The sequence below is a fragment of the Paenibacillus sp. GCM10027629 genome (genome assembly GCF_042676425.1).
In the GTDB taxonomy this organism is placed as follows: Bacteria; Bacillota; Bacilli; order Paenibacillales; family Paenibacillaceae; genus Paenibacillus_K; species Paenibacillus_K terrigena.
This window is the reverse complement of record NZ_JBHTGZ010000009.1, coordinates 1-57270: the sequence shown is the minus strand read 5'-3', so window position 1 is coordinate 57270 and position 57270 is coordinate 1. Positions and strand designations below refer to the sequence as shown.

General features: G+C 45.7%; 63 protein-coding genes, 1 riboswitch and 1 other annotated feature (1 of these 65 only partly in view). Of the genes, 30 read left to right on the top strand and 33 right to left on the bottom strand.

What is annotated here, in order from left to right; genetic code table 11:
- Both ACFQZR_RS09445 and ACFQZR_RS09440 read right to left on the bottom strand, forming a co-directional pair.
- Positions 1 to 1634, bottom strand: partial view of an alpha/beta hydrolase family protein gene (locus ACFQZR_RS09445; RefSeq protein WP_379345157.1) — the 5' portion only. 16 nt of this gene lie to the left of the window's left edge; the window shows 1634 of its 1650 coding nt (coding positions 1-1634); it begins with the start codon at positions 1632 to 1634; its stop codon lies beyond the left edge, outside the window.
- A gap of 154 nt (positions 1635 to 1788) precedes the next feature.
- On the bottom strand, positions 1789 to 2094 hold the full coding sequence (locus tag ACFQZR_RS09440) for a YuiB family protein (protein ID WP_018758867.1): 306 nt from the start codon (positions 2092 to 2094) through the stop codon (positions 1789 to 1791).
- Between the two features lie 203 nt (positions 2095 to 2297).
- Between ACFQZR_RS09440 and hemQ the strand changes: the two genes are divergently transcribed.
- From hemQ to ACFQZR_RS09410, 6 genes are all read left to right on the top strand, one after another.
- Positions 2298 to 3041 carry a hydrogen peroxide-dependent heme synthase gene (gene hemQ, locus ACFQZR_RS09435; RefSeq protein ID WP_379345155.1) on the top strand — a complete coding sequence of 248 codons (744 nt, stop codon included), beginning with the start codon at positions 2298 to 2300 and terminating at the stop codon, positions 3039 to 3041.
- Between the two features lie 275 nt (positions 3042 to 3316).
- Complete coding sequence (locus tag ACFQZR_RS09430) at positions 3317 to 3583, top strand: CD3324 family protein (RefSeq protein WP_379345152.1); 267 nt, start codon at positions 3317 to 3319, stop codon at positions 3581 to 3583.
- Between the two features lie 137 nt (positions 3584 to 3720).
- Positions 3721 to 4521, top strand: a complete 801-nt coding sequence (locus ACFQZR_RS09425) for a class I SAM-dependent methyltransferase (protein WP_379345150.1) — start codon at positions 3721 to 3723, stop codon at positions 4519 to 4521.
- A gap of 126 nt (positions 4522 to 4647) precedes the next feature.
- Positions 4648 to 5610 (top strand): AAA family ATPase, encoded by a 963-nt coding sequence (locus ACFQZR_RS09420; RefSeq protein ID WP_379345148.1) that lies wholly within the window; start codon positions 4648 to 4650, stop codon positions 5608 to 5610.
- A gap of 5 nt (positions 5611 to 5615) precedes the next feature.
- Positions 5616 to 6734, top strand: coding sequence for a DUF58 domain-containing protein (locus ACFQZR_RS09415; RefSeq protein ID WP_379345146.1), 1119 nt, complete (start codon positions 5616 to 5618; stop codon positions 6732 to 6734).
- A complete protein-coding gene (locus ACFQZR_RS09410) occupies positions 6727 to 8058 on the top strand; it encodes a DUF4129 domain-containing protein (protein ID WP_379345144.1) in 1332 nt (443 codons plus the stop codon). Before ACFQZR_RS09415 ends, ACFQZR_RS09410 begins: the two co-directional genes overlap by 8 nt.
- Positions 8059 to 8116: 58 nt before the next feature.
- Here the strand turns inward: ACFQZR_RS09410 and ACFQZR_RS09405 are convergent, their stop codons facing one another.
- The 3 genes from ACFQZR_RS09405 to ACFQZR_RS09395 all read right to left on the bottom strand — a co-directional run bounded on the left by ACFQZR_RS09405 (position 8117) and on the right by ACFQZR_RS09395 (position 10301).
- Positions 8117 to 8674 carry an NADPH-dependent FMN reductase gene (locus ACFQZR_RS09405; RefSeq protein ID WP_379345142.1) on the bottom strand — a complete coding sequence of 186 codons (558 nt, stop codon included), beginning with the start codon at positions 8672 to 8674 and terminating at the stop codon, positions 8117 to 8119.
- Between the two features lie 180 nt (positions 8675 to 8854).
- Positions 8855 to 9103, bottom strand: a complete 249-nt coding sequence (locus ACFQZR_RS09400; protein WP_018758874.1) for a hypothetical protein — start codon at positions 9101 to 9103, stop codon at positions 8855 to 8857.
- A 1-nt stretch (position 9104) separates the two neighbouring features.
- Positions 9105 to 10301 (bottom strand): NAD(P)/FAD-dependent oxidoreductase, encoded by a 1197-nt coding sequence (locus tag ACFQZR_RS09395; RefSeq protein WP_379345140.1) that lies wholly within the window; start codon positions 10299 to 10301, stop codon positions 9105 to 9107.
- Between the two features lie 381 nt (positions 10302 to 10682).
- On the opposite strand from ACFQZR_RS09395, the gene ACFQZR_RS09390 reads away from it, so the two are divergent.
- Positions 10683 to 11687: an NAD(P)/FAD-dependent oxidoreductase gene (locus ACFQZR_RS09390; RefSeq protein ID WP_018758877.1), complete on the top strand. Its 1005-nt coding sequence runs from the start codon at positions 10683 to 10685 to the stop codon at positions 11685 to 11687.
- A 128-nt stretch (positions 11688 to 11815) separates the two neighbouring features.
- Positions 11816 to 12073, top strand: coding sequence for a hypothetical protein (locus ACFQZR_RS09385; RefSeq protein WP_379345137.1), 258 nt, complete (start codon positions 11816 to 11818; stop codon positions 12071 to 12073).
- A 14-nt stretch (positions 12074 to 12087) separates the two neighbouring features.
- Here the strand turns inward: ACFQZR_RS09385 and sda are convergent, their stop codons facing one another.
- Together sda and ACFQZR_RS09375 are read right to left on the bottom strand one after the other, a co-directional pair.
- Positions 12088 to 12213 carry a sporulation histidine kinase inhibitor Sda gene (sda, locus tag ACFQZR_RS09380; protein ID WP_018758878.1) on the bottom strand — a complete coding sequence of 42 codons (126 nt, stop codon included), beginning with the start codon at positions 12211 to 12213 and terminating at the stop codon, positions 12088 to 12090.
- 290 nt (positions 12214 to 12503) lie between these two features.
- Positions 12504 to 13166, bottom strand: coding sequence for a YheC/YheD family protein (locus tag ACFQZR_RS09375; RefSeq protein ID WP_379345135.1), 663 nt, complete (start codon positions 13164 to 13166; stop codon positions 12504 to 12506).
- A 163-nt stretch (positions 13167 to 13329) separates the two neighbouring features.
- Between ACFQZR_RS09375 and ACFQZR_RS09370 the strand changes: the two genes are divergently transcribed.
- Complete coding sequence (locus ACFQZR_RS09370) at positions 13330 to 13530, top strand: hypothetical protein (RefSeq protein WP_018758880.1); 201 nt, start codon at positions 13330 to 13332, stop codon at positions 13528 to 13530.
- A gap of 104 nt (positions 13531 to 13634) precedes the next feature.
- Here the strand turns inward: ACFQZR_RS09370 and ACFQZR_RS09365 are convergent, their stop codons facing one another.
- Positions 13635 to 13994, bottom strand: a complete 360-nt coding sequence (locus ACFQZR_RS09365) for a HesB/IscA family protein (protein WP_379345132.1) — start codon at positions 13992 to 13994, stop codon at positions 13635 to 13637.
- Positions 13995 to 14279: 285 nt separating this feature from the next.
- Between ACFQZR_RS09365 and mqnE the strand changes: the two genes are divergently transcribed.
- Together mqnE and ACFQZR_RS09355 are read left to right on the top strand one after the other, a co-directional pair.
- Complete coding sequence (gene mqnE, locus ACFQZR_RS09360) at positions 14280 to 15389, top strand: aminofutalosine synthase MqnE (RefSeq protein ID WP_379345130.1); 1110 nt, start codon at positions 14280 to 14282, stop codon at positions 15387 to 15389.
- 47 nt (positions 15390 to 15436) lie between these two features.
- Positions 15437 to 16498 carry an NAD(P)/FAD-dependent oxidoreductase gene (locus ACFQZR_RS09355; protein WP_379345128.1) on the top strand — a complete coding sequence of 354 codons (1062 nt, stop codon included), beginning with the start codon at positions 15437 to 15439 and terminating at the stop codon, positions 16496 to 16498.
- Between the two features lie 2 nt (positions 16499 to 16500).
- Here ACFQZR_RS09355 and ACFQZR_RS09350 read toward each other — a convergent pair whose 3' ends face one another.
- Positions 16501 to 16749, bottom strand: coding sequence for a YuzB family protein (locus ACFQZR_RS09350; protein ID WP_379348780.1), 249 nt, complete (start codon positions 16747 to 16749; stop codon positions 16501 to 16503).
- 91 nt (positions 16750 to 16840) lie between these two features.
- On the opposite strand from ACFQZR_RS09350, the gene ACFQZR_RS09345 reads away from it, so the two are divergent.
- From ACFQZR_RS09345 to ACFQZR_RS09330, 4 genes are all read left to right on the top strand, one after another.
- Positions 16841 to 17083, top strand: coding sequence for a NifU family protein (locus ACFQZR_RS09345; RefSeq protein WP_018758885.1), 243 nt, complete (start codon positions 16841 to 16843; stop codon positions 17081 to 17083).
- A gap of 155 nt (positions 17084 to 17238) precedes the next feature.
- Positions 17239 to 18723, top strand: coding sequence for a spore germination protein (locus tag ACFQZR_RS09340; RefSeq protein ID WP_379345125.1), 1485 nt, complete (start codon positions 17239 to 17241; stop codon positions 18721 to 18723).
- Complete coding sequence (locus ACFQZR_RS09335; protein WP_379345123.1) at positions 18720 to 19832, top strand: GerAB/ArcD/ProY family transporter; 1113 nt, start codon at positions 18720 to 18722, stop codon at positions 19830 to 19832. Before ACFQZR_RS09340 ends, ACFQZR_RS09335 begins: the two co-directional genes overlap by 4 nt.
- Positions 19829 to 20959 carry a Ger(x)C family spore germination protein gene (locus ACFQZR_RS09330; protein ID WP_379345121.1) on the top strand — a complete coding sequence of 377 codons (1131 nt, stop codon included), beginning with the start codon at positions 19829 to 19831 and terminating at the stop codon, positions 20957 to 20959. The genes ACFQZR_RS09335 and ACFQZR_RS09330 overlap by 4 nt, the downstream gene beginning before the upstream one ends.
- Positions 20960 to 21067: 108 nt before the next feature.
- Here the strand turns inward: ACFQZR_RS09330 and ACFQZR_RS09325 are convergent, their stop codons facing one another.
- From ACFQZR_RS09325 to ACFQZR_RS09270, 12 genes are all read right to left on the bottom strand, one after another.
- Positions 21068 to 21907, bottom strand: a complete 840-nt coding sequence (locus tag ACFQZR_RS09325) for a MetQ/NlpA family ABC transporter substrate-binding protein (RefSeq protein ID WP_379345119.1) — start codon at positions 21905 to 21907, stop codon at positions 21068 to 21070.
- Positions 21908 to 21948: 41 nt separating this feature from the next.
- Positions 21949 to 22629 (bottom strand): methionine ABC transporter permease, encoded by a 681-nt coding sequence (locus tag ACFQZR_RS09320; protein ID WP_379345117.1) that lies wholly within the window; start codon positions 22627 to 22629, stop codon positions 21949 to 21951.
- Positions 22626 to 23645, bottom strand: a complete 1020-nt coding sequence (locus ACFQZR_RS09315; protein WP_379345114.1) for a methionine ABC transporter ATP-binding protein — start codon at positions 23643 to 23645, stop codon at positions 22626 to 22628. Before ACFQZR_RS09315 ends, ACFQZR_RS09320 begins: the two co-directional genes overlap by 4 nt.
- 106 nt (positions 23646 to 23751) lie before the next feature.
- A riboswitch (SAM riboswitch) is annotated at positions 23752 to 23885 on the bottom strand.
- Between the two features lie 73 nt (positions 23886 to 23958).
- Positions 23959 to 24675: a Cthe_2314 family HEPN domain-containing protein gene (locus tag ACFQZR_RS09310; protein WP_379345112.1), complete on the bottom strand. Its 717-nt coding sequence runs from the start codon at positions 24673 to 24675 to the stop codon at positions 23959 to 23961.
- Positions 24676 to 24789: 114 nt separating this feature from the next.
- Entirely contained in the window at positions 24790 to 25710 is a 921-nt protein-coding gene (locus ACFQZR_RS09305; protein ID WP_018758893.1) for a COX15/CtaA family protein, read from the bottom strand.
- A gap of 164 nt (positions 25711 to 25874) precedes the next feature.
- Positions 25875 to 26225 carry a thioredoxin family protein gene (locus tag ACFQZR_RS09300; protein WP_379345109.1) on the bottom strand — a complete coding sequence of 117 codons (351 nt, stop codon included), beginning with the start codon at positions 26223 to 26225 and terminating at the stop codon, positions 25875 to 25877.
- A gap of 33 nt (positions 26226 to 26258) precedes the next feature.
- Positions 26259 to 27896, bottom strand: coding sequence for a putative polysaccharide biosynthesis protein (locus tag ACFQZR_RS09295; RefSeq protein ID WP_379345107.1), 1638 nt, complete (start codon positions 27894 to 27896; stop codon positions 26259 to 26261).
- 26 nt (positions 27897 to 27922) lie between these two features.
- Positions 27923 to 28414 carry a DUF456 domain-containing protein gene (locus ACFQZR_RS09290; RefSeq protein ID WP_379345105.1) on the bottom strand — a complete coding sequence of 164 codons (492 nt, stop codon included), beginning with the start codon at positions 28412 to 28414 and terminating at the stop codon, positions 27923 to 27925.
- A 12-nt stretch (positions 28415 to 28426) separates the two neighbouring features.
- Entirely contained in the window at positions 28427 to 29170 is a 744-nt protein-coding gene (locus ACFQZR_RS09285; protein WP_379345103.1) for a Cof-type HAD-IIB family hydrolase, read from the bottom strand.
- A gap of 299 nt (positions 29171 to 29469) precedes the next feature.
- Positions 29470 to 30612 carry a GNAT family N-acetyltransferase gene (locus ACFQZR_RS09280; protein WP_379345101.1) on the bottom strand — a complete coding sequence of 381 codons (1143 nt, stop codon included), beginning with the start codon at positions 30610 to 30612 and terminating at the stop codon, positions 29470 to 29472.
- Between the two features lie 151 nt (positions 30613 to 30763).
- Positions 30764 to 32902, bottom strand: coding sequence for a peptidoglycan D,D-transpeptidase FtsI family protein (locus ACFQZR_RS09275; protein WP_379345099.1), 2139 nt, complete (start codon positions 32900 to 32902; stop codon positions 30764 to 30766).
- 173 nt (positions 32903 to 33075) lie between these two features.
- The gene (locus tag ACFQZR_RS09270; RefSeq protein ID WP_379345097.1) at positions 33076 to 33510 is read right to left on the bottom strand and encodes a hypothetical protein; all 435 of its coding nucleotides are present in this window, start codon (positions 33508 to 33510) and stop codon (positions 33076 to 33078) included.
- Positions 33511 to 33697: 187 nt separating this feature from the next.
- Here ACFQZR_RS09270 and ACFQZR_RS09265 point away from each other — a divergent pair, with 187 nt between their 5' ends.
- From ACFQZR_RS09265 to ACFQZR_RS09255, 3 genes are all read left to right on the top strand, one after another.
- On the top strand, positions 33698 to 34846 hold the full coding sequence (locus tag ACFQZR_RS09265; RefSeq protein ID WP_379345095.1) for an MFS transporter: 1149 nt from the start codon (positions 33698 to 33700) through the stop codon (positions 34844 to 34846).
- A 106-nt stretch (positions 34847 to 34952) separates the two neighbouring features.
- Positions 34953 to 35120 (top strand): hypothetical protein, encoded by a 168-nt coding sequence (locus tag ACFQZR_RS09260; RefSeq protein ID WP_379348942.1) that lies wholly within the window; start codon positions 34953 to 34955, stop codon positions 35118 to 35120.
- Between the two features lie 273 nt (positions 35121 to 35393).
- Entirely contained in the window at positions 35394 to 35741 is a 348-nt protein-coding gene (locus ACFQZR_RS09255) for a toprim domain-containing protein (protein ID WP_379345093.1), read from the top strand.
- A 192-nt stretch (positions 35742 to 35933) separates the two neighbouring features.
- Here the strand turns inward: ACFQZR_RS09255 and cyoE are convergent, their stop codons facing one another.
- Complete coding sequence (gene cyoE, locus ACFQZR_RS09250) at positions 35934 to 36866, bottom strand: heme o synthase (RefSeq protein WP_379345091.1); 933 nt, start codon at positions 36864 to 36866, stop codon at positions 35934 to 35936.
- A gap of 230 nt (positions 36867 to 37096) precedes the next feature.
- Between cyoE and ACFQZR_RS09245 the strand changes: the two genes are divergently transcribed.
- Complete coding sequence (locus ACFQZR_RS09245; RefSeq protein WP_379345089.1) at positions 37097 to 38092, top strand: metal-dependent hydrolase; 996 nt, start codon at positions 37097 to 37099, stop codon at positions 38090 to 38092.
- Between the two features lie 122 nt (positions 38093 to 38214).
- Here the strand turns inward: ACFQZR_RS09245 and ACFQZR_RS09240 are convergent, their stop codons facing one another.
- Positions 38215 to 38439 (bottom strand): alpha/beta-type small acid-soluble spore protein, encoded by a 225-nt coding sequence (locus tag ACFQZR_RS09240; RefSeq protein ID WP_152396806.1) that lies wholly within the window; start codon positions 38437 to 38439, stop codon positions 38215 to 38217.
- 125 nt (positions 38440 to 38564) lie between these two features.
- Between ACFQZR_RS09240 and ACFQZR_RS09235 the strand changes: the two genes are divergently transcribed.
- Complete coding sequence (locus ACFQZR_RS09235; protein WP_018758907.1) at positions 38565 to 38741, top strand: DUF5325 family protein; 177 nt, start codon at positions 38565 to 38567, stop codon at positions 38739 to 38741.
- A 48-nt stretch (positions 38742 to 38789) separates the two neighbouring features.
- Here ACFQZR_RS09235 and trpS read toward each other — a convergent pair whose 3' ends face one another.
- Positions 38790 to 39773: a tryptophan--tRNA ligase gene (gene trpS, locus ACFQZR_RS09230; protein WP_379345086.1), complete on the bottom strand. Its 984-nt coding sequence runs from the start codon at positions 39771 to 39773 to the stop codon at positions 38790 to 38792.
- 52 nt (positions 39774 to 39825) lie between these two features.
- Positions 39826 to 40080 (bottom strand) — a binding site (T-box leader).
- Between the two features lie 153 nt (positions 40081 to 40233).
- Between trpS and ACFQZR_RS09225 the strand changes: the two genes are divergently transcribed.
- On the top strand, positions 40234 to 41202 hold the full coding sequence (locus ACFQZR_RS09225; protein WP_018758909.1) for an aldose 1-epimerase: 969 nt from the start codon (positions 40234 to 40236) through the stop codon (positions 41200 to 41202).
- A 70-nt stretch (positions 41203 to 41272) separates the two neighbouring features.
- On the opposite strand, the gene ACFQZR_RS09220 is transcribed toward ACFQZR_RS09225, so the two are convergent.
- The gene (locus tag ACFQZR_RS09220; protein WP_379345083.1) at positions 41273 to 42058 is read right to left on the bottom strand and encodes a DeoR/GlpR family DNA-binding transcription regulator; all 786 of its coding nucleotides are present in this window, start codon (positions 42056 to 42058) and stop codon (positions 41273 to 41275) included.
- A gap of 19 nt (positions 42059 to 42077) precedes the next feature.
- Complete coding sequence (locus ACFQZR_RS09215) at positions 42078 to 43136, bottom strand: SIS domain-containing protein (protein ID WP_379345081.1); 1059 nt, start codon at positions 43134 to 43136, stop codon at positions 42078 to 42080.
- 88 nt (positions 43137 to 43224) lie between these two features.
- On the opposite strand from ACFQZR_RS09215, the gene ACFQZR_RS09210 reads away from it, so the two are divergent.
- Positions 43225 to 44097 (top strand): class II fructose-bisphosphate aldolase, encoded by an 873-nt coding sequence (locus ACFQZR_RS09210; protein WP_018758912.1) that lies wholly within the window; start codon positions 43225 to 43227, stop codon positions 44095 to 44097.
- Positions 44084 to 45064, top strand: coding sequence for a 1-phosphofructokinase (gene pfkB, locus ACFQZR_RS09205; protein WP_379345079.1), 981 nt, complete (start codon positions 44084 to 44086; stop codon positions 45062 to 45064). Before ACFQZR_RS09210 ends, pfkB begins: the two co-directional genes overlap by 14 nt.
- A 91-nt stretch (positions 45065 to 45155) precedes the next feature.
- Here the strand turns inward: pfkB and ACFQZR_RS09200 are convergent, their stop codons facing one another.
- Positions 45156 to 45566, bottom strand: coding sequence for an O-methyltransferase (locus tag ACFQZR_RS09200; protein WP_379345077.1), 411 nt, complete (start codon positions 45564 to 45566; stop codon positions 45156 to 45158).
- A gap of 199 nt (positions 45567 to 45765) precedes the next feature.
- Here ACFQZR_RS09200 and ACFQZR_RS09195 point away from each other — a divergent pair, with 199 nt between their 5' ends.
- Positions 45766 to 47025 carry a methyl-accepting chemotaxis protein gene (locus ACFQZR_RS09195; protein WP_379345075.1) on the top strand — a complete coding sequence of 420 codons (1260 nt, stop codon included), beginning with the start codon at positions 45766 to 45768 and terminating at the stop codon, positions 47023 to 47025.
- A 76-nt stretch (positions 47026 to 47101) separates the two neighbouring features.
- On the top strand, positions 47102 to 47602 hold the full coding sequence (locus tag ACFQZR_RS09190) for a GNAT family N-acetyltransferase (protein WP_379345073.1): 501 nt from the start codon (positions 47102 to 47104) through the stop codon (positions 47600 to 47602).
- A gap of 398 nt (positions 47603 to 48000) precedes the next feature.
- On the opposite strand, the gene ACFQZR_RS09185 is transcribed toward ACFQZR_RS09190, so the two are convergent.
- Both ACFQZR_RS09185 and ACFQZR_RS09180 read right to left on the bottom strand, forming a co-directional pair.
- Positions 48001 to 48414 (bottom strand): GNAT family N-acetyltransferase, encoded by a 414-nt coding sequence (locus tag ACFQZR_RS09185; protein WP_379345070.1) that lies wholly within the window; start codon positions 48412 to 48414, stop codon positions 48001 to 48003.
- A gap of 4 nt (positions 48415 to 48418) precedes the next feature.
- The gene (locus ACFQZR_RS09180; protein WP_379345068.1) at positions 48419 to 50200 is read right to left on the bottom strand and encodes a M3 family oligoendopeptidase; all 1782 of its coding nucleotides are present in this window, start codon (positions 50198 to 50200) and stop codon (positions 48419 to 48421) included.
- 108 nt (positions 50201 to 50308) lie between these two features.
- On the opposite strand from ACFQZR_RS09180, the gene ACFQZR_RS09175 reads away from it, so the two are divergent.
- Together ACFQZR_RS09175 and ACFQZR_RS09170 are read left to right on the top strand one after the other, a co-directional pair.
- Positions 50309 to 50482, top strand: coding sequence for a YycC family protein (locus ACFQZR_RS09175; protein WP_018758919.1), 174 nt, complete (start codon positions 50309 to 50311; stop codon positions 50480 to 50482).
- The gene (locus ACFQZR_RS09170; RefSeq protein WP_018758920.1) at positions 50479 to 50718 is read left to right on the top strand and encodes a hypothetical protein; all 240 of its coding nucleotides are present in this window, start codon (positions 50479 to 50481) and stop codon (positions 50716 to 50718) included. Before ACFQZR_RS09175 ends, ACFQZR_RS09170 begins: the two co-directional genes overlap by 4 nt.
- A 108-nt stretch (positions 50719 to 50826) precedes the next feature.
- Here the strand turns inward: ACFQZR_RS09170 and ACFQZR_RS09165 are convergent, their stop codons facing one another.
- Positions 50827 to 51531 carry a DUF2225 domain-containing protein gene (locus ACFQZR_RS09165; protein WP_379345065.1) on the bottom strand — a complete coding sequence of 235 codons (705 nt, stop codon included), beginning with the start codon at positions 51529 to 51531 and terminating at the stop codon, positions 50827 to 50829.
- 20 nt (positions 51532 to 51551) lie between these two features.
- On the bottom strand, positions 51552 to 51929 hold the full coding sequence (locus tag ACFQZR_RS09160; protein WP_379345063.1) for a globin domain-containing protein: 378 nt from the start codon (positions 51927 to 51929) through the stop codon (positions 51552 to 51554).
- Positions 51930 to 52443: 514 nt separating this feature from the next.
- On the opposite strand from ACFQZR_RS09160, the gene ylbJ reads away from it, so the two are divergent.
- Positions 52444 to 53481, top strand: coding sequence for a sporulation integral membrane protein YlbJ (ylbJ, locus tag ACFQZR_RS09155; RefSeq protein ID WP_379348778.1), 1038 nt, complete (start codon positions 52444 to 52446; stop codon positions 53479 to 53481).
- A gap of 89 nt (positions 53482 to 53570) precedes the next feature.
- A complete protein-coding gene (locus ACFQZR_RS09150; RefSeq protein WP_379345061.1) occupies positions 53571 to 54386 on the top strand; it encodes an NAD kinase in 816 nt (271 codons plus the stop codon).
- 86 nt (positions 54387 to 54472) lie between these two features.
- On the opposite strand, the gene ACFQZR_RS09145 is transcribed toward ACFQZR_RS09150, so the two are convergent.
- Both ACFQZR_RS09145 and lipA read right to left on the bottom strand, forming a co-directional pair.
- A complete protein-coding gene (locus ACFQZR_RS09145; RefSeq protein ID WP_379345059.1) occupies positions 54473 to 55012 on the bottom strand; it encodes a YutD family protein in 540 nt (179 codons plus the stop codon).
- Positions 55013 to 55060: 48 nt separating this feature from the next.
- Positions 55061 to 55954 (bottom strand): lipoyl synthase, encoded by an 894-nt coding sequence (gene lipA / locus ACFQZR_RS09140; RefSeq protein WP_026264112.1) that lies wholly within the window; start codon positions 55952 to 55954, stop codon positions 55061 to 55063.
- A 136-nt stretch (positions 55955 to 56090) separates the two neighbouring features.
- Here lipA and ACFQZR_RS09135 point away from each other — a divergent pair, with 136 nt between their 5' ends.
- Entirely contained in the window at positions 56091 to 57188 is a 1098-nt protein-coding gene (locus ACFQZR_RS09135; protein WP_379345057.1) for a M23 family metallopeptidase, read from the top strand.
- Positions 57189 to 57270 lie beyond the last annotated feature (82 nt).

The following is a 57270-nucleotide window of genomic DNA, read 5'->3' as shown; positions in this document are numbered from 1 at the left end:
ATCCACTTTGCAATGTCGGTAATCACTTCTTGCGGTGCATTCCCCGGAAGCATATACTCTTCGCCTGTTGAAGGTTTGTCAGATGCGACGAACACATGGTTTAGTTTCGGATACAGCTTATACGTCACATCTGTTCGCGAAGCAAGACCGGATTTCCAGCCGTCCAAGTTCGATGCTTCTACCTGCACATCATTATCGCCTTGGGCAATAAAGAGCGGCACCTTCTGCGACTTCGCAATCTCTTGGCCGCGATAGTTCCGAAGGTCAAACCACCAATAGGCATTGCCTGCTGGAAATTGCGGCGGTAAATTCGATACCGAATATTTCGGATCCTTCAGCAGCGTCATACTCTGCTCCCAGATTTTCAGCTGTGCTTCAACCTGCGCTAAAAGTTCTTGAGGTAATCCTGCTTTTTTCGCACGTTCAAGGCCTTGCTGGTATTGCCAGAGCAAGATGTCTTCTAGCGGCTTCGAAGGTCCAGCGAAGACCATGGCACCCGCAATCTGATGTTTCGAATCCTGCTCAATGATCCGAGGGACCAGCATTGCGCCTTGACTATGTCCAAGGACATAGATTTGCTTGGCATCGAATCGCTTATCCGTCGCTAACATCTGCACTGCAGCAATCGCATCATTCGTTGTCTCTTCTTTGACAGTAAATGTAGGAGATTGAGACTTAAATGTATGCTCAAAAGTTCGTTTGTCGTATCGAAGTACAGCTACCCCTTCATTCGCAAGCCCAACGGCAAGGTCACGGAAGAACTTGCTTCCGCCAATGGATTCATCCCGATTATTCGTTCCCGAACCATGGACAAGGACGACAACGGGGAATGGACCGTCCCCTTGCGGAATGGTCAATGCTCCTGGTAATGCGGTGCTGCCTTCTCCGATCTTCACTTCCTCGGCCTTGTAGCGTTCAGGATGATCATAGGACGGTGCATGATAATTATCGGCCAGTAGCTGTGGGAAGAAGAAATCATCTACCTTTCCATCCCGATCAAATCGCACATCAATCGCAACTGGCACGCCTTGAGGCCCCGCGTACACGACGCGTACATTATGGTGAACCGCATTTGTCGTCTCTGACACGTTCAATACTTTATCCAATTTGCCGTACATCGCTATGATTTGTTGCTGCATCATCTGTAAAGTCGGCACAGGAACTGTCGCCTGCAAGGGTTCACTCATCGAAGCACGCATCTCATCAAATTGTCCTGCAACGACTTGCTTCAGTAAATGAGTAGCCTGGCTCTTCAGATCCGCTTGATCAATCACGATCTTCCCTTGCTCGCCAACCGATAGATGAACTTGCAAGGCCTTGTTCACATCTTCAACCGAGACTTGCAAATGATGCGCCGCATTCAACACCGCAGGTATAAGCATCGGATAAGGCTCCCCATTCAATTGCGCCTGGCTCTGCCCGACTTGAATGATCCATTCGGTCGTGCCGTAATACACAACGGCAGCCCGCTTCGCTGCATCCCACTTCACTGAAGCGCCGACCCACTCGGCCGCTTGCCGCAATTCAATCCCTTCCCCTGCTGCTGTAGCTCCCGTCACGCCCTCTGCCAGTGCCGCTTGTGCTCCGCTTGCCAACAAACCTGCGATGGTTAACACACTAATCATTTTTTTCATACGTTACCGAACTCCTCTCCCAACCAATCATTTATAATTTAATAGTTAGACAAATATCTAAATTAAGTATACCTTTGGACTTTCATTGTTGTCAATCTTATCCATTACCAGCATAAAAAAGGCAGTACACTTCATCCCGTGTACTGCCCTCTGATTAAAACATCTTAAATCCACTGCGACGCAACATGCGAATCGTAGTACCGCTAATGACTGCACCGACCAACCCGGCACATGCTGTGAGCATATCTACCAGGCTATACGCCTCGATATTGCCCAGGAAGGATAGATCACTCTTCCAATACGAGATGATCACCGCGGGTACAATAACGATCACGAACAAGTACGCCGGGAACCATGTTGTTTTCATTAACATATTTAAAATAAACCCGATCCCAAACATCATCACAAAAAACAATACGAACAAAATGATCGGAATGATAGAACCTACCACACCATTCATGCCCTGAACGACCTCCCTATATGTACAACCTGCAGCTTGTGTCTTACGTCTTTCCTTGTAGTGTACTAGAAAAATGTGGTGGAATCAACGAACTTTCCGTGACGTTTTGTGTGAGGATTGTCACACCTTCTCCATTTGTTCTGCGCGACTGTTTTCGTTACAATGGAAGAAGTTAGAGGTAAATTCATGAAGGAGTGATCACGATGAGCGAAGCAGCTCTTACTTTAGAAGGCTGGTATGCATTGCATGATTTCAGAGCTATCGATTGGAATGGTTGGAAACGCGCGACCGAGGCAGAACGTGCTACGGCACTCGACGAGTTACATACATTTTTGCAACAATGGGCAACAGTAGAAGCGGACAAACAAGGCAGCACAGCGGTATACTCCATTGTGGGACAGAAGGCTGACTTCGTATTCATGCATTTGCGTGAGACGCTTGAGGAATTGAATGAGCTGGAGAATGCTTTTAATAAAACATCCTTCGCGCAATTTACAATTCCCGTCTACTCCTATGTCAGTGTCGTGGAACTCAGCAACTATTTGGCAGGCGGCGGAGATCCTTATGCGAGCCCTGAGGTTATGGCGAGATTGAAGCCAACGCTTCCGAAGAGCAAGCATATCTGCTTCTATCCAATGAACAAGAAACGCGATCTTGCGGACAACTGGTACATGTTATCCATGGATGAGCGTAAAAGTATGATGCGCAGCCACGGCATGATCGGCCGCCAATATGCAGGAAAAGTGAAACAAATCATCTGCGGCTCCGTTGGTCTGGACGACTGGGAATGGGGCGTTACGCTCTTCTCGGACGATGCGCTTCAGTTCAAGAAGCTTGTCTATGAAATGCGTTTTGACGAAGTAAGCGCGCGCTTTGGCGAATTCGGCTCTTTCTATGTCGGCAACCTGCTCGACGCGGACAAGTTCCAAGCGATGCTTGCTCTATAAATACGATGAAAACTTCTCTCTTGACGAGGGAAGTTTTTTTATTGAAGAATAAAGTGAAATCACTTTTTAAATGTATTGTTGTTGAAGGAGGGGCCCTATGGAAAGATTAGATAATATTCAGCTCTATGCAAAGTCTACACTATGAACAACGGCGGTTGTTTGTATAGAGCTAGCTAGCGTCATTATACCGCCCTTTTCTAATGTGGGTTATGAAAGGTTTGTAGTATAGACTTTGCTCCCTTAAATACCTAAAAATTTTAAGGAGTAGAGTTGTAATGAAATATGTTAATGCTGATTTCATTTTCCCAGAAGAATTATTGAAAGAAGTACAGAAATATATCCATGATGGATTAGTGTATATCCCCAAACCCTATGGATCACGTAAAAAATGGGGAGAGAACTCTGGGAGTCGAATCTATTTCAACCAAAGGAATGAAGAGATCCGTCAACAGTATGCCGTCGGTGTGACGATGGATCAACTCTCAGATCGATATTGCCTTTCCTACGACAGCATCAAGAAAATCATTTATTCCAAAAAATAAGAGATACGAGGTCATATGGGTATGTACCCCATGTGGCTTTTTTTGTGTAACGAACACTTTAAGTTATTCTTTACGTATTTGCTGCTTATTGCCCTTGTTATCATTTGCATAACAGTTTTCTAGAGAGGGGCATCTACATGAATAAGAACAATCGCGTCAAAGAAGCTTGGAATCTATGGTCAGATACGGATTTCGCAAAATTCCGTTCGGAGGAACGCATTTCAGAGTTAATCGCACGGCCTGAATCTGCCTTCCATCCAACGACGTATTCAATGTTGAAAGAAACCTTTCCCGATTTGCAAGGCAAACGCATTTGTGTACCTTCAAGCGGTGACAATCATGCTGTCTTTGCTTTTCATTTAATGGGCGCGACCGTAACCTCATGCGACTTTTCAGAACGACAAATAGAGAATGCTTCAGAGATCGCTCATTATCATGGATGGGATATCGAATTTATCTGCGATGACACCATGAAATTAAGCAATATCAAAAGCGATGAATATGATTTTGTATATACCTCGAATGGCGTTCATGTATGGATCCACGATTTACATGCTATGTACGACAATATTCATCGAATTCTCCATCACAAAGGGGTGTATATAATGTTTGATATTCACCCCTTCTTGCGACCTTTCGGTATACAAGTTACAGAACAAATAAATGTAGTCAATCCTTATCACATAACAGGTCCATTCGGAGATATACCCACGTATAAATGGCGAATCCAAGATCTTATGAATGCGATGATCTCATCGGGATTCCATATGAAGCATATCGAAGAAATGTACGCAGAGACCGGATTATTCTGGGTGGATGACTCCAAAAATGAAGGTGATTCGATGACCAAGAAAGAGCTTGATGACATGTGCAATTGGAGACTAAACCCCTTAGCAGCACTACCACAATGGTTATCCATACGAGCAGTGAAATCATAAAATCTAACATGAACAATACAATAACCTCCTCTTCGAAGTTAAGTTAGAGGGAGGGATTCACCTAATCCCTGTCGAAGAACAAAGAACCGTTGTTCTTGCCCATCCATCGAAACGAGGTGTTCTGCAGTGAATGAATTAACAAGCATTTATAACCTAGCCCAAGTCATCAAACGTAACGTTCAAAAAGTCATTGTCGGCAAAGATGAGACGATCGACCGCATTTTTGTTGCTCTTTTTACAGGTGGACATGTGTTGCTAGAAGATGTGCCCGGAACAGGAAAAACGCTGCTCGTGAAGGCACTTGCGAAATCCATCAACGGGAATTGCAAGCGCATTCAATTTACACCCGACTTACTCCCCACCGATCTAAGCGGCATGAATATTTACAATCAGAAAACGAGCGAGTTTCAATTCCGTCCGGGTCCGTTATTCACGAACCTGCTGCTCGCGGATGAAATCAATCGTGCGACGCCTAGAACACAATCCAGCCTGCTCGAATGTATGGAAGAACGTCAAGTGAGTATCGATGGTGACACGATGCTGCTGGACGAACCTTTTATCGTGCTGGCCACGCAGAATCCGCTAGATAACTACGGGACATTCCCACTCCCTGAGGCTCAACTCGATCGATTCATGCTCAAGCTGAAGCTAGGCTACCCGACGTTTGATGAGGGGCTCCTTGTCTTGTCCCGATTCCGGGAACAACAACCGCTCGAACAGCTCGAGCCCGTCGCTTCCAAAGCAGACATTATTCAGGCGCGAGCCAACTATACAAAAGTACATATTAGCGACGATATGCTGGAATATATGCTGCGAATCGTGGAACAGACGCGCAAACACGCGGATATTGCACTCGGAGCAAGCCCTCGTGCGAGCCAAGCCTTACTGCGCGCCGTTCAAGCTTATGCTGTTATCCGCGGCCGGGAATTCGTAGCTCCCGATGATGTGAAGGAGATGGTCATACCTGTGCTCGCCCATCGCCTGCTCTTCCGGAATGCATCGCAGCTACGAGATCAGCAAGCCGAGAATGTACTGGGACAAATTCTGAATCAAGTTCCCGTACCTTCCGAACCGCTATTGAAGGGGTAATCGCGATGCCATTGCATTGGTTCATTTTATTCGCCGTTATTGTTCTCGGCCTACAAGCCCTCCTCTTTAAGGTGCGCGCTTTATCTCGCTTGGGCTATTCCAGAACGTTTACAAAGCATCGCCTATTCGCACAGGATCAAGTAGAGATGACAGAAACCATTCGAAATGATAAGCTGCTGCCACTGCCATGGGTTCGTCTCGAATCGATGCTGCCAAGTTCGCTTCATTTCGGGAATCAGACGAACTTAGCGATCAATACCGGAGAGCTGCTCCAGAATCATCGAAGCTTGTTCACCTTAAAATCATACACACAAATTGTGCGAAGACATCAGATTACTTGTACGCGCCGTGGGATTTACCGATTGAACAGTGCCACCATGACCGCAGGAGATCTATTCGGGATGTTCGATGCCGTGCGCACCCTTCCGCTCGATCTCGAATTGATCGTCTATCCGGAGATCGTGCCGCTGCATCAAATTCCATTCTCCAATAAGAGTTGGATTGGGGACATGACGGTACGACGCTGGATTCTCGAGGACCCCTTCTGGAAATCCGGTGTGAGATCTTATCAACCTGGGGATCCGTTGAAAACCGTACATTGGAAAGCAACCGCGCGCACGAATCAACTTCAAGTTCATCAGCTTGATTTTACCGCTGACCGTAAGATCATGATTCTGTTAAATTTCGAGACAACGAAGGGCATGTGGTCCAAAGTCACACACCCGGAGATGATCGAACAAGCGATATCCTACGCCGCTTCGATCGCGAATACGACCATCCCGCAAGGCATCGAGACAGGCTTTGCCTGCAATGGAACGATGAAGACGCTCGTGAAAGGACAACCCGTTGTCATTCCTCCCGCGGCGGGTACGCATCATCTAACCGATGTGTTCGAAAATATGGCGAAGCTCGAACTGGAGCTATCCGCATCCTTTCGTACCTTTATGGAGATCTGGGAAGATGCTGCAGGAACAGACTTCATTATCCTGACCGCGATTCCGCTGACCGATATGGAGCCTTTGTTATCCCGAATCCGCATGCGGGGGAATGGCATTGAAATCGTGGAGCTCAAACGTACAAATCAATCAGAACGCGAAGTAGAGGAGGACACCATCTATGCTTAATCGTATCCTCCGCCCTGTTGGACTGATTCGAACCTTGACAGAATATGCCATAATGCTTCCTATCATTCTGCTGCTCCATATCTATCTCATACCGGATATGCCATCACTTACGCTCTTGATTACTCTCGTCTATCCGGCCTGTCACTGGATTGGTCAAATGACAAAATCATGGATTTGCTGGCAGCGGGATGCCTTATGGCTTACTGGATTGCTTTTCCTGACCGTCACCTTTATTGTAATGACAGGACCGCTGACCCTATCACACGTGATACCGCCATTGATCGGCTTCACCCTATTCACGCGCGGTGTGAAAATCGTAACCAGAGGAATGCCAATGTGGAGCACGGTGACCTGGTATTGGGGCGCGCTCGCGGCCTATTTCTTCACTTATGCTCTTGCCAGCATTCGGCCTGAAATTAGACTATTCGGGATATATTTGTTAGCTGGCGGGTTATGGATGATCGTAACCACCCTGATGATGATGAATCAGAAAATCCTGCATCGTGCGAATATGACAAGTGATTCCTCTGCCAAGCTACCAGAAGGCATCCTTCGACAAAACACAAAATATGTCTTCGCGCTGATTGCCATCACGTTATTCTTCGCTGCGATGATTTTCGGCAATCTTATGGATATCCTGATGCAATGGTTCCGTCAATTCGTCGCATGGTTGCTGCAAGATCGGCCCGCCGAAGTCGAACCTCGCCCCATTGAGCCTGTAGCAGAACCGCAGATGCCGCTCGCCGGACTCGAACCCGGGGAACCTAGTGCATTCATGAAGTGGCTGGAGCAAATCATAATGATCTTGTTCTGGAGTGCGTTGATCATCGCAGTTATCGTCTTGTTGTGGCTGGGTCTACGGCATCTGATCAAGAAGCTGTTCCCAAAATTCTGGGCCACTCTGCTGCGGTTCTTCGCGCAGAAGCAGGAATTTACTCCAACGACCAGCTTCTCTGATGAGCGAACCAATCTATTCGAGTGGGATAAGCTTCGTCAGCGTGTGTTCCGACCATGGGAAAATATCATGACCCGGTTCAGACAAAGGGATGTCCCTTATGCCGAATTAACAAATAACCGTGATCGCATTCGCTATTGGTATCGATTCAAAATGAATCAAGTGACGCGTAAGGGCTTCGCCGTGCAAGAGAGCTCCACCCCTTCTGAAACGCTCCGGCAAGTGAAGGAATGGGATGTACATGAACCCCCTAGCGACTTAGAGGAATTAGCTGAGACTTACAACGCATCACGCTACGGGAGTCACGACATTCCTGATGAGACCGTCGATCGCCTGCGCAAGAAGTTCGGTAATTCATCTTCTTCGTAACAAAAATACCCCCAGTGACGATGGTCACTGGGGGTATTGCGCTAATCGCTCATACCATTTATGAATGCGCACAGGACTTCGATGACAACTGATCCGCAAGCGCGAGGAAAGTTCCTAGTACGCGCATGATCCGTTTGCTCATCTCATGTTCAGGGTCGAGCTGCGGCTTCTCGAATGCGTTGCGCTGTGCTCCGCCGACAGACAACCATTCCGGGCAATTGATGCCATGCAGATTCCGTACGATCGCTTGAATCTGCTGCAATGAACTTACGCCTACATCTCCGCCAGATGAACTGACAGCCAGAACCGGCTTTAAGCTGAAATGATCTTTATTCATAAAATCCAGAGCGTTCTTCAGCACGCCGCTAACACTACCATGGTATTCCGGCGTAGCAAGCACTACCGCCTGGGAAGACAATACGGCTTTTTTCATATCGCTGACATTCACATCATTCGCATAAGATTGATCAGGCGAATATAAAGGCATCGGCTTCTCATAGAGATCAATGAAAATCACTTCATGACCTTGCTCTTGTATCGTTCTAGCCAGAACCTTAGCCACTTGAGTACTGGATGCACCTTTTCGATTACTTCCTGCGATAATTGAAATTTTCATACCCATCGAATCCTCTCGCTAATATTATTCACACTTCCATTTTACCTTGTTTTCCCTTATCGTACATCCTTAGCAAGTCTGAACACGTAATACGACTTTAGTCTGATTTTGTCAGACTTCTGAAAATAAAGCACCAGACAAAAAAATGCCTGCTAAGCTCAACGCTTAACAGGCACCTCATTAATCTTCATCATCCATTTGGTTCATCGATTCTAGGAACTCTTCGGTCGCTCGGTCACGCGCACGGCCTTTATCCTTAAGCCGTTCAATGGCAGGCTGGATCAAGAGATCCACTTCCCGTTGCACGGTATAAGCAAGATCGTATCGCGTTTGCGATTCGAGATAGGAACCGACTTCCATCAACGCATTGTATCGATCCAGTTCATCGCGGGTTAATAACCCACGAACTTGAACGCTGCAATGCCGCATCTTATAGGAATTTACCTTTTTTCAATACGAGCGACAATCCGCCAATAATGAACAGGTAACGAATATCGATAATTTTCTTCAATTGTGCAGCTGTGAAGCCCTTAAACTTCTTCGTGCCCACGATACCAATCGCTTCGCCTTTACCAAGGGAGGCAACTGTACCTTTGTTGCTGAATACGAATTTCGTAGGTTGTTGGTTACGGATCGACGCAACGATATTATTCGCACATGTCACACCTTGCTGCATCGCAATTTGCGCTGTTGGCGGATAAGGACGACCTTCTGGGTTGAACATCAAGGAATTGTCTCCGATAACGAAGATGTTCTCTTGTCCAGGAACACGTAAGAACTCATCGACTTTAACGCGACCGCGCATCGTCTCGATACCCGCTTCTTCGATCATACGGTTACCACGAACCCCAGCAGCCCATACAACAGTTTGTGATTTGATCAATTCGCCTTCACCAACGATAACACCTTCTGGTGTTGCTTCTTTGATTGGCGTACCGATTTTGAACGTAACACCTTTGTTCTGAAGCACATTCATCGCGTATTCTACAAGCTCAGGATCGAATCCTGGCAATGCAGATGGAGCTGCTTCTACGTTATAGATTTTTACAAGCGAAGGATCTACATCGTATTGTTTGCATAGTTCAGGAATACGATCTGCAAGCTCGGATACGAACTCGATCCCTGTGAATCCTGCGCCACCGACAACGAATGTAAGACGGTCAAGACGCGTCTCATCCTGTTTGTACGCTGCAAATTGATACTCGATGTGCTGACGGATCATACGAACCGAGTTAATACTGCGAATACTCATCGCATATTCTTTCATCCCTGGGATACCGAATGTTTCCGTCTCGCCGCCCACCGAAATAATCAGGTAGTCATAAGAAAGCGCGCTTCCATCCTCCAGAAGAACTTTCTTCTCTTGCGTACGAATTTGTTGTACCGTTGCTTTAACGAAATCAATTTTGAACTCATCGATCAACTTGGAAATCGCAACGCGTGCGTTCTCCATTTGATCCGTACCCGCAGCAGGCATATGCAAATGCGTTGTGAAATAGTGGTAGTCATGCTTATTCACAAGCGTTACATCCGCTTCGTTATAGTTCAATTCTTTCTGTAGGCGCTGTGCTGTAAGAATACCGCCATATCCGGCACCTAGGATGACAATTTTAGGAATATTACTCATGGTTGATCCCTTCCAATCCTTCTTGTGATTTATTGTATAGTATAAAACATGAATATGTGAAAAATTACACTTACAAAATAAAAAAATGGTGTAAAGCCACGTTCTATATTCAAATCAATGAACATTTCATGAACAAACTGTATCAGAATTGTGCACGATCCGACAACTGGTTTATTAACCCAAATGAAATCATACTGATTTTTCTCAAGAATATCAAGCTTTTCTTCAAAAAAGATTCGACATTTTTCATTTTATTTTTTTTGCAACCCGATTAAGTTTATTTGTTGATCCAAAAATGAAAATAGGTTTCATTCCCTTGCTGAGAAGCTTATAATAATTAAGGATGTGTAACAAACAATATTGAATTTCGGAGGTGCCCCTGTGGACCAACAAAATCTAACGACTCAAGAGCCCGCTGATATCCTGATCATCGGTGGCGGACCTGCCGGTATGTTTGCAGCATTTTACGGAGGTATGCGTCAAGCGTCCGTTAAATTGATCGAGAGTATGCCACAATTAGGCGGACAATTGGCAGCATTATATCCTGAAAAATACATTTACGATGTAGCAGGCTTCCCGAAGGTCACTGCGCAAGAGCTCGTCGATAACTTGAGCAAACAGATGGAAATGTTCCAGACCGATGTACGACTCGAAGAGAAAGTTATCGATGTCGTGAAGAAAGACGAGCGCCTCTTCGAAGTTACGACAGATAAAGGTGTTCACTATGCTAAAGCCATTATCATCACTGCAGGTGTAGGCGCATTTGAACCACGCCGTCTAGAGCTGCCTGAAGCTGCGCAATACGAGAAGAAAAACTTGAAGTATTTCGTTAGCGATTTACAGCAATATGCGGGCCAAAAAGTATTGATCAGCGGCGGCGGTGACTCTGCACTTGACTGGGCTCTTATGCTCGAACCGATTGCAGAACAAGTTACGTTGATCCATCGCCGGGACAAATTCCGTGCACATGAACACAGTGTAGAGCGTCTCATGGCTTCGAAGGTAAAAGTCATTACGCCAACCGAAATTGTTAGCCTCCATGGCGCAGATCAAATCGAGCAAGTTACGATCCAAGATGTGAAGACAAATGAACAGACGAAGATCGATGTTGATGCTGTTATCGTGACATTCGGATTTGTATCTTCACTTGGTCCAATTGCAGATTGGGGCATTAACATTCAAGGCGGTTCAATTGTTGTTGACACACGCATGGAGACCAATATCCCAGGTATCTTCGCTGCAGGCGATATTACGACTTACCCTGGTAAATTGAAACTGATTGCAGTTGGCTTCGGTGAAGCACCTACGGCGATCAACAATGCGAAGGTCTATGTAGACCCAAGCGCAAAGTTATCCCCAGGACACAGCAGCAGCATGAAGGTATAGTCCACTTTTTTATTATATGTTAGTACAATAAAGGGTATCCTACATTTCAGAACTTCTTAAAGGAAGTTCAAAATGTCATCTTTTGACTTTTGAACATGCACTTTACATTTTCTGAAAGGGGGATACCCTTGTCTTATCGCTGTCCGCTATGTAACGGTTTCATCACTTCCCATGTGACTTGTCCAGCTTGTCACCAGCTTGCGTCAGACTACGGCAAATTAGAGGATTATGAGGGACCCTACAGCCCTTATGCGGATTACTCCGCCTATTCTGAGCTCCACTCGATGAATCAAGATGCACCCGTCTGTACACATCTTCTCTACTGTGAAGCTTGTCAGCGATCTACCCCTCTCCAAGTCAGAGAATGGGGCCCTAATCTGGAGTGAATAAAAGGTATGAATTACTGCAACGGAAGCTGACGCAATCGTATCTCGGCTAAGAGAAGTCGGATAAATTCTCCCTCTAACTGCAACTCTATCGCCTTATAATACGATTCTACCAATAGCTCATCGGATAGAATAGACATCACACATACTTCCTTCCCTTTTATTTCCTGTTATTGAATTTTACTATACCACGCCCCCTTGGACAGAACAAGCGTTCCGGTTATCCACACCACCTTGTGGAAATCCTGTGATTTAGTTGTTAATAACTCCCAAATCAAGCGTACTTACGCCCTGTAATATGTGGATAATAGTTATTCACAGGCTCATAACCGGAAAGCTGTATAAAAAAATTCTATTACACCGCCTATCACCAAAAATCAAAACTATCATATAATATGATATAAAGAGAAAAGATGAATCTCCCCCTTTCTTATTGCGGACGAGTATTCACCTCAAAAATCCAAATCTTCCCACTCGTATCGATTCCATAATCAAACCCTAGCTGCCCTATTCCCGGAAATTTCCGCTCCAGAATTGTCGTAGACAACACCGTCAATTTCCGCATTTCGCACTTCTTCGCTGCTACTTTTCCTCCTGAAAATGATCTTCTAATTCCTTGAGACGCTGACAACATTGCCCCGCCCTTGCACAAATTCGTCACGAACAACCCTCGCCGCGCCAATCGGCCGACCATCGCACGAATTTCCCAATACTCTCTAACCTTCACAACTTTGACACGATAATCGATCGGACGGCCATCTATTTTTGCTAAATGAATTCCACGTTGAATGATGTAACGGCGTTTCTTCTTCACTCCGCTAAGGGAGCGAAACAAGCGATCGAAACTCCTGAATGACCGGTGCTTCGACATGGCTGTATAGGAATAGGTCTCCCCTTCCTTGGTTACCTTGATGACGCCATAGCCTCCGCCACCAACAACCGGTTTAATTACGACCATACCATATGCGGACAACATGGAGTGTAGGTTTGCAGCATTGTATCTCTTTGTCTGAGGAATATGAGCTGCGATTTTAGCGTTAGACAGTAATACTGCGGTCTTAACCCATTTGTTAGCCAGTTGTCTTCCAGCCATTCCGTCATCCCCTTTCTGAGAGTATACTTATACATACTCAAATTGAGGGTGAGCCTCCTGTATTATTGTCCCCGGTATATGCCTTAATTTGGATAGATAATTGTGAGAATTCGAGATATTATAGAAGGACAACAACCAATATTAAGCAAGGAGGAACCTTCCTTTGGAACAATTCGTTCAGAATCTATATACCCTTAGCTATTATGCGATGGCTGTAATTCTTGTCCTTGTAACCCTCTGCATCTTCGTTGTAGGGATTAAAATGTTCATCGATCGCAAACGCGGCATCGGCAGCGCATTCGTAGTCTTCTCGATCCTCGCAACCGGGATGATCGCAGTTATGCTCAATCTAAAGTTTCTGTAATCTAATCCGACCCATACATAGATGCCAAAAAACCCCCTGAGGTCTTCCTTCAGGGGGTTTAGCATGTCTTATGGCGTTCACGCAAGCGTAGCGCTATTCGTGTATTAGCATTGCTCTGGTGCAGGCGTACCTGCATCTGTAGCCGTACGGAATGACGATCCGCATCCGCAAGTCGCACTTGCATTTGGATTGTCAATCGTGAATCCACCCGACATACCGGATTCTTTGAAGTCAATAATAAGTCCATTCAAATATTTGATGCTGTCTTCTTCAACGACAACCTTAAGGCCTTTCACATCAAATACTTTATCATTGAAATGCTGCTCATCATCGAATCCCATCCCGTATTGAAACCCGCTGCATCCGCCGGATTGAACACCTAAACGCAAGAACATGTTCGGAATTTCCTCTTGTGCAAGCATTTCCTGTATCTTAGCAATCGCTGCATCAGTAATATTGATCATCTGAATCCCTCCTTCTGTTACTATATCTTCAGTATACATGAACGATGCATTTTGTCACAAGTGTGAGAACCTAACGGTGGAAACAAAAGGTTTACCTTTTTTGTCACATTCTATTGCTCCTCTTCACAACGAGGTTTATAATGGGGTTACGACCGAGTTCTATTGGTCATTTTTTCATGAGATTTTTGATACACATCGGTTGATCTTGTAAGAAATTTCACATACAAAAGAAAATACGAAGCGTTCCCGAATGGAACTCTAATTACAAAGGAGGAACGATCCGATATGACAACACTTGTGACAAGCCATACGGACTCTCGGATGGCAGAAATCATCGAAAAAGTACAGCGAGGAGAACGTCTTTCACTGGAAGATGGCGTCTATCTGTACCAAAGTGATGACATATTAACCATCGGTCAATTGGCCAATGAGGTCAATCTTAAGAAAAATGGGAAGAAAGTCTATTTCATTGAAAACATGAGCCTCTATTTCACGAACGTCTGTGAATCCCGCTGTGCCTTCTGCAATTTCCGCAAAGATGAAGGCGACGAAGGTGCTTACACCCTTTCCGGCGCTGAGATGATTGAATACGTCGAACAGCATATCAATCCAGGTGTGCGTGAATTTCATATTGTTGGTGGACATAACCAACATGTACCATTTCAATATTATGTCGATTCCCTTCGTGCACTGAATGAGAAATATCCAGATATTACCTTAAAGGCATATACAGCCGCTGAAATTGATTTCTTCACACGGATTAGCGGACTAAGCATTGCCGAAGTCCTTCAAGAGCTGATGAAAGCTGGACTTAAGACCCTCACAGGGGGCGGTGCTGAAATTCTATCCGATCAATATCGTGAGAAAATGCATGTAGACAAAGCGAATGTGGATCGTTATCTAGAAGTGCACCGTGTTGCTCATGAGCTTGGCTTGCGTACACATACAACAATGCTCTACGGTTCCATCGAGAGCCATGAAGATCGCGTTCGACATATGCTGCAGATTCGCGAACTTCAAGATGAGACAAATGGCTTCATGGTATTCATTCCATTATCCATGCAACCGAAGAGTAAATCAGCTGATATTCGCCGCCGCAACTCAGCTTATGAAGACCTTAAGACCATTGCGATCAGCCGATTGATGCTCGACAATATCCAACATATCAAAGCTTACTTCATTAATATCGGAACGCAGTTGACACAAATGGCATTAGCATTCGGCGCATCCGATGCGCATGGTACCATTGTGAAGGAGCGGATCAGCCATGCTGCGGGCGCTCTAACACCTGAAGGCCTAACTCGCGCTGAGTTGATCTGGCTCATTAAAGGCGCGGGCCGAATTCCAGTAGAACGCGATACGTTCTATAACGAAGTGAAGGTATATGAATCTTAATTGAAGTTAAGGACAATTATTCGAGGCATACGGGGAGAGAGCTACTCATGAAAAAATTGGTCATCCTGGGCGGGGGCTATGGTGGACTTGCAGTTGCTAATCGGTTATTAGAAGGTGATATCCCGGTGGACACATCGGTGATGTTAATCGATCGCCAGCCCTATCAAGGACTTAAGACAGAATATTATGCACTCGCAGCTGGTACAGCATCTGATCTTCAAATCCGCGTTGCCTTTCCGACAGACCCGCGAATTGAACTCAAATACGGTGATATTACACGTATCGATTTGCAGGCCAAACATGTCTACTTAAATGCAGAAGAAGTTATTCCTTATGATCAACTTGTTATTGCACTGGGATGTACAGATAAATTTCATGGTATTCTCGGCGCAGAACAATATGCAGAGAGCATTCAATCCTTATCACGAACACGCCGGACGTATCAGATGCTCAATGATGTGAAGCCTTACGGCCAAGTGAACATTATGGGCGGGGGTTTAAGCGGTGTCGAAGTCGCGGCTGAACTTCGTGAGAGTAGACCGGATTTGAACATTCGGATTATTGACCGCGGACCTCGCGTACTCTCGGCTTTCCCTGAGAAGCTGTCCGAATTCGTCTCGGAGTGGTTCCACGAGCATCATGTCGAGCTGAGCTCGCACATTTCAACGACCCAATTAGAGCAAGGCGGCATAATCCATCAGAACGGCGTTATCTATAGTGACGTTACCGTATGGACCGCAGGCATCCAGCCAGTTAAGCCGGTTCAAGACCTAGATGTACCGAAGGATCCGCAAGGACGCGTTCTTCTTAATAGCCATTTCCAAATTCCAGGCCATGAAGAAGTCTATGTGGTAGGTGACTGTGCCTCCCTCTCCTTCTCTCCAAGCGCACAAGCTGCCGGAGCACAAGGAGAGCAAGTTGCAGATGTCATTCAAGCAGGATGGAAAGGTGAGGAGCCGAAGCTTGGCAAGATTAAGCTAAAAGGCGTTCTTGGTTCCTTAGGGAAGAAGAGCGGGTTCGGACTATTAGGAAATAGAACGATGAAAGGACGTGTCCCTCGTGTCTTGAAGATGGGCGTCCTATGGAGATCCAAGCATCATTTCGGTTAATGCTAGCCACTGCTATCTAGAGCTTCAACGGCACGGATTTCTTGCATGATTTTGTCTTCTAATTCATCAATCGTCTCTGCAGCGACAATATCACCATTCACATAAGCGAACGGGAAGAGATAACATTCTCCACAATTCCCAAGGCAGCCATATTCGATGACATCATATGCTGGATTATGCTCCAGCTTCTTCATCACAAGGTCTGTCCCGTGATGCATGTTACTGACGCAGAACTCGATGATCGGTCGCATTGAATCACCCGCTTTGCTGAAGTCGTTTGTTTGAGCCATTTTAATTTAAACATCTTTATACTATAATAAGGTGAGAAAGGAGTTGAAGCAAATGAGTGAAAATACAGCTCAAATGTATGATGAAGTTCTAGAAGTGCTTGATAAACTTCGTCCATTCCTACAACGTGACGGCGGCGACGTTGAACTCGTTGATGTGGAAGACGGTATCGTTAAATTAAAGTTGATGGGTGCTTGCGGCAGCTGCCCAAGTTCCACAATTACTTTGAAAGCAGGGATTGAGCGCGCTTTGGTTGAAGAAGTTGAAGGCGTTCAAGAAGTTGTTCAAGTATTCTAATTTGAATATGATCGAAGCCCTGTAAGTGGCAATAGAAGCAGTCAATCCTCGGATTGGCTGCTTTTTTTGTGCTGATGATGTCACGATATATCCAGAATAAAGTAAATCCTACAGGAAATACTATGGGCACCAGATTGACTTGAGGAAGGATCGTTATGTCATCACAAGAGCAACAACAAGAACAACAAACAGCCACAATAAGCAGCAATCTATCGGATAATATTACACAGATCAATTCCATCTTCCAGGGATTTCCTGATCTCGTGATTCGTGAGTTCACGATCCAATCTACCCGCAAAGCCGCAGCGCTTGTCTATTTAGGCGGGCTTACCGATAAGAATTCCGTGAATAATAACGTACTTGAGCCACTCATGTTCCAATTAAATATGAGCCCCACCGTATCCATCAGTCATCTGATTGCGGAGGACAAGTGGAGAGCGATATCAACTGCGATCTTAGGAGGCAGCAGTGTCCTATTCGTGAATGGAAGCGCAGAGGCTTCCATCCTCGATACGCAAGGGTGGCCGCAGCGGTCCATCGGGGATCCGCAGATCGAATCATCCCTGAAGGGAGCGCATCAGGGCTTTGTCGAGACAGGAAGCCAGAATATCGCACTTATTCGCCGCTATATTCCAAGTACTGAGCTTAAGATTAAGGAGCTTAAAGTCGGTGTTCGTGGCAATACAACCGTATCGATCTTGTACTTGGGTGATGTTGCACAGCCTGAAATCCTCGAGGAATTAGAGAAGCGCATTCAGAAGATTAATGTGGATGCCATTATTAACGCGGGAGAACTTGGGGAATTCATTGAGGATAATCCCTATTCCCCATTTCCACAATTCGTCTCTACGGAGCGTCCGGATTCTGCGGCTTCGCAAATTTTGCAGGGACGATATGTCATGGTCGTTGACGGGTCTCCAAATGTGCTGATCGGTCCGGCGACCTTTGTGTCCTTCTTCCAGAGCATCGACGATTATAGTACACGGTGGCTCATCTCTTCTTTTATTCGCGTGACTCGGTATTTTGCCTTTTTTATTGCGCTCTTTCTACCTGCGATCTATATCGCGCTCATCTCCTTCAATTATGTCGTAATCCCGATTAAATTGATCATTTCGATCGGCGAATCGAGAGAACGTGTTCCTTTCCCGCCTTTCGCCGAAGCGATTATGATGGAGATCACCCTAGAGATGCTGCGCGAGGCAGGTATTCGACTACCTGCACCGATTGGACAGACGGTAGGCATTGTTGGAGGGATTGTCATTGGCCAGGCTGCAGTACAAGCTGGTATTGTGAGCAATATTATGGTCATCGTCGTCGCCTCGACCGCCATCGCATCCTTCATCATCCCGAACTATGATATGGGGGCAGCCGTCCGCTTCCTTCGATTTCCCATGATGATCATTGCCTCGATATTCGGTATCGTCGGGATTGCCGCAGGACTGATGACTTTAATTATCCACCTAGTCACCTTGAAATCGCTCGATACGCCTTACGGCAGTCCGCTGGCTCCTGTCCGATTCACCGATTGGAAGGACACCTTCATCCGTGCGCCGCTGTGGATCATGAAGAAGAGACCTGTCAATGCAGATCCGGTTCAACTGGACCGACAAGACCCCATTCCATCCAAGGAGAAACCATGATACGAAATACGAACTCCATTCAAATTACATGGCTGCAATATGTATTTCTCATTCACGGCACCCAGGTCGGTGTCGGCTTCTTGACGCTCCCACGCGAATTATCTCAAGCAACAGGCACCTACGGCTGGATATCAATCATCTTCGGATGGGCATTATCCGTCGTTGCAAGCTTATTCATCATCCAGGCGCTGAAAGTACATCCAGGCGCAACACTGTTCGATCTGTTCAAGTTATATCTTGGAAAATGGTTCGGTAAAGCCGCTTCGATTCTTCTTATCATCTATTTTATAGGAAGCAGTATCACGATCTTGATCTCAATTGTCTCGATTCTAAAAATATGGTTATTGCCAAACACCCCTAATCTTATGCTCATGCTTCTCTTATCGATTCCAACCTATATGATTGTTCGGCACGGACTTACCATGATTGGAAGGTATGCAGAAATCATTTTCTACTTCTCTCTGTGGATTATTGTGCTGCTTGTTTTTCCTGTGAATCATAGTCATTGGTTGTATCTGCTACCCATAATCAAAGAAGGCTGGCTACCCATTCTATCTGCAACGAAGCTGACGCTCTTATCCTTCCTTGGATTCGAAATCTCGTTCGTTCTCTATCCATTTCTCATGAAGAAGCAGAACGCCGCCTCAGCCGTTATCGTTGCGAATACGTTAACCATGTGCTTCTACGGCCTAACCACCGTGGTCTGCTTAGCTTACTTCAGCTCCTTGGAGATTCTGCAATATACATGGCCGACGCTAAGTCTGTTGAAAGTCATCCGGGTACAGTTCCTGGATCGATGGGATATCATCTTCCTCGCGATGTATATGATCGTTATCTCGGTAACCTGGATCGTCTATATGTCCATAGCCGTATACGGTGTAAAACGTCTGATGCCTTCATCGAATCCAAGCCTTGTAACGGGGCTGATCCTGATTCTTCCCATAGCATTATCTATGATGCTGGCCCTCTCGCAAAGTCAGGTTACTCAGATCATGAAAACGCTTAGTATCGTTGGGAGCATCATTGCCTACGTCTTTCCTGTTTGCTTATGGATTTATGCCAAAATATACGCCGGATTTCACCAAAGTCAGGGAGGGGATTCCGCTTGAAATCTCAACACTGGCGGCACCTATGCCTCATCTTCGTCCTACTAGGCGTCTTACCTGGATGCTACGACAAAATGTACTTGGAAGATGCTACTCTCACGCTCATGCTTGGATTAGACGTGGATGAAGACAACCGATTCTTGGTCTATGCTTCCAGCCCAGTATTCAATAAGGATGCGAAGAAAAAAACCGAGGAATTCTATGATATTAGACCAATCTCTGTTCGGCGGAGCAAAATTGATTTTGACACAATATCCACAGGGATTCCCAGCGCCGGAAAAATCCAATCCATCTTGATCGGCAAAAAGCTTTTGGAACAAGAGAATTGGTTCTCCCTTCTTGATCCTCTCTTCCGCAATGCAGAGACAACGGTTACTTCATATGTCATCGTTGTAGATGGACCTGTAGCCGAAATTACCCATTTCCATCCTGAGGACAAACCGCCGTTACCGATGCTCCTCGTTAAATTAATCACTTCTACGGCCCATAAAAACGCGACACTAGATACAACGCTGCAGGAATTTCATCGCCAAATGTATGATAAGAGCATGACCCCTTCGCTTCCGCTGCTTCGAAAAGATCGTGATCTGATCGCGATGGGCGCGGCATTGCTTAATGAGCAAGGAAAATATGTAACGAGCCTCAACCTGCAAGAAACCATACTCCTTCGGATATTGCAAAGGGATATTAGCCATATCGCATCGTATACAATGACGGCAAAGGAGCTTCAAACGGGTCCGCCGAATCCGATTGTAAAGAGTAAACTCAGCATCGACATTCTGAAGTCCAAAGCGCATATTTGGACAACGTATCAGGGCGGTAAATTCGGCTTCGATATTCGGTTTAAGATGCGTACGCGCTTAACGGAGCGGACCTTTCCTTTCCGAATGCTCGCGCATGAGCAGCAGTTGCAGCAGCAAATAGAGTCAATATTAGAGCGAGATCTTACAGCGCTGATCCATAAAATTCAGAAGAATCGGATTGACCCGTTCGGGCTTGGCATCTTTGCGCAAGCCTACCAGTACCATGCTTGGAAGAAGGTTCAAGATGACTGGGGGAAAGCATTATCCGAAGCGGAAATTAAGGTAACCGTGAAGATGGAAATGACCGATAGTGGTGTTCTGCAATGAGCGACGAAAACCAGCCCATTCTTCATCAGAATGGGCTGTTCCTAATGATCGCTCTTACGAAAAAGCTGACACCTGTATGTACAGATGTCAGCCTCTCTTATTTCGTAATTATTCAAATGCCGGCAATACTGCTTCACCATATTTCTCTGCAATGAATTTCTTCAGTTCTGGCGAATGAAGGGCTGCTGCCAGCTTCTTCATCGCATCGGAGTCTTTGTTGTCTGGACGAGCAACAAGGATATTCGTGTATGGGGAGTCGCTTCCTTCAATAAAGAGCGAATCCTTCGTCGGTGACAGCTCTGCTTGCAGCGCATAGTTCGTATTAATAATTGCAGCATCGAATTCATCAAGGACACGTGGAAGCATTGCTGCTTCTAGCTCTTTAAAATTCAAATTTTTCGGGTTTTTCGTAATATCGCGGATCGTTGCGTCCGCTACTTTGCCTTCGGCGAGCTCAATTAACCCTTGTTTTTGCAATAACAACAAAGCGCGCGCGCCGTTCGAAGCATCGTTCGGGATAGCAATGGTTGCGCCATCTTTCAATTCGTCAACCGATTTGATCTTTTTGGAGTATGCGCCGATCGGTTCAAGATGGACGCCTACCACGCTGACAAGATCCATGTTGCGATCCTTATTCATTTGATCCAAGTACGGCTGATGCTGGAAGAAGTTCGCATCAAGCTGCTTCTCGAACACTTGCACGTTCGGCTGTACGTAATCCGTAAATTCCTTCACTTCAAGCGTAACGCCTTCCTTCTCCAACATTGGCTTCAAGAAGTTCAGAATTTCAGCATGCGGTACAGCTGTCGCTCCGACTGTTAGTGTCGTCGTCTCTTGCTTGCTTCCGTTGCTCTCCTCACCGCTGCTTGCACTGTTCTTCTCGCCGCAACCTGCTGCAATCACCGCAAACGCGAGTACTGCTGTTAATGTGATCAACCATTTTTTCATTGTAAATCCCCCCATGATAATGTGAATTTATTGCATCTATATTATTTTCTAGAAAACCGCTTAACAAGAATATCACCAAGCACTTGGATCAACTGAACGATAATAATCATTAAGATGACGGCAACGACCATAATCTCCATCTCATACCGTTGATAGCCATATCGAATGGCCAAATCCCCAAGACCGCCGCCCCCAATCAATCCGGACATCGCCGTGTAGGAGACTAACGTTACAATCGTGATGGTGATACCCGCAATCAGACTCGGCATGGATTCTGGCAGTAATACTTTACCCACGATCTGTCCTTTTGAAGCTCCCATCGATTCAGCCGCTTCGATCACCCCGCGATCCACCTCACGAAGCGAGGTCTCCACGAGTCTGGCGAAGAACGGAGCCGCTGCGAGTACGAGCGGGGGAATGGAACCAAGTACACCGATCGAAGTCCCAACAATTAATTTCGTCAAAGGGATAATCGAAATCATCAGAATGACGAAAGGCACGGAACGCAAAATATTGACGATGAACGAAATCACCCGATAGAGCATCCGGCTCCAAACCGTATTTCCTCTTGCGGTCATGAATAGCAGGATGCCGATCGGAAGCCCGATAATAAATGTGAATATCCCAGAGAAGAACAACATGCGCAGCGTGTCCCACGTTGCCGTCCAAATTTCGGACCAATAGATTTTCGAGAAATCAAACCCCGTAGATAGGAGTATCATCCGATCACCTCCAATTCATGTACCTGTGTGCGCAACATCTCATATGTCTTCGCAATCGCTTCTTTATCCCCTTCAAAGCGCACGATGAGCTGACCATACGGCGTGTCTTTCATCGTGGCAATCGTCCCTTGTAGAATCGCAAAGGAGACGCCTGTCGACTGAACAGCCTCAGATAGAATCGGTTGATACGTTGATGTCCCTAAGAAGTTAATCTTCACGACCTCGGTATGATCATTCGATGGTAACGAAGCAATTAGACGGTCTAGCAGCTCCGCGCTCTCATTTTCTTCCCGAATAAAATCTCGGGTAACTGCATGCTGAGGCTTCAAGAAGACTTCGGTCACAGGTCCTTGCTCTACAATGCGGCCATCATGGATAACTGCTACCGTATCGCAAATCGTCTGAATGACGTGCATCTCATGTGTAATGAGCACGATCGTAATGCCGAATTGTTTATTAATATCGAGCAGCAATCGTAGAATCGATTGCGTCGTCTGCGGGTCTAGCGCGGATGTAGCCTCATCGCACAAGAGCACCTCGGGATCATTCGCTAGCGCACGAGCGATACCCACACGCTGCTTCTGTCCACCGGACAGCTGTGATGGATATTTATTCCGGTGCTCTTCTAGACCGACAAGTTTCAGAAGGTTGTCCACCTTCTGTTCGACTTCTGCTTTGGGTGTCCGTACTAACCGCAGCGGAAAGGCAATGTTATCAAAAATGGTGGCAGACGATAATAAATTGAAATGCTGAAAGATCATTCCGATCTTGCGACGCTGTCCTTGCAGATCTACATCCGACAAAGCCGTAAGATTAGTGTCGCCAATCCACACTTCACCTGCCGTTGGGCGTTCGAGCAGATTGATACTGCGCAGCAGCGTACTCTTGCCCGCACCCGAATGTCCAATGATTCCGAAAATTTCGCCTCGATCAATGGTTACATTGATGTCTGAAAGCGCAACGGTCTGTTTATGCTTACTGCCGTAGGTCTTCGACAGTTGTTTAAGCTGTATCATGATTGTCCCCTCTCGTTTCTGATCGAGTAATGAGAAAAACTTTTTGTGGTCAAAAAAGCCCTTTTCCGGCACAACGGAAAAGGGCTGACAAGTCATCATAGTCCTCTTCTCATCTACCAGAATTCTGACATGAATTCTGAAGGATTTAGCACCATGACACTCCATATCCGTATAATCACTGGATCTGGAATCGGTTGCCGGGCTTCACAGGGCCTGTCCCTCCGCCGCTCTCGATAAGAAAGTATCGTTTGTATTAAATTTAAATTGAGTATAGTGTTGATGCAATTAAATGTCAAACAGAAAAAAATTCCAATTATCGTTGATACTTGTTACGCAGCATTATTTCGATATATTCGAACGCTGCTTGCAAGGTATCACAGGCCATTCGATAACCGAGCTCCAGGTCATTTTGACGTTGCTGAATATCCTCCAGTTTAATCTTGCCATCGAGTGTCTGATCTCGTTGATTAAGATCGTCCTGCATCTCCATATTCATGTAATGAATTTCGATATTACGCCATTTGCGAAGATGGCGAAGCGGCTCATTATATTGTTCCTTCAATGTATTTAGCTTATCCATGAGTGCCAAATGCACACCCAAATATCGAAATTGCCGCAAGACGGTAAAAAAAGAAAAATGAGCTTTGGCTCGTTCGGTATGGAGTTCAAAGAGGTCATTCATCAATGTACCCAGCTTATCCAATATCGAGAATACCCGAATAAATCCGTCCTTATAGAAATAGACATGCCTGTGATAATCCGTATTTTCTTGCTGCGACATTTCATCTTGATACGAATTCCGAACGCGATCCGCAAAATGGCCCGCTAAGAAAACACTCTGCTCCAACTCATCTAAGGATTCGATCAGACCTTTCGTCCAAATCTCATGTTTACGCCAAATATGCTCGGGATCATGTCCCTCAGAGATACGTTTCTGAAGCCGACGCAACACATGCTGCATGGCCTCGACAGCACCTTGCATTTCAGCGAGCTCCGCGCGAGGAGGCAGTCCTAACAAGATTCGCAGCATATCGTTCACACTCCCTTGATGATTGATAAATAATGATATGTATCCCGAGTAAAACAAAAAGTTCTCGAACTTCACATGCTCGACAACTTTCGTTTCATTTTAGTATATCCGATTTTATCGTTTGCCCATTTGCCATACCCTGACACTCATATAACACAACACGCCGAACAGACCTGCAATGAGTACAGTATGGAACAAGCCCGCGAACAAGCCCGCATTCTCATCCCCTAACGTGAATACAACCCATGCCCCGCTCAGAATTTGTGCAGCACATAAGATTAGAGCACAAACACCTATAATCCGTAACTCACGAATTTGCTTATGATTGTGATATGCGAAATGCGCTAGCGTCGCTACAGCGATGAATAGGATGAGTGCTGCAACACGATGAATAAAGGCAATCAGTGTCGTTCCATGAAGTTCTGGAATAATCTCTCCATTACAGAGCGGCCAGCCTTGGCAGCCACCATAGGCTTCCGTATGCCGTACAAATGCACCAATATAGACAACGACATAGGCATATAACGTCACAATCCATGTCGCTGTTCGGAATCTGCCGGATACGTACACATCGGATGGCGCATTGTCATCCAACCCCCGGCTCCACTTGTTCAAGACAATCGAGAGCAGCAGTGTCCCTGCAAAAGCGATAAGCGAAAATCCGTAATGCAGTGCCATGACGGCTGGAACTTGTCCAAGCACGACGGCAAGCGCACCCATAATGGCTTGAATAAATGTAAATAAAAATGCGATCAAAGCATACCACCAAGCATCTTTACGTTCTTTCACATGACGCCATACCGCGATGAACAAGACTAGCACAAGAATTCCTACAAGTCCGCTCACAGCACGGTGCGAATATTCAATCATTGAAGTGATCGTATAGGCAGGCACAAATTTGCCATTGCACAGCGGCCATTCCGCGCCACATCCCTGACCGGAACCCGTCTTCGTGACTAATGCACCATTCAAGAGAACCAGCATCATCCCGATACAAGTGATATAAGCAAGCCACTTTAAAGTATTCGCTCTCAATCCTTCACCCACTTACTCTCTCAAGAAGTAAATTTCACCATTTCTCATTATACCTGATTTCAAGTTGAAAACGAAGGCGGAATTGTGACAAAACACATTGTAAATGGACAAAAAAGGATATAAAAAAAGCCACATCATCGTGAGATGACATGGCTTGTTCGAACTTATTTGGATTTCTTTACGGTATTTGCGACGGCGATTGCACGATCCAAGAATTCTTCAATCTCTTCACGTGTCTTACGCAGCTTACTTACGAACCGAATCAGCTCTTGGCCATCTACATAGGCGATAAAACTCGGAATCCCGAGAATGTTATATCGCTCGCACAAGTCCGGTAATTCATCGCGGTCAATATGAACGAAGGTGAGTTGATCGGCATACTTCGCTTCAACCTCCGGCATAAATGGATCGATAAAATGACAGTCCTTGCACCATACGGCTTTAAATACACCGATCGTTGGTTTGGACGAGGCGATGACCTCGTTAAATTGCGCTTCTGACGTTAATTTCTCCATTGTGAACACTCCTTCATAGGGAATTGAACTCCATTAGGAATCTGAAGATTGAACGGCTTGTCCACGCTGCAATCGCATCAATGGCTGGAATACCTTGCGAAGCGGACGCGGATAACTGCTAAGCTCCTGCTGCGTAACGACACGGAACACGACCAGCATCACGGGATAGAGTACAATCAACACCAATCCGACTAAACTGGATGAGATGAAATACGCGATACGCGCATGCATAACATGAGTTAATTGATTACCTGCCCATTCGATAAGATAACCAATACCTGCTAGTGCAATGACCGTCGTCAAGAAACCAGCCCACCGTGAGCCCAAGATCTTAAAATCGACGATTTGCTTGAGCGAACGTTGATTCAAATACATCGTAACGGCAAAGCAAAGCATCGTTGAACCGACAATCCCATAAATGCCGAAAACATAACCCAGCGTGAAACTTCCGACTAACTTTACGGCAATACCAATCATCACGTGAAACATCGGTGTCTTAGGTCGTCCAAGACCGAAGAGAATCGAACCTGATACCATCATAACAATCTGGAAAATGGTACAGAACGTTAATAACGAAATAATTCCGCTTCCATTCGTACTACTGAATAACAGACCATTCACGGAGAAGGCTGCTGTACAAAGAATGAGCACGATTGGCGTCCCAGACAGAATCGCAATCCGAAGAGCTAAAGTTACCTGCTTATTCAGATGATCCATCTCTTTGCGCGCAAAAGCGCTTGAAATAATCGGAATGATCGATGTACTTAGTGCGATCGCCAGAATCGGGGGAATACCTGCAATGGATTGTGCATTCATCGTTAAGACTTTAAGCGCTTCCTTCGCAAGAGGTTCGCCAATCTGTCCTTTCAGAATTGGAACGATTATACTCGAATCAATGAAATAAATGATAGGTACTGCAAGCGACGTAATGACGATCGGAATCGAAAGCTTGAAAATATCCTTGTATATTTGACGAAGAGGCATAAAAACGCTCTTATCTTGCCCATTCCGGGCTAGTCCCGCTTCACGGTCTGCCTTCTTCAGCTTCCTAGCATAGTACAACATCACGAGAAAGGCGCCGATACTGCCTAATACGCCGCCGAAGGAAGCGCCTGCAGCCATTTTCTCTTCACTGTAGCCCCACGTTAAGAACAGATATGCAAGACCAACAGCTGTTATTACACGTAAAATTTGCTCAATAATTTGCGATATCCCGCCGGGTGCCATTTGATTTCGCCCTTGGAAATAACCGCGCATCATCGCGATAACAGGGAACAAGATCAGCGCTGGCGCTAAAGCTCGAATAGCAAGCGTCGCCTCCGGAACGGAACTCATCTCTGCATAGACAGGCGCGAATATGTAGAGCAGCGCTGTGATGAGCCCCCCCATACCTAAGCCGAATAGAATAGCAGCAAAATAAATCCGCTGCGCTTCTTCTGGGCGATTCAGCGCATATTTCTCGGACACCATCTTACCTAACGTGCTTGGAATGCCGGCTGTCGCGAATGTCAGTAGCATTAAATAGACATTCGATGCCAATCCAAAGGCCGCCCCTCCGCTTACCCCAAGCATATGCTCCAAAGGCACCCGCTGTACCACACCAAGCACGCGTGCGATTAACGCAGCTGCTGCGAGTATGAGCGTCCCTTTGATAAATGATTCTTTTGCCACGACAACAATCTTCCCTTCTCCTCTACTTACGCATTAATAACCCAGATGATGAAGATTACGATCATGGCAAGCTGCAACACAATCTTCACGAGGGTACTTGTGAACAAGCCCACTAATGAGCCAAAACCAACCTTAATCGCACGATTCATATCGGAACCCGTCATCATCTCGCCAATCATTGCACCGAGCAACGGCCCGAGCAGTAGACCTGCAACCGGGATCACAAAGGGGCCAATAATAATCCCAATCGTACTCCCAATAATGGATGCGCGTGAACCACCATATTTCTTAACACCCCAGGCGCTGACCACATAATCGGCGATAAACAGCACAATAACGATGGCTGTCTGAATACTCCAGAACCATATTCCAAAAGGCTCGAAGCTAATACATAGTCCGTAAACGAAGTATGCCGCATAAATGGCCACTGCCCCCGGTAGAATCGGGTAGATTGTACCAGCCATGCCTACTGCGAATAAGACGACAACCAAGATCCAGCCGATGATCTCTAGAGTCATCTCGAACTCCTCCTATTTCAATAAATATTTACGGATCACTTCAGCGACACCGTCTTCTTCATTGGAAGCTACGACTTGGTCTGCCGCTTCCTTCACTGTCTCTTGTGCATTGCCCATCGCAACCCCGAGACCAACGGCTTGAATCGCTGCTAGATCATTAATACTGTCGCCAACGGCAACCACTTCATGCATACCAATCCCGAGCAGCTCACATACATCCAGAAGTCCTGATGCCTTAGATATGCCCTTCGGATTTAATTCAATATTGGTCGGCGAAGAATTCGTAATCTCCAGCCCGCCCATTGCTCGAAGCAGGGATAAGATCTCATGACGCATCCCCTCATCTTCAACGGTATATCCAAATTTGAGCCATTCTTTATCCTCGAAGATGATCTCGTTATCCCAGCTCGAGCGCAGATAGATTTGACCTACCGAATAAGCCCAGAACCATACATCATAACGCTTCGCGATCTGATACAGCTCCTTCATGACTCCTGCATCCATCAGATGTCTGCGATGAAGCTGATAGGGCGCTGACCATACCTCGCCGCCGTTCACCGTAATCATCGGTGAGTCCAGTCCAAGCTGCTTCGCGTAAGGCATGGCAGAATCGAATCCACGACCCGTTGAGAAGCTGACCGTAATGCCTGCCTTCACAGCCTCCTGTATCCAATACGCTGTATCCGGTGTAATCTGCTGTCGATCATTTAATACTGTTCCATCCATGTCGAGTGCCAGCAATTTATAGTTTCCCATTGTCTCCTCCAATTCTCTATCTGGTATTCCGCATTTGCTGCATATCGACATTTTACCATAGATCGTGTTAAAAAGTTAAAAAGACAAGGGCCATCAGAAACCGTTTCAGGGAGGAACTCCATTTACGCCCTTTACGCATCGCATCATCCCACCTCTCGTGAGGGGTTAATTTGTCCCCTCATACTCCATTAAATGCAGGACCTTATCCGATTGTTCCGCCCCTCCAAAAAAGTTGGATATAGGAAACTATTGGACGAAAGAAAAAGAGAGCAAATTTCTGCTCTCTTCTCGCGCATGTGTTATACGAAATTCAACCCGCCATTGAAGGGGAGTGGAACGGGAAAAACGTGGTTCAGGAGGGTTCTTAATTCCTCCTCCATGGAAATGGCTTCATTTGAACCGAATAACACATCCAGCAGCTCTTCTGGTGTGACTTCAACAGATCGATCACCGACGGTAATCAATGTATGACCATTTTCCAATGACGATACAGTGATCTGTTCTGCAACCTCCGATGATTGCGTCGCCAGATACGGACGCAGTTGTTCGAGTAGTCGCTCTGAACGAATAATCTTCAACGTCCCTCCGCATTTCCATTCTTCATGAAATACATGCTTCAATTGTACTTGCATCTCGAGATCATGAGCAGGTACGGTTATGTTCAATCCCGCTGCAGCATGGGTTGTCATCGCGCGCTCGAACAACATATGTATCGTAGCCCGATCTCCAGCATAATGATACACCTCAGGGCTGACCTCGATCGATACTGCTGTAGGGATACTGTAGACAATAAATGCCTGAACCTTACCTTCACGCTCAGCCACCAGTGAGTGCATCGTATGCTTCCTATTGCTCGCGACCGCACCGGCCTCAATCAATTGCGCTAAGTCCCATAGGCTCTGCTCGTACCGTACGGATTCACCTTGGGTTAGATGATGAAGCTGGAACCAATCTGTCGATTGAATTTCCCTAATTACGAATTGATCTGTTGCCTCTCTGAGCTCCTGACTGGAGAAGTGGGATGAATCGTATCGATATCCATACACTCGTCCGAATGGGTAACAGCCTGCCCGAGAATACAAAGAACGACTACCGGATACGAACAACATAGTTCCATCTGCATGATCGATATGTGAGAATATTTCACTCAATATATCCCCAGCAATCCCTTGTCCCCGATAATCGGGATGTGTACATACCGAGCCTAGACTATATACATTCAACGCTGCGGGGCCAATGCGAATCACAGCAGGTACGAGTCCCATAAAGGAAACTAATTTTCCATCAACAAATGCACCATAGGATTGACCTAAACTACTGGAGAACACAAAAGGATACGCTTCACCCATCGAACGATGCTCATGATCCCGAAATGTAGCATCTGAGAGGGCAATTGCCTCTTTCCATTCTTGCTCGGATTGTAATCTTCGAATATCTGCCATGCTATGAACCTCCCCATGCATTAATTGATCAGATTTGATTAACAACATACTTTGACAAAAACAATCATTTTCCTGCCTAAATCATTCAAAAATAAAAAGAAACCCCAAACTTTCAGGGTTTCTCAATCCTATTACGTCTGTAGTTCTTGTGTTATCTACCACTATTGCTCGTGGAACCATTACTTCCGTTTCTATTCGTGGTTGTTGAATTTGTACCTGATGTACCCGTTTGTTGGCCATTCGCAGGTGCCTCTGTCTTCTTCGTTGGGTTCTTCGGCACGCCGTCGAGTCCCACTTCTGCATCATACGCATCGAAAATTTCACGTGCGATCGGGGCTGCCCCCTGTCCGCCGTATCCACCTTCCGGTACAACGACAGCGACAGCAAGCACTGGATTATCCGCAGGAGCATAGGCGATAAATACCGCATTCTCAACTGTTAGATTTCCGCCAACCGTCTGTTGGGATGTACCTGTCTTACGATTAAAGGAATAAGGGAAGCCTTCAAATCCAGTTACTTTAACTTTGCTCATTCCTGCTTCAATGGTCTTCCAATGGGAATCGTCAAACTTAACCTCGTTAAGTACCTCAGGCTGGAATTTCTTCACAGTATTACCGTCTGTATCTTGAATTTCTTTCACGAATTGTGGCTTTAATCGTTTACCATGATTCGCAAGCATCGTGACGTACTGTGCCAACTGCAGCGTCGTATATCGACCTTGCTGACCGAAGGATGAGTAAACCATTGCGGATTGATAACTATCTCGTTCCGCAGAATTATAATAATCAATAATCCCTGTATTTTCATTCAGAAGACCGCTTTGAGTTGATACACCCAGCCCGAACTGCTTCATGTACTCATCCCATTTCTCGACGCTCTTTTTGCCGTAACGGTTAATCAACCCATCACCAACCATCGAGGCCATAAATGCATTGGAGGATTTCTCAATCGCTTTACTGGCTGTAATCGGCCCATTTGCCTTACTCGAAGCATTTCTTACCTTTACCTCATGACCTTTTTTACCAAACTGGAAGAATCCATGGTCCTGATATACAGTACGTGAAGTAAATAATTGCTCCTGTAATCCTATTAATACGGATAGCGGCTTTATAACCGAACCTAGCGGGACAATTGAAGACGGATGCTTGTTCTGTTCCTTCTGCGTCTTATATTTCTGCGATACCGAACGAATCGTCCCATTCACATAACGGCTCTCAATCTCGTTATAATCATCTGTACTAATCTTGCCCCCACGCCATATATTCGGATCGTAATCCGGCATACTAGCCATCGAAACAACATTTCCTGTCTTCACTTCCATCGCAACCGCATAACCTGCACGTGGATTCGGTTTAAAACCGCGTGACATGTAGGCATTATCATTGATTCGTTTAATCCCATCCATAATTGCCTGCTCGGTTTTCATTTGGACATTCTTATTCAAGGTTAAAATTAAATTATCACCTTTGACTGGCTTCGTAAGCTCCATCGGTCCAATTATCCGGCCTGCGTTGTTAACAGGGAATTTCTTAATACCGTTCTTACCGCGCAGTTCCTTCTGGAACAATAACTCCAGACCGTCAAATCCGACATCTTCGTTTTGCAAATATTTCTCGTCTGATTTAGCATCTAGATTGCTGCTCTCTTCTTCAATTTTTCTATAGTAGTCGAGACCACCCTGTGGATTGATCGCGGATTTATATTTCTTCAGATAACCGACCAATTGAACAGCCACTGTATCGGGATCATAGTTCCGAATGCTTTCTTCGACAATATCAATGCCTTTGAACTCTTCCTTATGCTGCATGAAATAAGCGATTTCCTTCTGTGTCAGACCGGATTTAATCCGCCGAGGCACATAACCATAATTGAGCCGTGATTCGACATCCATCTGGTAGCGAATATCGTCTTCGTTCATCTGAGGCACGTTCGGATCTCCGTATTTATCGAATACCTTTTTCAAGCTGGATATGATTTGATTTAATTCTGCTTTATTCTCGTCCAAGGTATAATTCTTATTTAGCGTAAAATATAAAGACTGTGTCGAGGTGGAATAAGCGATAGGCTCCCCGGTTGAATCATAAATCGATCCGCGAATCGGAGGAATAGAGACTTCCTTATAGCCCATACGATCCGCCATCGCCTTCAATTCCGGCCCTTCGACGAATTGTAAAATAGCAAGTCTCACAATTAATACCGAGAAGACAATAAATGAAATGAAGAAAAATATATTAAGCCGCAGAGAGAAGTTCCGTCGGTTCGTGATTTCCCGTTTTTGCTGGTCATCCATCGAATGATTGCTCATACTTCGTTAATCCTTCCTTTTTACCAAATGTCCATTAAAACTACCAGAAGTAGTGTACCATATTTCACCCCTCTATTGCATCTTTACTATGATTCTTGCCACACAAAAAAACGCCTCGATAATTTCATCGAAGCGTTTCCTATGTAGCGAATGAAATATTACTTGGTCGCCTGCTCCATAAACGATTTGACCGTCGCATCATTTAGGCTCATTTCGCCGAGCGATATGCCACGGAATGACACCTTCACTTTATCTTCCTTCGCTTTCCCTGTGATTTCGAGGTTATCTGTCTTTATGCTATAAGTTCCGTCATCATTTTGTGTATATTCAGCATTTTCGGCTTCTTTCAGCATGGCGTTCATCGCTTGATCTTTGAGTGTCTGAACGGCATCATCTTTGACCGTCGTAACAACCTTATTAAGATCATCAATTGTATACCCGCTGTAGATCGCCACCCCAAGGATGATTCCGATTACGAGCACCCATTTCAATACCGTCTTCAGGAAGCTAACGACTACGAATAGGACAACGACTGCAACGGCAAGCAGCATCCAATTTTCTTCGAGAAACTTCATGATTACTTCTTGACTCATGGTATTCCCTCCTTTCCACATCTTAACATTATACATGATAGCCATTTTATTCGTAAATCTTACCTTTGAATTAAAATAAGGGCATAAGTTCGTCCCGCGAGGCGTACAAGTAGATAGCAGAGGAGATTACAAATAATTGTTCATCAAAAGTTGGATTTTTTGAACTACCTTTAAGGAGTGAGTGGCTGTGAAGATTGCTATATGGCTGTACCTGTTCTTATTCGTCGCTTTCTTTGATCTGCATGCGCAGTATCCTATATTAACACCTTTTGCAATTTCTCTCGGGGCCGCCCCGTCCTTTATCGGTCTCATGATGGGGATTTACTCATTCACGCACCTGCCTGGCAACTTACTTGCGGGGATAGGTGTAGACCGTTACGGCAGCCGAATTTTCATTCTCGGAAGTTTATTTGGTGCGGGTCTAATTCTTCTGTTCCAAGCGCATGTGACGAATCCATGGCAACTGCTCGTACTACGCTCCATCAGCGGATTCGTGCTCGCCTTCCTCTCTCCTGCCTGTATGTCTCTCCTCGCAAGACTTGCTCAAGATCATATCACGCAAGGAAAGCTCATGGCTGGCAATGGTCTAGTCCATACGTTAGCCTCTGTTGTCTCTCCTGCAGCTGGGGCACTCCTCGTAGCGAAAATTGGCTTCTCTCAAGCCTTTAGTGTTCTGGGTTGGGTCTTAATTGCTGTCGCAGCAATTGCCGTCTTTGCCATTCATGATCGACCTGCAGCAGTCACTGATTCCCAAGAGGCGATTACGCTCCCTGAAAATGCGCCAATACAGCAAATGCCGTGGAGATTCTTCATCTTGCCGCTTGCCATCTCCTGTTCACAAGGCATTCTGTTCTTTGAGCTGCCCCTGATGAAAGAAGCACTTGAATCGATCATGAAAGCTGGCGTTTTTTTCTCCGTCATCAGTCTTGGCGCTTTACTTACACTCAGCTTACTGTTCTTGAATCGATTTTCGCCTTATGTGAGAACATGGATCGGCAGTCTGTCTCTTGCCATTTCTTTTTTTGTTATCGCGATTCCTACGCCATTCCCCTTAATCGTACTTCTCTTTGTTGTCGGGATGTCGAAAGGTATCATTTTCCCAGCTATGTCCTCCTACCTTATTGAACTGAGTGGCGGCACGCGTTATGGGCAGATGTTCTCCACGATGTCAATCGCATCGTCTATTGGTTATTTTTTCGGACCTTTATTAGCAGGAAATCTGCGCACCTTCGTCTCTCCTTACTTTATTGCATTTTTCATTCTAATGACCGCACTCGTCATCCTGCCTGCGCATCATAGAACACGCACGCAACTCACGCCAACATTGCATGAATAGGGATTCACCCATTTTCATAGGCATAGGTATTCGCACAGCACGATAGCCCTCTCCACACATACTATAACATTGTCTCTAACAAGAGCTTGAAAGAGAGGTGACTTAAATGGGTTTCGATAATTGTGGAATTATATCCCCAGTAGCTGTATCGCCAGTCGTTCCTTGTGGTCCTGTCGTAGGCGGTGTTGGATGCGGTGGTTTGGGGACGACAACTGGTGTGATCTTGGTGTTGTTCATCTTGCTCGTTATTATTCTTCGCGCTACACGCTTATAATGTTGTGACTCCTTGATTTTTTGCGAAGTTGCGATTCTTTCCTCTACCCTTGGGCTCGCGATGTGCGGGCCTTTTTTTGTTATGATCGCATTTATCAGTTTGGGGTCCCGCAAAGTACCTGAATTTGCTTCGAAGCCAAAGTACCAATTCGTGCGGTAATTTTGCATAAAGCTTGTCTAACGCTGTACACTATTGATAAACGGTACACGATCCAATTGTTAAATATCGACATTTCCCGGGGAATATATACAGATCAGAAACGAGGGATGCAGCATGGAGACCATAATAATCGTCGAAGGAAAGAACGACCGTAGCCGGCTGAAGCGGTTATTGTCGCCTGACATCACCATACTCTGCACATACGGCACCCTGAGCACAGATCGTCTAGAAGAATTAAAGCGGAAGGTTGGAGATGAGGCAGTCTATTTGTTCATGGACAACGACACATCAGGCAAAAAAATACGAGCCATCCTGCGCGATGCGTTTCCTGATGCAGAGCAAATCTATACAAGGCGTGGGTACGCGGGTGTTGAAGGAACACCTGATGAATACATCATTCAACAATTAGAAAAAGCGGGGTTGGAGGAGTATATACAATACCCCGACCCAACCCCGTTCTGATTAATGAAGTTTTAAATCGCCTGCTTTGATAACGAAGTATCTCGAGAAGATGATTCGACATCGAATCTTGAACTCAACCGAAAACTCCTGTACTCACGTAGTCTCGCCTACGCTCCGTTTCCTCGTTTTCTAGTTTCATTCAACCTTCTCGGTTCTGAAAACAGACGATTAAAAACACCTATTTATTTTCTTTTACTTATGCGCTGTATCGATGATCATGATGATGAAGACCACCATGAGATAGTTGATCGACATGAAGAAATGTTTCTTCGCCCAAATTTCGTCGACCTTTGCCTTAAATCCGCTAAAAGTCATGAATAACCATGCCGCGGAAAGCAATGTTGCAACGCACAAAAAGATCCAACCGACATATCCATATACATAGAATAAGATGGATACAAGCACGAGCAACGCGACATAAGGAATCATCTGGAACTTCGTGCGGCGAATACCTTTGACAACAGGTAATAACGGGAAACCCGCAGCACGATATTCTTCCACTCTACGGATGCCTAGCGCCCAGAAATGCGGCGGCTGCCATAAGAACAACAGAGCGAATAACAAGATCGCCCCCATATCTATAGCGTTCGTTACTGCAACATACCCGATAACCGGTGGCATGGCCCCCGAAATTGCACCCACGGATGTGCTCCATGTCGAAGTACGTTTAAGCCATAACGTATAAATTCCACCATACACCAACATTCCGACAAGACCAAGTACACCTGCTAATACGTTCGTGAATACGAAGAGGACGGCAAGCCCGAGAACTCCAAGCACAATGGAATACCATAACACAACAGTCGGTGTTAATCGGCCTGTTGGAAGCGCGCGGTCACGCGTGCGTGTCATTTTCATATCCAATTCACGATCGTAATAATTGTTAAAAGCACAAGAAGAAGCCATAACAAGCGTTGTACCAAGCAACATCCAGACGAGACTGACAAAGTTAATATCCCATTGCGATGCTAGCCAGAAACCGCCGAATGCAGCAATCAAATTCGAACGTAAAATCCCAGGCTTAATCACATTAATAAAATCTTTCCAGGAGCCTGCTTGTATCGAAACTTGAGAAAGGGGTGCCGAGTCGGAAGAAGGAGCTTGGTAACTCAACTGTTTATCCACGTTTGAAGATCCTCCTCTAATAATTACAATTACACTACTGTGAGATTTATCATATCAAATGCATTCGATGTTTGACAATGTTCGCCGTCACAGTTCATCAATTTGACAATACATTGATAGGATTTAGGAAGTAATCTACGACTTCGCTCATATTAATATGTATTTCCGTTCATAATAAGTTTAAATATGGTAAATATTGAATAGAACATCATCATGAAGGAGAGAACGATTTGGATACAGGCACACATCTTGTTATGGGCCTTGGTATTGCAGGCCTATCCTATATCGATCCCGCTGTCGCAGCGGATCCTGCTCTGGCATCTGCCGTATTCTTTGGTGCAGTCATTGCAGGGCAAGCGCCTGATTTCGATGGATTTCTTCGACTCAAGAGCAACACCTTGTACATTCGTCATCACCGTGGCATTACGCATTCCCTCCCCTTCCTCCTGCTATGGACAGTCCTGATTACAGGGATTTTCTCCTTCTTATGGGGCTTTGCATGGGGAAGCGCTGCGATCTTCCATCTCGGCTTTTGGGTCCTTCTATCGACTTGTTACCATGTCTTCTCCGACCTATTTAACACGTACGGGACGCAGGCGGCCAGACCGTTCTCCTCCAAATGGATTTCGTGGAATATCATTCACATCTTTGATCCGACCATATTCACGACCCATGTTATCGCCATTGTGTTATGGGCATTTGGACTCGCCAAACCCGAGGTTATCTTTCCCATTCTCTACGGATTCATCGCAATATATTATGTATGGCGAACCGTCGTCCACTGGATTCTAGAACGCCGGTTACCAGAGATAGATCCTGACCATGCACCAGGCGATACGTACATTGCAATCCCAACCGTTTCACTAACGCATTGGCATATCGTCAAAACCAGACAGGACGGATGCTTTATTCTTGGTCATTATGACCGTACAGGACTTCGATTTATGGAGACAGCTGAATGCTCAAACCATGCGGCAGTCGAAGGATCCAGAGCAGATCCAACCGTTCAATCTTTCCTCTATCTAACGAATTATGCTTGTGCCGAGGTACGAGAAATCCGTGCTGGCTATATTGTACGCTGGTCCGATGTTCGCTATCGGCATCGCAAACAGTATCCGTTCGTTGCTATTGTAATGATGGATCGTGAGTTCAAGACAATTGATTCCTATGTTGGTTGGATCAGTGACAGCCAAATTCAGAAAAAATGGAGCCTCTTGTTATCTTAGAATTGAAGAAGCACGCTATCTATTGACGCATTCGTTCGAATGCGTCAATATTATGTTCGAATGGAATTTGCCAAAAAGAAAGACCCAGAGCAGTCTGCTCTGAGCCTCTCTCTTATGGATGCTTAGCGAATGCGGTTCGATGAGGAGCCTGCAAGAGACTGCTCAGCGATTTGCACAAGGCGCTTCGTGATATATCCACCAAGGGATCCTGCTTCACGAGAAGTAACATCGCCATAGTATCCACTGGAAGGGATTGAAACACCCAATTCTTGTGCAGCTTCCATTTTCAATTGCTCAAGAGCTGCTGAAGATTGAGGTACAACTAAAGAGTTACGTCCATTTGCCATTCGTAAAAACTCCTTTCACCCTGCTTCTAAAATATGTTTGCTTGCAAGCTTGCAAACTTATTATGACCTTCTTCTAGAATGTTATTCTCAGATATTCAGCCAAATTTGATGGAGGGTATTTCCAAATGACAAAGTCGCTATCGCTCCTTTTTGCCGTCATTAATATCTTGTTCATGCTAGCTATCGCCATCTCCATTGCCATCAGTATATGGCTGGTCTTGTTATTCACGTTATGCCTCATTGGATTCATGGGATTTAGCTTCGCTATGAAAGCACGCCTCGATCGCAAAAAAGCGGAGTGAATCACTCCGCTTTTGCTTTAGTTTAGGATTTTAAGTTTTCGGGGTTATTTAAGGGAGCAAAAAGCCCATCCGTTCCTTCACATCGCGTACGGTCTGATCTGCCACAGCAGCAGCACGTTCAGCGCCCTGACGCAGAATGTTATGAATCTCGCCAGACTCACGGATCTCGCGATAGCGCTGCTGCAGCGGCTCAAGGACCGATACAACAACTTCTGCTAAATCCTTTTTAAACGCCCCATAGCCTTGTCCCTCGTATTTCGCTTCAATCTGTTCAATGGACAACCCCGCACAATGCGAGTAGATGCTGAGTAGATTACTTACTTCCGGTTTGTCCGCAGGATCGAATTTCACTTCACGACCTGAGTCTGTTGTTGCCCGGCTAATTTTCTTCCGAACCACATCTGGCGGATCCAGAAGTGCGATGAAGCTGCCAGGGTTCGGATTGCTCTTACTCATTTTCTTTGATGCGTCATCCAGTGACATCACGCGTGCACCAATCTTCGGAATATAAGGCTCTGGTACAGTGAAATAGTCTCCATAACGACTGTTGAACCGACCTGCTAGATCACGAGTCAATTCCAGATGCTGCTTCTGATCATCTCCTACAGGTACTAGATCCGCGTTGTAGATCAGAATATCTGCAGCCATGAGCGCTGGATAGACGAACAACCCCGTGCCAATCGACTCTTTGCCGGCTGACTTATCTTTGAACTGCGTCATCCGCTCTAATTCACCCATATAGCTTAACGTCGTTAATAACCAACCTAGCTCCGCATGCCCGCGCACATGGGATTGCATGAAGATGTTCGCTTTGGTCGGATCGATCCCTGCGGCCACATACAATGTTGCTACCGCCTCCGATTGTTCGCGCAGCGCAGCCGGATCTTGTGGCACAGTAATTGCATGCAAATCCACCACCATGAAATAACATTCATGATCATTCTGCAACTTCACGAAATTCTGCATCGCTCCAATGTAATTTCCGAGGGTAAGCTGACCGCTCGGCTGAATCCCTGATAATACTTTTTTCATTTCCTATGACCTCCTTCATTCCTTATCAAACAATACAAAAAGGCCTCCCGCCGCAAGGGACGAGAGACCGTGGTGCCACCCTAATTTATCTGCTGCCAGTCATTCCTCAGCAGCAAATCTTTCGTATTCCGTAACGTGGAACTGACGGCTGGCATACTAGACCCGGCTTACGCAAGTAAGCTCCATAATCGTTCTGCGCTCAGCACTCCAGGGTCCATTCGGTTCATGTGATACACCGGTTCGCAGCCAACACCGGCTTTCTGAAGTATCATTCCATCAACTTACTTATCCCTTTCACGGCTTTAAACAGATATTTGCGCTAATCATAACAATCTGACCCCTAATTGTCAATCAAGAAGGGCCACTGTGAACCTAGGTGCACTTATGACTTTACACGGAACATCTGGTATGATGAAGTAATGAGATGTCGGTTATTATCAATAAAAGGAGTTGAGCAACTATGTATCAAGTGACGAAAGGCCAGTGGAGCGGACAAGATACATACATATTAAATAGCGATCAGCTTGCCGTTACCCTGCTGCCTGGGCTTGGAAATAATGTGATTCGAATTTGGGACAAAGTGCTAGAGCGCGATGTACTGCGTAAACCGGAAGAATCAGATTATGAGTTCTACATGCAGAAGCCTTATCACTTTGGGATTCCGATCTTGATCCCGCCTGGCCGTATTCGCAGAGGCAAATTCGAATATTCTGGCGTACAGTACCAATTCGACCAAAATACAGCCAACAATAATCATATTCACGGCCTGCATCGGACACAATCTTGGAAGGTTACCGATTTGCAGGAGCAAGATGATTACTGTTCGATTACAACAACTTTCTATACGAAAGAAGATCCCAATTGGATCCGTCAATACCCTACCCCATTGAAGCTCGAAGTCGTTCTTGAGCTCCGGGGCACAGAATTGAAGCAAACATTGCATGTTCAGAATCTAGGAGAGCAATCTGCTCCGTTCGGATATGGCGTTCATACGTGGTTCATGATCGATGGGACTCCAGATCAATGGAATGTACAAGTCCCTGTTGACGCAATCTATGCATTAGATGAGGAACTGATTACAACAGGCGAAGTCGTATCACTCGGTGAATTTAGCGAATTGCCTAACGGATTGAACTTACAAGGAGTCAACTTGGATACAGTCTTCCGCGGCACTCAAGATCAACCCTTCGAGGCTCAATTAACGCGCAATGACGGACTCAAGATCAAATATAGCGCAAATCAACCATACTTCAAGCATTGGGTATTATATACAAAAGGTGAGGCCGATCAATTCATTTGCTTAGAGCCATACACCTGGTTAACTGATGCGCCTAACTCCAAATTCGGCAGTGATGTTACAGGATTAATCGACATGCAGCCGCAGGAGCAAATTGAGCTCACGATTACACTTGATATCGAACATCCATAACATAATAAAAAAGCAATGCCGGTTTACGCTTTACAGGCGCTAACCATGGCATTGCTTTTTTTGATTCGAATTACATCCCATAAATACGTTGAATGCCTAATTCTTCGAACACAGCATCCATCGAAGATTCGAGGGGAGCGTCCGTAACACAAGCGTGCAATTGATCTAGCGGAGCTATCGAGAATAAAGAGGCTTTGTTGACCTTCGTGCGGTCGAATACCGCAATTGTATGCTTCGCACGGCTCATGAGCATTCGCCCTGTCTGTGCCTCGAGCTCAGAATACGTCGTAATCCCCTGCGCCGCAGATATTCCATCCACTCCAATAAATAACTTCTCGATATTCAAATGTGCGATCGTCTTCTCCGCAAGTGGTCCGCAAAGCTCAAAGCTCTTATTCCGCATAACCCCTCCGACGACAACGACTTGAATCCCTTCGCTATCCGCAAGTTCCATCGCGATATTGACAGCATTCGTGACGACGGTCACGCCATGACGCTGCTTCAGTTCCCTTGCAATGAGGAACGTTGTGGTACCACCAGTCAGACAAATGCTGTCTCCTTCTTCAATAAGCTCAACAGCTTTGCTGGCAATGGCTTCCTTCTCGAGCCACAAATGCTGCTTCTTCTCTGCAAAAGGCATTTCACGAATAGGGGAGATCCCATCGAATAGTGCCCCGCCAATCGTACGTATAATTTCGCCTTTGCGATCAAGCAGATCGAGATCTCGACGCGCCGTTGCCTCAGAGCAGTCGAACTGATCAATAATTTCCTGTATCGTGATACGACCTTGTTGTTTCAACAATTGCAACATTTGTTGTCTTCGTTGCTCGCCTTTGGAAGGGTTCAAGCCTGCCATCAATTATCACACCTACTATTTATATTTCTACGAATTGCGTAAGATTTCTTGGATCATCTGGATTAAGTCCTAATTTCATCGCTGTATAGTAGCCATTATACTGAATCCATGGTAAGTATAGCACACTTCTTGCTTCATCGCTAAGCGATTGTCCACCTGTTTCAAGTACAAGATCAGCAAAAGTGGTATCGCTTCCTGCAGCTGCCGTAATGATCACGACAGTTGCACCGTAGCCTTTCATTTCACGAGCGACTTTAAGCTCGAACTCACGTGCAGACTCCGACAACATTAATACGACTTGCGAGCCTGGTTCGATAATGGATTTCGGGCCGTGACGGAACTCAAGCGTACCGTAAGCCTCTGTCCATGTGCAAGTCATCTCTTTCAATTTCAAGCACGCTTCAAGTGCAAGTCCACCAAAGGCACCCATACCAAGGAACACTGTACGGGAGAATTCACGGGTCTGAACCCAATCTTTCATGACATCATCGGCTTTTTTGACAAGAGCTGCATCAAGGGCCAACACTTGCTCAAGTTCAGCCATCAATTCTGGTTTGCCTGCCACAAGAGCAATCGCTGCTTGCATCATGAATGTCATACTGCTAAGCGATTTCGTCATGACGGTACTTTTTTCTTTTCCCAATGGAGATAGAAGACAATCCGTCATTTGCGCCATTTTACTCGTCTCGTGACAAGTGATACCGCAATGATCCCAGTTCGCAACGTCTTTGAACGAATCCAGAGCAATGATCACTTCATGAGATTCACCAGAACGAGATACCCCTACAATTAGAAGCTTCTTATTCACATTCAATGTCTGTTCACGGAACAAGAAGATGTCCGAGGATGGATACGCTGCCGCACTGCGTCCTGTCCATTTGCGGTAAGTAGCAGCCATTGTAAGCGCTTGATAGTAGGACGAACCTGATCCAATGAAAATAACTTCCTCGTACTTCTCATTTCCTATATATTGGGCCACCCAATCTTTCTGCTGTTGCAATTGTTCCCATGCTGCATTTAAAGCTTCGGCTTGAGCACTAATTTCCGTATACGTAAGTTCACCTGCACCAATTGACACTGTTAAAGTCCTCCTTTATAATCGAGTTAATGAAATTATAAATCATATTTTTGATTGTTTCAATCATTTTATTGGGAGGGTTTATGAAATGGGTCATTTGATATCATCAACAAGAATGCTTGAAGTCGCGCGGGCAAACGGATACGGTGTTACAGCCTTCAATGTCCATACATTAGAAATGCTGCAAGCCGTCGTCGAAGCAGCTGAGGAAGCACAGGCTCCACTCATTCTTCAGACAACGGTAGGAACAGTAAAACACCTAGGACCGGAATATATCGTAGCTGCTGCACAAGTCGCTGCCAAGCAGTCTTCCATCCCGATTGCACTGCATTTGGACCATTGTACGGACTATGAATTGCTTGTCCAATGTATTCGTGCAGGCTATACTTCCGTGATGATCGATGCGTCCATGCATCCATTCGAAGAGAACGTTCGTCGTACGGCTGAAGTGGTACGCGTTGCTCGTGCAGCAGGTGTGAATGTCGAAGCTGAACTGGGCAAAGTCGGCGGCGTTGAAGATGATATTATCGTCAGTGAAGAAGATGCACGCCTTGCAGATCCTAACGAATGTGTGGAATTTGTAGAACGGACGGGTGTAGCTACTTTTGCACCAGCGATCGGTACAGCGCATGGCATTTACAAAGGTGAGCCGAATATCGCATTCCATAAACTTGAGCAAATTTATAATCTCGTTCAAGTTCCACTTGTCTTGCATGGCGGTTCCGGTATCCCTGCTGAGCAAGTGAAACGCTGTGTCGCGCTGGGTATGGGTAAAATGAATGTTGCAACTGAACTGCGTATTGCATTCTCCGATGCGATCAAGCATATTTTCGAACAGAATCCAAATGAAAATGATCCTCGTAAATATATGGTTCCAGCAAAACAAGCAGTGAAGAAATTAGCTCTCGAGAAAATGCAGCTTACAGGTTGTGTAGGACGGGCGAAAGATGTCTATATCTAATCCGAATATGAATTCACGAATTGTGACCGTGACATTAAATGCAGCGATTGATAAGACTTACACGGTACCTCAATTTAATCTGAATTATGCCTATCGCGTGAATGAAATGGTAGCGACTGCTGGCGGCAAAGGAATTAATGTTGCCAGGGTCGCTTCGACCTTACAGCAGCCTGTTATCGCATCTGGTTTTGTTGCAGGTTCCCAAGGACGTTTCATTACGGAGGGACTGAATCAAGAAGGAATTACACATGATTTTGTTGAGGTTCCGGGCGAGTCGCGAGTATGTATCACCATCTTAGACCCTGCCAGACCCAATGAACAGACGGAGCTTCTCGAGCCTGGGCCGCGAATTACGCCAGACGCGATTGATGCGTTGTCATTGAAATTGCAAGAGCTCGCGAAGACTTCTACCTGCATGGCTTTCTCAGGAAGCTTGCCGATGGGTTGTCCTACGGACACCTACGCAAAACTCATTCGGGATGTGAGGACCAGTAATCCGGATCTTCGGATTGTACTCGACGCAAGCGGTGATGCCCTCGTCGCTGGACTCGAAGCGAAGCCTTTCCTCATCAAACCCAATGAACATGAAATTGAGAAGTTTGTCGGCAAGAGCATCCAGTCGCCTGATGAACTGCACGAGTGCATTCTCTCATTAATGGCTGACGGCGTCGCTTGTGTCGTCGTGTCTCTAGGAAAAGACGGCGCGATTGCTGGCTATGAAGGCAAGCTATATCGCGTCACCTTCCCACCGCTCGAGATTGTAAATCCCGTCGGAAGCGGCGACTCCATGGTCAGTGGTATGATAATTGCCCTAGAACGCGGCTATAGCATTGAAGATACGCTGCGACTAGGCTCTGCGTGCGGCAGTGCAAATGCGCTGATGATTGGTGCTGGCTCTGTTCAACCGATAGATGTCGAGCGATTGTTCGCGAATGTCCACGTCGAAGTAATTCCTGTTGAAGGCTAGAATATAATAGAACACCTCCAGAATTGATGTTCGATTCTGGAGGTGTTCTTCATTTTTGTACGTATGCGAATCACGAATTAAATTTAAATAATTATGAGTCCAAGTTCGATCCGACATACACATTCGTATTACGTTGGTTCATTCGAATCATGACGTTCGCCATATTGTAATGCGATTCAAATTGTGCGCTTGCGATAAGCATCTGTTGGCGAATTGTAAAATCGAAACAAATTTCTCCGTGGGTCCAGCCCTTCTTGAAGTTCAAAGCCTCAATAGCCATATTGCGGAATGCTCTCTGCTGTGATGCGTCTAGGCCCTTAGAAGGTCTACTCCCAGTGCTTTCGATACAATCAATTGGATTATGACGTATGCCAAATTTACCAATTGTATTGTTTCGAATTTGAAGGAATAATGTTCCCGAAGTTAAGGTACCTAGCTCCTCACCCAGTTCTTTAAACGCCATGTCAGTCTGTCTAGCAAGAGAAATTTGTTCTAAATTCAATTAATTCCCTCCCATTCTGTTGTCGGTTTAGGTAATAATTTGTAGGACTTATTCCTCATTATACGGAAGAATTTTCCTTTTTACAACAATTTAATACAAAATATTGGAATATATTTTAAATTGTGAAAATCGTTCTTATAGACCATTTCTGTATTGACTGATATAATATGGATTAATCTTCCCATAAAGGAGCGTTCATATGAACTGGTTCCATTCTTTATCTTTTAAGCTTAAATTACTAATTGGCTGTTACACGCTTGTAGGTATTTTCTCCCTTGCGACAATTATCCTACTCCTGACAGCGGGCGGTTCATTTATTCCCGGATTGATCGTCATTGTTGTGTTGGTCGCAGCTAGCTATCCGCTCATCAATTGGCTGGAACAGTTATTAACAGAACCGATTGTGAACATCTCTCGTGTTGCATTGAACATTTCCAAAGGGGACTTCTCCACCAAAATCAACGTATCATCGAATGATGCACTAGGACAATTAGGGCATTCGTTCAACAGTATGATCGATAAATTGAAAGAAATCCTGAATGATACATCGAATATTTCCCGACTCGTCGCTGACGCAAGCCGAGATATCTACTATAAGAACAACAACATGAAGCTTGTTATGGAACAAGTCGCCTCCTCTTCCAATGAGCTTGCAACAGGCGCATCGGAGATTTCGGAAGATGTCGCATCCGTATCGGAATCCATCAAGGATATCGAGAGCAAAGTCGAAGCTTATGCCAACTCGACCAAAGCGATGAATAATCGCTCCGAGCAAACGATCCAGCTCGTCGAGAAAGGTCGAAGCGCTGTCGAAAGCCAGAGCCACGGCATGGAGAAAAATATTGAAGCGACGGCAAATGTTGCGATGACGATAGAAGAATTGGCGAAGCAAGCCGATGGGATTACGAAAATTACGAAGACGATCTCTGAAATTGCTGAGCAGACGAATTTGCTGTCCTTGAACGCATCAATCGAAGCCGCTCGTGCTGGTGAGCACGGCAAAGGATTCGCGGTTGTTGCTCAAGAAGTACGTAAACTGGCTGAAGAATCCTCCGCATCGACGAAAGAAGTCTTCCTACTCGTTCGCGGTATTGAGCAAGGTATTAAGAAAGCGATCACAAATATTCAGACGAATGAAAATATCGTTCAAATTCAGACCGAACTTATTCGTGAAACCGAGCGCGTATTCGCAGAGATTGTGAACAGCGTCAGATTCATTACAGAAGAAATTTATAACTTCTCCAAAGAAAGCGATGTCATGCTTGAAGGTGCACAGAAAATCTCAAGCACGATTGAGAACATATCAGCTATTACGCAACAATCTGCAGCTGGAACAGAGCAGGTCTCAGCTTCCATGAATGAACAGATTCAATCCGTTCTCGCCATGGTTGAGCAGACAGAGAAGATGCAGCAAGTCGTTGTTCAGTTGCAACGAACGATATCCGTCTTTAAACTCTAATACATACATACGAATGAACAGGGCTGAACTTCAGTCCTGTTTTTTCAAATCAAATTATAGAAATGAGGCACCTTAGATGAAAACACCTTATGAAATTGTAGATGCAACCTTAGCTGATCTGGATCGTATTGTTGAAATTTACAACTCCACCATAGCGGGACGCATGGTGACGGCGGATCTTGAGCCCGTCACTGTGGAGAGCCGTATGACATGGTTCGATGAGCATTCACCAGAATTCCGCCCTTTGTGGGTTTTGAAACAGGATGGGCGAATTGCAGCATGGTTAAGCTTCCAATCCTTCTATGGCCGCCCAGCATACAATGCGACAGCTGAGATTAGCATCTATATTGCTGAGGAATACCGAGGGCAAGGGATCGGAAATCTCCTCATTCAACGGGCGATTGAAGCATGTCCAAGGCTTGATATCCACACCTTGTTAGGGTTCGTATTCGGTCATAATGAACCTAGCTTGGCACTGCTTCGCAAGTTCGGCTTTGAGGCTTGGGGAACCCTGCCGCGGGTAGCGAATTTGGACGGGATCGAGCGTGATCTGGTGATCGTGGGGAGAAGAATTTAAATTGAGAGTGTGAGCATAGGTGGAGGAGATGGGATCTCTCTACAGCCGATTCTTGTCCGCCATTTGCTTTGATGAGATAGAAGGCGGTAAATGGCTCCCAAAGAGCGAACGCAGGCTCCTACACGAGTTCCCTCCCTTCCCTTTTATGCCCTATAGCTCACAAGAGATTTAAATACTTCTCCTCTAGTGGAGGGAGTAGGGAGTGTGAGCGTAGTCGGGAGGAGATAGGGTCTCTCTACAGCCGATTCTTGTCCGCCCATTGCTTATATTAGATAAGATCGATGCAATGGGCTTCCAAAGATCGGACGTAAACTCTTCCGTGAGACCCCACCCTCCTCCTCTTCGCTCACTAAAATAAGCAAAGGAGGCAGCGACCACGCTGCCTCCTTTTTGTTCAATTAATACCTCTTATACATGCCCACAGAACGAGGAGCCGTATGAGCAAAACCATATTTCTGATACAGCTGATCCGCTGGAACATCTGCGATCAGACTCACATAGGAGTTCGTTGGTGCATGCGTATCCAAGTAATTCATGAGCTCAGCCATTATCGTTTTGCCATAGCCTTTTCCTTGGTATGCTGGGTCTACGGCAATATCTACGATTTGATAAAAACAACCACCATCACCAATGATCCTTCCCATTCCTATAAGCTGTTTATCCGCATTTCTCAACGATACGGCGAAGACGGAGTTTTGCAGTCCGATCTTCGCACCTTCTATACTTTTCGGACTTAGTCCTGCTGTGACGCGGAGTGCCATATACTCATCTTCATCTGGTACCTGATGAAAGACATCGATTGAAGGATTCATAAGCTTATTCTGTCATTGCCATGAACTCACGAACATCGGCGATCGAGAGATCCACTGCTTTTTGCCAGAATTCTGGCTTCGTCAGATCGACGCCTAGATGCTTCTGAGCCAATTCCTCAACCGTCATACGTGCTGTATCCCGCAGCAAATCGATATAACGCTGCTCGAATGCTGCACCTTCTTGCATCGCTTGCGCATAAATACCTGCGCTGAACAAGTACCCGAACGTATACGGGAAGTTATAGAAAGGCACATCCGTGATGTAGAAATGAAGCTTCGACGCCCAGAAGTGCGGATGGTACTCGGAAAGTGCATCACAAAAAGCTTCCTTCTGTGCCGCCACCATCAGCTCATTCAATTCCTCAACTCCGACGAGTCCTTCCTTACGCTTCGCATAGAAACGCGTCTCGAACAAGAACCGTGCATGAATATTCATGAAGAATGCGATGGAGTTCTGAATTTTATTTTCGAGCAATGCCAACTTCTCATCGTCGCTCTTCGCCATCTTCACAACAGAATCTGATACGATCAATTCCGCGAAGGTTGATGCCGTTTCTGCCACATTCATCGCATATTCTTGCGCCATCGCTGGCAATCCATCGGTCACGTATTGATGATAGGCATGCCCTAGCTCATGGGCTAACGTTGAGACATTTGAAGGCGTTCCCGCATACGTCATGAAGATCCGCGTCTCTTTGCTCACCGGCAATGAAGTACAGAATCCACCAGGACGTTTACCTGCACGATCTTCGGCTTCGATCCAACGCTTCTCGAACGCTTGAACGGTGAAATCCGCCAGTTTAGGACTGAATTTGCGGAATTGTTCTTCAATGATCTGTGCACCTTCATCATAGGAAATCACTTGACTCGAAGCACCCACAGGTGCCTCGACATCCACCCAGCTTAGACGTTCCGTACCGAGAAGCTTCGCTTTCCGATTCAAATACTCGATGAAGATCGGTTTATTCTTAATGATGACATCCCACATGACATTCAATGTCTCTTCAGACATCCGGTTAATGGCAAGCGGCTCTTTGAGGATCGAATCCCAGCCGCGTTTCTCATATAATTTCAGACGGAACCCTGCCAAGTGATTCAAGGCATCGCCACAGAAATCTGCTTTCTCGCCCCATGCCTCTTCCCACTTCTTGAACATTTCAGCGCGAACTTCACTGCTGCCATCTGACAATTTATTGTACGCTTGACCGGCGGACAAGTGCGTTGTCTTATCGCCTTCTTGCCAAGGAATCTGTACGCTGCCGACAATCGTGTTATACAACTCTCCCCATGCATGATACCCAGAAACCGCAAGATCCCCTGCAAGTGCTTCGAGCTCTGGAGACAGTTTTTCTTTGGCCCATTCGCGACGTTCATTCAAGTTAAATGCTACCTCAGCGATCTCTGGCTGCTTCAGCCACTCGCTCCAGACTCCGTCATCCAACGAACGGATTTGCTCATCAAACACCGTCATGACGGACAATAACTGCGCATTGATTGTCGTAACACGTCCTACGAGCATGGTCGCTTTTTTATCCTTCTGATTCTCTGCTGTTAGACAAGAAGCGAAGGAAGCTGCCTCACGAACACGAAGCGTAATATCTTGAAGCGATTGAAGCGATGCTCTAAATGAATTCACATCTGTAGAACCAGCAGCCGATGTCAATTGTTGTTGGAGTCCCTTAATATCGCTCTCGATCTGTATTAGAAATTGTGCGAACGAGTCCGAGGAGGATCCTCCAGCAAAGATGGATTCTAAATCCCATGTTTGTTGTAATGGTTGTTGCATGAATTTTTCACCTGTCCTTTTGTCCATTTCTGATGAATGGTATACTGGAATAGCATTGAATTGCATTTGAATTGAACCCGAATTATTGTCCCACAAAGGAGGAACTGTATGAAACCTTTACAAATATCGCCTGAAACCGCTATCGCATTGTCTAAGAAGCTTGGTGTCCCGCTTGAGCATTTAATGCATATGCCGCAACATATTCTAATGCAGAAAATTGCCGATCTTGCCAAAGCTGATACAGCAATAACAGACGCCCCGTCTAAAGAGGATAAGCAATGATTCCGTTCGAAAATACATGGCCTTATGAACAGATCATGAACGATATTTACATCCACGCCTGCCCATTCTGCAGCAAAGAGAATGTTCTCTTGCCCTTGAAGCCGAAGGAGCTGCAAGACATTCATGACGGGAAAAAGAAGCTGCTCGTCTTCCCGTGCTGCTCGCATCGTGTTACCTTGGTCGATATGGATCATGACTATCTGCTAGCATCGGAACCTCTACGAGGACGGCGGTAGACTAGAAATCAAGATGAAGACGCAACAAAGCCGCAATCCAAACCTAGGACATTCCATTCTTCATGGTACGTGCGGCTTTGTTGCGTCCATTATGTATATAAGTACTAATTACTTCGCTTCGCTCAATTCCTCAGACAAATCCATATGCTGCTCCTGCATTTCTTCGCGAAGGAGTTTCCACTGTTCACGTGACGCATGAATCATCGCAGAATCCACAATATTCTTATCGTTGATTACACGAGAGAACCATTTCACGGCTTCATGATTGTTGCCCACGCGGCGATATAACTCTCCGATGAGATACAATAACCTCGCGTTATTCGCACCCACCCCATCCAGCTCATAAACATGAATATACGCCTCAAGCGAGAATTTCAGGAATCTCTGCTCTTGTTCGGTATTCTCTTGATAACGATAGAGCCAGGCAATATGCTGCAGCAGACTGGCAATAAGCCTTTCAGAATCTTGAATCGTCTGCGCGCACAAGAGCGCAAGTTGATAGGTCTCAAGTGCTTTCTCCCATGTCCGTTCTCCGCCATACTCACGCTGGACCCAGCGCGGCTGTATTTGTTCAGCAAATGCTTTTCGCTGCTTATCTGTCAGCTTTTCCGTCCCATTCTCCGTCGAAGCATAGCCGCAATTCGGACAGACCCGTACAACATAAAAATCTGGATTGGCTTCTTTATAATGCGAACAAAAATCGCTATCTGTCTTGTACGGTTTCTTAAGACTTTGGCGTACGCGTGAAGTACGATATTCCATTTCACAGAAAATACAGTTCACTTTAATTTGATAAAGCGGTTCGAGCGCCATGTGTCTGCCTCCAATATAGTCTAAGGTGTATTCACAAAATGATAAGCCGGACCTGATAATCTCTCTAACACAAAATTGCGCAGACTATCCTCAATTTCAATTTCTTGTAGCGCTTCGTTCATACACTGGAGCCAAGCATCCGCGTGCTCCTTCGTCACCGGGAAATGCATATGTCTAGCCCGCATCATAGGATGTCCGTACTGATCAGAGTATAAAGAAGGGCCTCCAAAAAACTGGCTCAAGAACATATACTGTTTCTCTTGCACAGGCATAATATCTTCTGGAAACAGCGGTACGAGCAGCGCATTGCGCTGCACGCGTGGATAGAAGGCTGCCACCAAGCGACGAACAGAATCCTCACCACCCAAAGCTTCGTAAATTGTACTATTCGGTTTCACGTTCCACCCATCCTCTCTTTATCTTCGTTGCCTCATTATTATAACAAAAATAAACGCGCTGCATATCTGCTAAATGTTACTCGAGTATACACAAAAGAAATCCGTGCCTCATAGACACGGATTTCCTTATCTCATAGCCTCAGGCAGTCAGATAACAGCCCTACATCATGGTTCTAAAGGTCTAGCTATCCCACTCTTCTTCGCCGGGTGTTAAAGACGCTCTAATAACATAAACAAAAGCACATACGAGAATGCCCGCCACAAGACTCATCTTCATCACACCACTTTCTAAAAAATGTATTTCTGCCGTTGACCCCTCTTTTTTCGTATATAGTTCTATTGTAGCATAGGATGCGAAAAAATAAACGTGTTTTGTAACCGTTTTCTTAAACTATTTTTCATCCCTTGTCCTATCCAAAGGTCATGTTTGTCCTGCTTTTTTCATATATTGACTAGGAAGAACTCTAACATTTTGACGAGCAGGAGGCTTACCCATTTGCGATTACGATTAACAATGACACCTATCATTGCTTTGATAACATGTGCAATTGTCGTATTCATGATCATTTTTCCGAGCGCGACCCTGGAATCCTCAGTTCGCGGTCTTGCCATTTGGTGGGATGTCCTGTTTCCTGCTCTGTTTCCCTTCTTTGTCATTTCGGAAATGCTGCTTGGCTTCGGAATTGTCCATTTCGTGGGCACCCTATTGGATCCGCTGATGCGTCCGATTTTTCGCATTCCTGGGACAGGCGGGTTCGTCGTTGCGATTAGCTTCGCTTCCGGCTATCCTGTAGGCGCCAAATTAACGGCTCAACTCTGGGATCAGAAACTGGTCAATCGAGAAGAAGGGGAACGGCTTGTTGCCTTTACGACAACTTCAGACCCGATCTTTCTCATCGGTGCTGTATCTGTTGGCTTTTTCCAAGATGCCCGTGTTGCGCCTATTCTTGCACTTGCTCACTATGGTGCGGGGATACTTATTGGTTTTCTTATGCGATTTCATGGTGCACGTTCATCTTCGACGAAGTTCATGCAGCCCTCAACGGGAGTATCCAGAGAAAGCCGAATCCGCCTTGCCATTCGCGCGATGCATCAGGCACGGCTTCGTGATGGCCGAGATCTAGGGAAGCTATTGAGCGATTCCCTCCAATCCTCTTTGAAGCTCATGATGGTCGTCGGCGGGCTTGTCGTCTTTTTCTCTGTTATACTCGAATTACTCACCTCCGCGCACGTCATGAACGGCATGTATAGTCTGATTCAGTCCATCTTGGGGTTGTTCGGCATGCCACCTGAAATGTCCAAGTCGATTATGAACGGCATCTTCGAGGTTACACTCGGTGCAAAATCGGCCGGAACCGCGGGAATTGACATTCCGCTTATTACCAAGCTTGCCGTTGCCGCCTTTGTTCTCTCTTGGGGTGGGTTATCCGTACACGCCCAAGTTGCAAGCATTCTGAACGCAACGAACTTACGCTATTGGCCTTTCCTCATCGCAAGATTCGCACACGGGATCCTCGCCATGATCTTTGTCTTCTTATTCTACAAATCCTGACAAACAAACATTGTATTCTCTCTGCAGATTGATTATGATCTAATGAGGCAAGCATATCATTTTCACAAGACAAAGGGGCTCTTATTCCATTGAGATACAATGTGCAAAATCGTAATGATGAAATATCCAACCAACTCACAGCGAATTTTCATCGCTTGGCTGCGGATCGCGGTATGAAATTTGATGAAGAAGCACCCGAAGTTGTCGTATCGATCGGCGGCGACGGCACGATGCTGCACGCTTTTCATAAATATAGCGATCAATTGGATCGTATTTCTTTCGTTGGGGTCCATACGGGGCATTTGGGCTTCTATGCCGATTGGCAAGCCGATGAACTAGAACAGCTCGTTAACTTGATGGCAGGTACGAAGCTCCCAGACTCGATTACACCTCGCATTGTACAATACCCGCTCATTGAGCTAGAGATTGTCAGCGAACATGGCCTCGAGAAATATCAAGTCCTGAATGAGTTTACGTTAAAAGGGGTCGACGGTACACTCGTAGCCCAAATCGATATCAATGATCAAATATTCGAAATGTTCCGTGGGGATGGCATCTGTATCTCAACACCATCAGGCAGTACGGCTTATAACAAAAGTGTCGGCGGCGCTCTGATCCATCCGAGTATTGAAGCACTGCAAATCGCTGAAATTGCGTCCATTAACAACCGGGTATATCGTACGCTGGGTTCCTCGCTGATTCTGCCGAAGCATCATCATTGCGATATTTACTCCAGCAAAACTCAACGTCTTATCTTATCACTCGATCATTTAACCATCGCGGTAGATCAACTACAGTCCATTCGTTGTGCTGTATCCGCTCAGAAAGTAAGCTTTGCAAGATTTCGTCCGTTTCCCTTCTGGAATCGGGTCAAACAAGCCTTCATCGGGCAAGGCTTTCAATAAAATAATTAACATTCAAACCAGGTCTGCGTACAACGAGATCTGGTTTTTTATTATGAAATATGTCCCAATAAAAAAAACGAGACTCCCTATTCGGAAGTCCCGCTGCTCGCTTGTACTAGTGGTTGTGTTGATGATGATGGTTGTTGGCCTTTTTCTGCTTTCTCAGGCTTGTTGTCAGCCTTAATTTCAACCTTTTGTTGCTGTTGCTGAGTCTGCTGCTGTTTCTTCGCATGCTGCTGCTTCTGCGCGGGCTGCCCGCCGCCATCCTGCTGCACCTTTTCAGGTTTATCCGATTTCTCGGACTTCTCGGATTTCTCTGGCTTGTCCGTCTTCTCTGTCTTTTCTGGCTTCTGCTCACGCACTTTCTCCACCACGAAATAAGCACATCCGAAGTTGCAATACTCATTAATGTAATCGACCATACTGGCAATCATCGTATCCTTGGTCGCTTTGGAGTTATTATCTCGGAAAAAGCCTTTAAGTCTGAGCTGATTGTATCCCCAGTCGCCAATGATGTAATCGTAACGGTCAAGCACATCACTATATCGTTCTTTGAACGCTTCTGGGTTCCATCCGTTCTTATGATCCGTTATTACCTCATACGTTTTGCCGGTGATATGAATCAAGCCTACCCTCTCCTCGACCCTATGAACTGATTAACACTACATATAAGCTTATACTTGTTGTGCTGCATCTGCCTTCGACGCAGATTGTACTTGCTCATGTGCATGGTACGAACTACGAACTAATGGTCCGGATTCCACATGGCTAAATCCACGCTTCATGCCTTCTTCCTTCAATTTCGCGAACTCGTCTGGATGGTAATATTTCTCGACATTTAGATGCTTCTTCGTCGGCTGCAGATATTGACCAATCGTTAAAATATTACAACCCACGGCACGCAGATCATCCATCGTCTGAAGAATTTCATCCCATTCTTCGCCAACGCCAAGCATAATACTTGATTTCGTTGGGATCTGTGGCTGCATCTCTTTCGCACGGCGCAACAGCTCCAGCGTACGATCATATTTCGCTTTGGCACGTACACGATCCGATAGACGTTCAACCGTCTCGACGTTATGATTCAGAATATCTGGCTTCGCATCCATTACCACGCGCAGCGCATCCTCATTCCCCATGAAATCTGGAATCAATACCTCGACACTACAGAACGGCATTCTACGGCGAATCGCCTTAACGGTCTCTGCGAAGATCATCGCACCGCCATCTTGCAAGTCATCACGCGCAACCGAAGTGACGACACAATGCTTAAGTCCCATCTGTTCCGTAGACTCAGCGACCCGTTCCGGCTCTTGCAAGTCAAGTTCCGTGGGCAATCCTGTATTTACCGCACAGAAACGGCACGCTCGTGTACAAATATCCCCAAGAATCATGAATGTAGCTGTTCGATTCGCCCAGCATTCATAAATATTCGGGCAACGCGCTTCTTCACATACTGTATGCAATGTTTTGGAACGCATCATATTTTTAATTTCGGTATAATTCTCACCGGTTGTAAGTTTTATTTTGATCCATTCTGGTTTACGTTCTCGCTGTTCCGTTGTCATGCTGCTACCTTCTTTCGTATAAATCACATTTGCTTTGGCTCATACCTTCGTAATTATACCACATAATTAGCTTGGATAAAATGAACATCCTTGATTCAACCTAATGATATGATAAAAACATTGGAGGGAACTGTTTGTGCTCTGGAACCATCGAACGTTACGGATCGGCTTACGTTGTCTGGCTGCGACAACCGCAATCAGTCTGTCGATTGTCTTGATTGACACCAATTCCCATCGCATAGCAGCACACGTTAAAGTTGACACTGAGCAAGCATCACCGCCTGAATCAAAGGAAGAGACTCTACGGAAACGAAAAAACATTTATGACAATATTCAAGCTAAGACACGTCTTTCCTGGGACCGACTGGCTGCCATTGACCAATATGAACGTACGATTGCAAAAACACCGAAAAAATCGGCTGCTACTACCATTCAACAACAAGCTACTAATCGAATTACCGCAATAGCTATTCAGGAACCGGCATGGAGCGGCTGGCTAAACCCAGACTATGCAGATCAGAATCCGAAGTCAATCTCGATCTATTCAGGACTTGGCAAAGACGGCTCCGGTGATGGAATTGCAGATCCGACCAACGATCTCGATCTCCTCTATAGTATCGCGTCCTACGTTAGCAGCTATGGAACCTCAGCGGACGATTTCAGCATCGGACTCTGGAATTATTACCATAACTCGAACGCTGTGACACGTATTAATCAGTTCGCCAACATCTACGCGACATTCGGCTATGGAGCCCTTGATGAGCATGCTTTCCCTGTCCCGCTTCATGCGGATTATTCATACCGCAGCACATGGGGGACTTCCCGCAGCTGGGGCGGTTTTCGTATCCATGAGGGAACGGATATCTTCGCAAGATATGGCGTACCTGTACGCAGCACCTGCTATGGGATCGTAGAGACAAAGGGTTGGAATCCATTTGGAGGCTGGCGCGTTGGAATTCGTGATTTGAGTAATTATTACCACTACTATGCGCACTTATCAGGATTCGAGAAGACGCTGAAAGTCGGAGATCTTGTCAAGCCAAGCCAAGTCATTGGTTGGGTCGGCAGTTCGGGATATGGCAAACCCGGGACACAAGGAAAATTCCCACCGCATCTGCATTATGGTATTTACCGAGATCGGGGATGGACAGAGTGGTCCTTCGACCCTTATCCACTCCTACGCAAGTGGGAGAACGATGAACGACGCGCATTGAAAAAGGCAGGCAACCAATAGTGAACTGCACCCCAATTGTTAGACACCATCTAGCAATTGGAGGTGCAGTTTTTTTGTCAAAATTCAATTTAGATTTGAAGAT

Bases quoted from the DNA above. Each gene is read 5' to 3' on its own strand.
- ACFQZR_RS09430 (WP_379345152.1), top strand. From the start codon at position 3,317: ATGAAATATGTTAATGCTGATTTCATTTTCCCAGAAGAATTATTGAAA.
- ACFQZR_RS09285 (WP_379345103.1), bottom strand. From the start codon at position 29,170: ATGGGAAACTATAAATTGCTGGCACTCGACATGGATGGAACAGTATTA.
- ACFQZR_RS09275 (WP_379345099.1), bottom strand. From the start codon at position 32,902: ATGGATGACCAGCAAAAACGGGAAATCACGAACCGACGGAACTTCTCT.
- ACFQZR_RS09190 (WP_379345073.1), top strand. From the start codon at position 47,102: ATGAAAACACCTTATGAAATTGTAGATGCAACCTTAGCTGATCTGGAT.
- ACFQZR_RS09185 (WP_379345070.1), bottom strand. From the start codon at position 48,414: ATGAATCCTTCAATCGATGTCTTTCATCAGGTACCAGATGAAGATGAG.
- ACFQZR_RS09400 (WP_018758874.1), bottom strand. From the start codon at position 9,103: ATGCGGCATTGCAGCGTTCAAGTTCGTGGGTTATTAACCCGCGATGAA.
- ACFQZR_RS09270 (WP_379345097.1), bottom strand. From the start codon at position 33,510: ATGAGTCAAGAAGTAATCATGAAGTTTCTCGAAGAAAATTGGATGCTG.
- ACFQZR_RS09315 (WP_379345114.1), bottom strand. From the start codon at position 23,645: ATGATACAGCTTAAACAACTGTCGAAGACCTACGGCAGTAAGCATAAA.
- ACFQZR_RS09425 (WP_379345150.1), top strand. From the start codon at position 3,721: ATGAATAAGAACAATCGCGTCAAAGAAGCTTGGAATCTATGGTCAGAT.
- trpS (WP_379345086.1), bottom strand. From the start codon at position 39,773: ATGAAAAAAGTATTATCAGGGATTCAGCCGAGCGGTCAGCTTACCCTC.
- ACFQZR_RS09375 (WP_379345135.1), bottom strand. From the start codon at position 13,166: ATGGCTGGAAGACAACTGGCTAACAAATGGGTTAAGACCGCAGTATTA.
- ACFQZR_RS09325 (WP_379345119.1), bottom strand. From the start codon at position 21,907: ATGAAAAAATGGTTGATCACATTAACAGCAGTACTCGCGTTTGCGGTG.
- ACFQZR_RS09345 (WP_018758885.1), top strand. From the start codon at position 16,841: ATGAGTGAAAATACAGCTCAAATGTATGATGAAGTTCTAGAAGTGCTT.
- ACFQZR_RS09170 (WP_018758920.1), top strand. From the start codon at position 50,479: ATGATTCCGTTCGAAAATACATGGCCTTATGAACAGATCATGAACGAT.
- ACFQZR_RS09165 (WP_379345065.1), bottom strand. From the start codon at position 51,531: ATGGCGCTCGAACCGCTTTATCAAATTAAAGTGAACTGTATTTTCTGT.
- ACFQZR_RS09240 (WP_152396806.1), bottom strand. From the start codon at position 38,439: ATGGCAAATGGACGTAACTCTTTAGTTGTACCTCAATCTTCAGCAGCT.
- ACFQZR_RS09235 (WP_018758907.1), top strand. From the start codon at position 38,565: ATGACAAAGTCGCTATCGCTCCTTTTTGCCGTCATTAATATCTTGTTC.
- hemQ (WP_379345155.1), top strand. From the start codon at position 2,298: ATGAGCGAAGCAGCTCTTACTTTAGAAGGCTGGTATGCATTGCATGAT.
- ACFQZR_RS09220 (WP_379345083.1), bottom strand. From the start codon at position 42,058: ATGGCAGGCTTGAACCCTTCCAAAGGCGAGCAACGAAGACAACAAATG.
- ACFQZR_RS09260 (WP_379348942.1), top strand. From the start codon at position 34,953: ATGGGTTTCGATAATTGTGGAATTATATCCCCAGTAGCTGTATCGCCA.
- pfkB (WP_379345079.1), top strand. From the start codon at position 44,084: ATGTCTATATCTAATCCGAATATGAATTCACGAATTGTGACCGTGACA.
- ACFQZR_RS09195 (WP_379345075.1), top strand. From the start codon at position 45,766: ATGAACTGGTTCCATTCTTTATCTTTTAAGCTTAAATTACTAATTGGC.
- ACFQZR_RS09320 (WP_379345117.1), bottom strand. From the start codon at position 22,629: ATGATACTCCTATCTACGGGGTTTGATTTCTCGAAAATCTATTGGTCC.
- ACFQZR_RS09280 (WP_379345101.1), bottom strand. From the start codon at position 30,612: ATGGCAGATATTCGAAGATTACAATCCGAGCAAGAATGGAAAGAGGCA.
- ACFQZR_RS09440 (WP_018758867.1), bottom strand. From the start codon at position 2,094: ATGAATGGTGTGGTAGGTTCTATCATTCCGATCATTTTGTTCGTATTG.
- ACFQZR_RS09410 (WP_379345144.1), top strand. From the start codon at position 6,727: ATGCTTAATCGTATCCTCCGCCCTGTTGGACTGATTCGAACCTTGACA.
- ACFQZR_RS09210 (WP_018758912.1), top strand. From the start codon at position 43,225: ATGGGTCATTTGATATCATCAACAAGAATGCTTGAAGTCGCGCGGGCA.
- ACFQZR_RS09255 (WP_379345093.1), top strand. From the start codon at position 35,394: ATGGAGACCATAATAATCGTCGAAGGAAAGAACGACCGTAGCCGGCTG.
- mqnE (WP_379345130.1), top strand. From the start codon at position 14,280: ATGACAACACTTGTGACAAGCCATACGGACTCTCGGATGGCAGAAATC.
- lipA (WP_026264112.1), bottom strand. From the start codon at position 55,954: ATGACAACGGAACAGCGAGAACGTAAACCAGAATGGATCAAAATAAAA.
- ACFQZR_RS09350 (WP_379348780.1), bottom strand. From the start codon at position 16,749: ATGCGACCGATCATCGAGTTCTGCGTCAGTAACATGCATCACGGGACA.
- ylbJ (WP_379348778.1), top strand. From the start codon at position 52,444: ATGACACCTATCATTGCTTTGATAACATGTGCAATTGTCGTATTCATG.
- ACFQZR_RS09395 (WP_379345140.1), bottom strand. From the start codon at position 10,301: ATGAGTAATATTCCTAAAATTGTCATCCTAGGTGCCGGATATGGCGGT.
- ACFQZR_RS09355 (WP_379345128.1), top strand. From the start codon at position 15,437: ATGAAAAAATTGGTCATCCTGGGCGGGGGCTATGGTGGACTTGCAGTT.
- ACFQZR_RS09300 (WP_379345109.1), bottom strand. From the start codon at position 26,225: ATGGAGAAATTAACGTCAGAAGCGCAATTTAACGAGGTCATCGCCTCG.
- ACFQZR_RS09310 (WP_379345112.1), bottom strand. From the start codon at position 24,675: ATGCTGCGAATCTTGTTAGGACTGCCTCCTCGCGCGGAGCTCGCTGAA.
- ACFQZR_RS09340 (WP_379345125.1), top strand. From the start codon at position 17,239: ATGTCATCACAAGAGCAACAACAAGAACAACAAACAGCCACAATAAGC.
- ACFQZR_RS09365 (WP_379345132.1), bottom strand. From the start codon at position 13,994: ATGATCAATATTACTGATGCAGCGATTGCTAAGATACAGGAAATGCTT.
- ACFQZR_RS09225 (WP_018758909.1), top strand. From the start codon at position 40,234: ATGTATCAAGTGACGAAAGGCCAGTGGAGCGGACAAGATACATACATA.
- ACFQZR_RS09290 (WP_379345105.1), bottom strand. From the start codon at position 28,414: ATGACTCTAGAGATCATCGGCTGGATCTTGGTTGTCGTCTTATTCGCA.
- ACFQZR_RS09405 (WP_379345142.1), bottom strand. From the start codon at position 8,674: ATGAAAATTTCAATTATCGCAGGAAGTAATCGAAAAGGTGCATCCAGT.
- ACFQZR_RS09180 (WP_379345068.1), bottom strand. From the start codon at position 50,200: ATGCAACAACCATTACAACAAACATGGGATTTAGAATCCATCTTTGCT.
- ACFQZR_RS09175 (WP_018758919.1), top strand. From the start codon at position 50,309: ATGAAACCTTTACAAATATCGCCTGAAACCGCTATCGCATTGTCTAAG.
- ACFQZR_RS09335 (WP_379345123.1), top strand. From the start codon at position 18,720: ATGATACGAAATACGAACTCCATTCAAATTACATGGCTGCAATATGTA.
- ACFQZR_RS09415 (WP_379345146.1), top strand. From the start codon at position 5,616: ATGCCATTGCATTGGTTCATTTTATTCGCCGTTATTGTTCTCGGCCTA.
- sda (WP_018758878.1), bottom strand. From the start codon at position 12,213: ATGTCTATTCTATCCGATGAGCTATTGGTAGAATCGTATTATAAGGCG.